Origin of the sequence: Ferrovibrio sp. (assembly GCF_046297895.1) — a bacterium.
Lineage (GTDB): Bacteria > Pseudomonadota > Alphaproteobacteria > Ferrovibrionales > Ferrovibrionaceae > Ferrovibrio.
In genome coordinates this window covers 336123-390330 of sequence record NZ_JBKBHC010000004.1, presented here as the reverse complement: position 1 = coordinate 390330, position 54208 = coordinate 336123, and the positions used below count along the sequence as shown (strand labels likewise).

Genomic DNA, 54208 nt, shown 5'->3' with positions numbered 1-54208 from the left:
GCGCGCGCGGCTGAACGCCGCGCGCGCCGCTTGCCATTCAGGAATGCTTACGACGACGAGCCGTCACCCATCTGCGACTGCAGGTAATTCTGCAGACCCACCTTGCCGATCAGGTCGAGCTGGGTTTCCAGATGGTCGATATGTTCCTCGGTGTCGTCGAGGATGTCGGTGAGGATTTCCCGGCTGACGTAATCCTGCACGCTTTCGCAATGGGCAATCGCCGCGATCAGGTCAGTCCGCCCCTTGCGTTCGAGATCGAGATTGGCCTGCAGGCCTTCCGGCACGGTCTCGCCGATCTTCAGCTTGCCAAGGTCCTGAAGGTTGGGCACGCCTTCGAGCAGCAGAACACGCTCGATGATCTTGTCGGCGTGTTTCATCTCCTCAATCGATTCCTTGTATTCGTGATGGCCAAGGCGCTCGAAGCCCCAGCTCTTCCACATGCGGGCATGCAGAAAATACTGGTTGATGGCGGTGAGCTCGTTCTTCAGCACACCATTGAGATGCTGAATCACTTTCTTGTCGCCCTTCATGCCCTAGCCTCCTTCGCTGCTGGCGGCGCCGGAATCGGTATCGACGCGCTGATGGGAGGCTTACGCCGCGTTGTACGCGGGCTCAAGGAAAATGCGTGTAATTACAAATCACTCGCAAAGAAAGTCAGTCTTTTTGCCCTGATTCTCGCGAGTGAGTTTCATGATCCGTGAGGGTGCGCATCACTCGCAGCTTGCAGGCCAGAACCACCATGCCGCCGCAGCAGGCGGCCACGATCAGGACCGTGCCTATCACGCCGCGCTTTCGGCCTGCGCCATCGCCGCACAGGGCATGGCATGGCCGCCATTGGCATTGCCGGCGCGATGCTCGTTCACCATGCAGCGCACGTCGGGCACGCACTTGCCGCATTGCGGCCGGTCAGCGAGATGGCGGTAGACCGCCGCCACCGATCGGCAGCCGCCGTCCAGTGCCTTGCGCACATCGCCTTCGGTGAACCCGTGGCAGAGACAGACATACATCGCCGGCCCTCCCTCAATGCACCAGCAGCGACAACGGCTGGGCCGTCGCGACATGATTGGGATTGCGCTGACGCGTACGGTACGGCAGGTCATGCCCGCTGCCGCTCAGGCATTCGGCCAGTTCGTCCAGCGCGCCGACAAAATCCTGCACGCCTTCGCGGCGAACCAGCCACTGCGCCATGGCGCCGGCAGCCTGGGCAGCGCCGCTCTGCAGGGCCGCGACGATGGACAGGAAACACACCTCGTCCGCACCCAGGCAGGCGCAGCAGGGCTGGTGATAGACGATGGTGCGGCGGGCATGGCGGGTTAGCCCGGTGAGCGCGGCATCCAGGGCCCGAAGCGCAAGCCGGGCCTCGGCGCGGCGAAACTGGCGGTCGAATTCGCGGGCCAGCATTGGCAGATGCTGCGGTCCGGAAACCCAGCGGCGAAACGCCCAGATCACGAGCCGCTCGCCCTCATTCAGATCCTGCACCTGGGTCGGCCAGGAACCGCCCGCCTCCGCCGACTGGGAAATCTGCACTGTCACTGCGCCTGCCCCGTCCTGATAACCGACCCGGCCTGCCGGGCTGCAACTCATTCGCAGGATCAGGTGTAGCGGAGTTGCGAGTGATTATCAAGTGCCGAAACGCCGCAGGCCCTAGGGACCGCAAATTCGGGCCGCCTCCCTTGCCGCTGGCGCCCGGCTCACGTAAATAGCCGCGGAACGAAGCGTTTGCCGGATTAGCTCAGCGGTAGAGCAGCGGTTTTGTAAACCGAAGGTCGGGGGTTCAATCCCCTCATCCGGCACCATTCCCCCGGTTCAGCCCTCCAGCACCGGGCTGCCCATGATGAACCAGGCCTGGGCGATCTTCCGCCCGGCCAGTTCATAGATCCCGATCACGTCGATCTGCCCTCGCCCTTCGGGGAAATTGCGCGTCACCACCTCGCGGTCGATGACGCGGTTGACCACCGACATGCGGCTGACCAGCCGGCCGAACAGGTCGGGTTCCTGGAACCGCACCATATGGCGAGCGCGGATTTCGGCCGCGCCATCGGCCAGCAGGCGGTTGGGGAATTCGTATATCCGCGCCTCTTCGGCCCAGCAGGCCATGAAGGCCTCGATGTTGCGGGCGTTATAGGCGTCAAGCTGTTTCTGCACGATGGCTTCGGCGGCTTCGGCAATGGCGTCCATGTCAGAGATTCCCTTTTGCGGGGCCGACTATAAACGCCACGCTGAGCGGCACGGAACCGCACAATTGTGCCGGTACAATCCAGAGTCAGTCTGGACCGGCTGGAGCCTCATAGAGTTGACGGATCGCCGGCGCGCTCATCTCGAAGGCGGCCAGCACGGCAGGATCGAAATGAGACGGATTGGTGCGGTCATCGCCGTAGAGGATCAACTTCACCGCCTGCTCATGCTCCAGCGCGGGTTTGTAGGGCCGCTCGGACCGCAGCGCATCATAGACATCCGCCACGGCAATGATCCGCGCCGGCTGGGGAATCATGAGGCCAGCGATGCCGTGGGGATAGCCACCACCATCGAAGCGTTCGTGGTGATGCAGCGCGGCGTCGGCGGCACAATCCAGCCAGGGATGACCCAGGTCGCGCAGCATGGCGTGGCCGCTGGAGGTGTGTTCCATCATCTGGCGGTATTCGGCGGCATCCAGACGGCCGGGCTTAAACAGGATATCTTCCGGCAAAGCGCTCTTGCCCACGTCATGCAACATGGCGCAGACACCGATCTTCTCAATATCCTCGGCGCCGAAGCCGAGCCGGTTTGCCAGCAGATTGCAGACCGGCTGCATCCGGCAGCCATGATCGTAGGTATCTCCATCCTTGGCATGGGCCTGCCGCGCGATATCGGCGGCCATGGAAAAAATGTCGGGCAGCCGGCCTGTGGTCATCTCGTCATGCCTCTTCAGACCGGCCCCTGCCGGCATCCGCCGGTTCCAATCATGGCCGGGCTAAAGCAGGCGACTGCTTCTAAGCAGAAAATCCGCCGGGGAGTTGATCAGGATCAAGCAACGCTGGATTCGGAACCGGACGGCTCATTCACCGAGCAGAAAATCCTTCGCGCGATTGATCTGCGCCGCCAGATAGGTCGAGCCACCGTGGTCGGGATGGAATTTCTTCATCAGCCGGCGATGCGCGGCGCGGATATCGTCTGCGCTGGCGCCGGGCTGCAGGCCCAGGATGTCGAGAGCCTGTTCGCGGGTCATGGCCCCGCCGGCATGCTCGGCGGCATCGCCCGGATCGCCGCGATCGGCCTTCTCGCGCCAGTCCTCGCCGATGGTGCGGTCGAGATATGCCTCCAGCAAGGCGGCGGCCTGGTTGTCGGCCGCGCGGCAGTCGCGCAACAGCAGGATCAGATCCTCGAAGGACAGCGTCGCCAGCATGCGGCCCGCGAAACGCCCCTGCAGCACCTCGCCATGCATGCGGCCGGTCGCATGGTCCAGCCGCATGCGCAGCCAGGATGTTTCCACCTCGGACTGCTGGCCTCCCGCGCCGCCGCCGGGCGGCTCATTGCCCGTGCGGGCCCTGTACCAGCCGGGCCCGGCGCCGCGCCCGCCAAACCAGTTGCCGAAGGGCAGCATGCCGCGCGGCAGATAGCCCAGGACGGCAGCGCCCGCCGCACCCAGCATCATCGCCATATCGATCCGGCCGCGCACCAGGAAGAACAGCGCCAGGCCGCCACAGACGATGGCGCCGGCATATTTCATGCCACGCGCCAGCAGGCGGGGATCGGCCTTGACGAAGGCCTGCGCCCCCAGCCAGAGCAGGATGACGCCAACAACGCCAATGGCGAACCAGGCGATCATGGTATCACCGCATCTGGCCGATCAGAAGCTGCGCGCTGCCGCCGGCGCGGCGGGCATGATCCTCGAGCGCGCGGAACCCCCCGGCGGCATAGATCGCAACGGCAGACAGAAGATCGCGCAGCATCGCCGCGCTGGAACGGTCGAAGGCGCAATACGCACCGCGGGTCAGACGCGCCATCTCGCGGAAACTGGCCTGGGCGGTCGGCTCCTCGCCTTCCTGAAAAGCGAAAATGGGTACGCCGAGCAGGCCCAACTCGCCGGCCCGCCGGGCGATCTCGTCGGGGTCTTCCTCCAGGCAGTCGCCGACATAGACCAGGGCGTTGATCCGGCCCTCGCGCGCTTCGGCCAGGGTGTGGCGCAGAACGTGCTCGATCTGGGTGTAGCCGCCGACGCATTCGACCTGCCGCATCAGCCGCAACAGCGTGCGCGTATCCGATACCCAGTTCGAAGCCCGGCATTCGCCCTGACCGCGGAAGAAAACAAGCTGGATGTCGAGACCGCCGAGATCCGCCGTGGCGCGGAACATCTCGGCCTGAATATGCTGGGCTTCTTCCCATGTCGGGCGGCGGCTGGCGGTGGCATCCATGGCAAAGACCAGCCGGCCGCGCGCACCTGCCGGCATCGCAGCGCGGGGGCTGAGCGCAACCTGGCGCAAAAAGGCCTCGACCTCCCGACTGGAAGACTTGACCGGAACCCGGCCCGAATCAGGCGATTTGCGGTTGCTGTCCACGCGTTGGTCTATCCCTTGCCACACGTCAGGATATAGGTAGCCGGCAAATCATTGCCAGATGGTCCAAATTGGGGCGCTTATCCTGTGTCGTAGACTGACAATACCGTTGGCCTCGCTGGACACAATCGTTATCCTGCACCGGCAGAAGCGGCGGACAGACCGCGATCACGAGGAAACGTTAATAAACGGGAGGTTCATCTATGTTTGCGTCAATACTCAAGACTCTGGGCGTCACCGCGGTCGCGGCTGTCGCCTTCACCGGCATCGCCCAGGCCCAGCCGAAATCCCTGACCCTGGGAACGGCCTCGGTCGGCGGCACATATTTCATCTACGGTGGCGTGGTGGCCACCCTGCTGACGGATACGATCGGCATCAACGTTTCGACCCAGCAGACCCAGGGCCCGAACCAGAACATCATCCTGGTCGACGGCGGCAATATCGAGCTGGGCATGACCACCATGGGTATCGCGCTGCAGGCCTGGGAAGGCAGCGGCGAATGGACCAAGGGCAAGAAGTTCACCAACGTGCGCGCCCTGTTTCCGATGTACGATACGCCATTCCATTTCGTGACCACGGAAAAGACCGGCATCAAATCGGTGGCCGAAATGAACGGAAAGACCATCGGCGCCGGCCCCAGGGCCGGCACGCCGGGCACCTACTTCCCGCTGATGTTCGATGCGCTGGGCATCAAGGCCAACTGGCGCTACGGTCAGGCCGCCGACATGCAGAACCAGCTCGCCGATGGTCTGCTCGATGTGTTTGCCTTCGCCGCCGGCCTGCCGATCGCGGCATTCTCGGAAATCGAAGCCCAGCGCCCGGTGCGCTTCATCACCTTCACCGATGCCCAGTTGGCGACGCTGAAACAGAAGATGCCTGAACTGAGCGACAGCGTGATTCCAAAGGGAACCTACAAGACCCTGGCCGAGGATCATAAAACCGTTGGCGTCTACAATTTCGGCATTGCCCACAAGGACCTGCCGAACGATATCGCCTACAAGATCGTGAAGGCTGTGCTGGAGAACAACGACCGCATGGTCAAGGGCCATGCCGCAGCGGTGGAAACCATCGCCAAGAATGCATCGCGGAACGGGTTCCTGCCGTTCCATCCCGGTGCGGTGCAGTATTACAAGGAAAAGGGCATCGCCCTCAATCCGAAGGCGCTGCCGTCCAGCTGACGGACCAGGTCCCGTATCATCTTCATGCTGCCGTCGCACGGGGCGACGGCAGCATGATCGGATTACCATTCACAGCGCAAGCATAAGGGGGGCGCGGAATGGCTGCCGCTCAAAAGGCCAACGACGACGAAAAGGTCGATCTGGCCGCAGCAGACAATTACGAATTCACTGGCTACAGGCGCCACCTGCAGGGTTGGCAGGGTCTGTTGCTGTTCTGGATCTGCGTCGCCTTTACGGTGTTTCACCTGCTGATCCTGAATGTCTTCCCGATTGATTCGATCCTTTTCCGCGCCATCCATGTCGGCTGGGGCGGCGTGATCGCCTTCGCCGTCTATGCCCCGTTGCGCGGCCGCACGCTGAATAGCATACCGCTCTACGACTGGCTGTTCATCCTGCTGAGCGTAGCCTGCGCAGGCTATGTGGCGTATTTCATCGACGAACTGCAGTTCCGCGCCGGCGCCCTGTACGAGCCGGGCGATGTGGTTGCAGGCGCCATCGGCACTTTGCTGATCCTGGAAATGACGCGCCGCACCGCCGGCCTTGCCCTGCCGATCATTGCCGGGCTGTTCATCCTCTACTGCTTCGTTGGCCCATGGCTGCCCGGCATGCTCTACCACAAGGGCTACGATTTCGGCTTTTTCTTCTCATACATCTACAGCGACCAGGGAATTTTCGGCGTCACGACGCAGGTCTCTTCGACCTATATCGTGCTGTTCATCACCTTCGGCGCGTTCCTGACTGCATCAAAAGCCGGCGACTACATGAACGACCTGGCCGTTTCACTGGTGGGCTGGGCCCGCGGCGGCCCTGCGAAAGTGGCCGTGCTGTCGGGCATCCTGTTCGGCACCATCAGCGGAAGCGCCGTGGGCAACGTGGTGGCCAGCGGCATGATCACGATCCCGATGATGCGGCGTGTCGGCTATGACCGCTCGACGGCCGGCGCCATCGAGGCCACCTCTTCCACCGGAGGGCAAATCACCCCGCCGGTGATGGGGGCCGGCGCCTTTCTGATGGCCGAGATCACGGGCATTCCATATACCGATATCGCCCTTGCCGCGGTCATCCCCTGCCTGCTGTTCTATCTGGCCTGCTATGTTCATTGCGACCTGCATGCGGTGAAACACGGCCTGCGCGGCCTGCCGCGCAATGAGCTGACCCCGATCAGCAAGATGCTGCGGAAAGCCTACCTGCTGGCGCCGATTTTTGTGCTGATCGGCTCGCTGCTGATGGGCTATTCGGAATTCCGCTCCGGCACGCTCGGCATCCTGAGCGCGCTGATCGTGAGCTGGCTGCATCGCGACCATCGCATGGGGCCGCGCGCCACGCTTGCGGCGCTGGAGACCGCAGCGCGCGAAACCGCGCAACTGGTGGCGATCTGTGCCTGCGCCGGCATCATTGTCGGCGTCATCGCCCTGACCGGGGTCGGCGGCCGTTTCTCGCATTTGATTCTCGGCATTGCGGGCGAAAGCCAGGTGCTGGCGATGTTCTTCGCCATGCTGATCTCGCTGATCCTCGGCATGGGCATGCCCACCACGGCGGCCTATGCCGTCGCCGCTTCGGTGGTCGCGCCCGGCCTGATCCGCATCGGGGTGGAGCCGATCGTGGCGCATATGTTCATCTTCTACTATGCCGTGATCTCGTCGATCACGCCGCCGGTGGCCCTGGCCTCCTTCGCCGCGGCGGCCATCGCCCAGGCCGATCAGTGGCGCACCTCGATGATCGCGGTGAAACTCGGGCTTGCCACCTTCATCGTGCCGTTCATGTTCTTCGTCAGCCCGCTGCTGCTGGCCCAGGGCGACCTGCTCGGCATCCTGTATGTCTTCGCAACGGCCAGTGCCGGGGTGTTCTTCCTGGCCTGCTCCACCGAGGGCTGGCTGAACGGGCCGCTGGTCTGGCCGCTGCGCATCCTGCTTTTTGGCGGCGCGATCTGCCTGATCACCCCGGAAACCATCACCGACATCATCGGCGTCACCATTGGCTCTGGAATCTGGATCTTTCAACGCCTGCGCCATGGCGCCGATCCGGGGGCAAAAATCCCTTCGCCGGCCTGAACGAAAAACGCCGCCGGGTTTAACCGGCGGCGTTTAAACGACAGGTCGGAGTAAGGTTTATTCCTCCTCGTGGAAGGCTTCCTCGCGCTTCCTGCGGATCGCCGGGGAAAACACCACCACCAGCGCCAGCACGGCCAGACCCAGCATCACGGCACTGATCGGCCGCTCGATGAAAACCATGGCATCGCCGCGCGACAGCACCATTGCGCGCCGCAGGTATTCTTCCATCATCGGGCCGAGGATGAAGCCAAGCAGCAGTGGCGCCGGCTCGCAATCCAGCTTGGAGCAGACATAGCCCAGGATGCCAAACAGAGCCATCAAGTAAACATCGAAGTTTGAATTGTTCAGGCTGAATACGCCGATGGCGCAGAACACGAGGATCGCCGGATACAGAACATGATACGGCACGGTCAGCATGCGCACCCACAGCCCGATCATTGGCAGGTTGAGCACCACCAGGAAGAAGTTGCCGACCCACATCGAGACGATGATGCCCCAGAACAGCGCAGGCTGCTCGGTCATGACCTGCGGACCGGGCTGGATGCCCTGGATGATCAGCGCGCCGATCATCAGCGCCATCACCGGATTGGAGGGGATACCCAATGTCAGCATCGGGATGAAGGATGTCTGCGCGCCGGCATTGTTGGCCGATTCCGGCGCGGCGACACCCTCGATGGCGCCCTTGCCGAACTGCTTGCCATTCTTAGAAATCTTCTTTTCCAGCGAGTAGGCGGCAAAGGACGACAGCATCGCGCCGCCGCCAGGCAGGATACCCAGCGCCGAGCCGAGCGCCGTGCCGCGCAGCACTGGTGCGGTGATCTGCTTAATATCCTTCCAGGTCGGCAGCAGGCCGCTGATCTTGCGGGTAAAGACATCACGCACTTCGGTATGTTCGAGGTTGCGGATGATCTCGCCCAGGCCGAACATGCCCATTGCCACGATTACGAAGTTTATGCCGTCGGCCAGTTCCGGCAAGTCGAAGGTGAAACGGGGCGTGCCTGAAGTGACATCCGTGCCGACTAGGCCCAGCAGCAGACCCAGCAGGATCATGGCGATCGCCTTGATCAGCGAGCCATGCGCCAGAACCACGGATGCGACCAGGCCCAGCACCATCAGGGAGAAATATTCCGCCGGGCCGAATTTGAGCGCGATCTCGGCCAATGGCGGCGCGAACAATGCCAGCAGCATGGTCGCGACCGATCCGGCGAAAAACGAACCGAGTGCCGCAGTCGACAGCGCCAGGCCGGCTTTGCCCTGACGTGCCATCTGGTAGCCATCAAGCGCCGTGACCACCGACGATGATTCTCCAGGCAGGTTGATCAGGATCGCCGTGGTCGAACCGCCATATTGCGCACCGTAATAGATGCCAGCCAACATGATCAGCGCGGAGACCGGCGGCAGGCCGAAGGTGATCGGCAACAACATGGCGATCGTGGCTGTCGGGCCAAGGCCCGGCAGCACCCCGATCAATGTGCCGACGAACACGCCGCCGAGGCAGTACAGCAGGTTCAGCGGCGTGAAAGCCGCTTCGATACCGATGAGAAGATTGGCGAGAAGATCCATGATCTGGCAATGCCTCCTAGCGACCGAGCCAGGGACCGATGACCGGCATCGGCAAGCCCAGGGCATATACGAACACGGCGATACAGAACGCCGTCAGGCCAACCGCTAGAATGGCCGTGATCTTCCATTTGAACATGTGGCTGGCAAGAGCCGAGACGCAAACCAGCAGCGGCAGGGCCACCACCAGCCCGGCGCCACGGACCAGCGCACCGAACAGGACCGTCGAGGCAATCACCAACAGCAGGCCGCGCCAGGTGAAGCCGCGCGGGGCCTCCTCCTCCACCAGCAGGCCGCGGACCGCCACGACGAGTCCGATCAAGACGAGGATGCTTGCCAAGACAAGCGGAAAAAAGGCGGGCCCCATGCGACGCGGCGTGCCGAAGGAGTAGTCCTGGGCAATAAAAATGAAGGCCGCGCCAAAGGCGATGAACATCAACCCGGACAGGAAGTCCTTCTGGTTGCGGATAGCCCGAATTGCCATGTATTCCCCCCGTTGCCGGTTTCCTAACTGCCGATACAAGCAGCGCCCGGCCATGGCAAGGCCGGGCGCTGGAACTCGCATGCTACCTTGTCGCGATACTCAGTCGGCGTATTCGCCGGCTGCCTTGATCACCGGCTCCCATTTGGCAATTTCAGCCTTCAGGTGAGCCCCCAGGGCTTCCGGCGTCGCGCGATTCTGCGCGACCGGCTCGGTGCCGAGTTCAGCGAAGCGCTGCACCACGGCAGGATCCTTGAGAGCGGCCTGGAGGGCTGCCGCCAGCTTGTCGACCACCGGCTTCGGCGTGCCTTTCGGCGCATAGAGGCCGTGCCAGATAGCGACCTCGAAGCCCTTGATGCCGGCTTCGTCCATGGTCGGCAGGTCGGGCAGCGAAGGCACGCGGGTTTTGGTGGTCACGGCATAGGCCTTGATCTTGCCGCCCTTGATCTGACCCGTGGTGTTGGTGGTCTGATCGCACATCAGGTCGATCTGGCCGCCGAGCAGATCGTTCATCGCCGGGCCGGTGCCCTTGTAGGCCACCGTGGTCATCTGCGCCTTGATCGCGCTCATGAACATCAGGCCGCACAGGTGCGAGGCTGCGCCGATGCCGGCATTGCCATACGATACCTTGTCCTTGTTCTGCTGGACGTAGGTGATCAGCTCCTTGAAGTCCTTGGGCGGAAGGTCCTTCTTCGCCACCATGGTCATCGGCACGTCAGTGACCAGGCCGATGGGGGCGAAATCGTTGATGCTGTCGTAGGGCAGCTTGCGATACAGCGTCGCGCTGGTAGCCTGGCCGATATGATGCAGCAGCAGGGTGTAGCCATCATTGGCCGAGCGGGCGACGCGACCGGCACCCAGCGTGCCGCCGGCGCCACCGACATTCTCGATGATCACCTGCTGCTTGAGGGCGTTGCCCATCGACTGGCCGATCAGGCGCGCAACCGTATCGGTCGGGCCGCCAGCGGCAAACGGCACCACAATGGTGACCGGCTTGGTCGGAAAATCCTGGGCCTGCGCGGCCACGCCAGCAAACAGCATGGCACCGCCAGCCACCAGTGACAGAGTCTTCTTCATTGCGTTCTCCCTGTAAAACGACGCTTAAGAAAAGTGCGTCGTATTAAGCATAGAAGCCCAGAAGCCTTCCAGTAGAACGTAGGGTAAAATAAAATTTTGCTGCAATGCAGCATGGTCAAAAAATCGCCAGCTCACAGCGACTCAATCCTCCGTAATCAGATTCAACCCGAGCAACAGGTTGCGTACCTCCTGCCGGGCCGCCGCCTGCGCCATGCTCAGGCCGCCGGTTCCGCCCGACAGGCCGGTTCGGTCGAGATCCATCAGGGTCAACCCCGACAGGAACAACTCACGGAAGATCACGCGCTCGGACAGGCCGGGCAGGAAGCGGAAGCCGATCCGTTTCTGCAATGCCTCCAGAACCTGACCGACATTGCGCTTGTTGCGTGCATCCAGGTGCGACAGTCGGTTGCGGATGACCACCCAGTCCACGTTCCGGCGGTCGCGGGCAAAACGCTGCTTGCGCTGTTCCCAAACCATCACCGCGTAGCGGCTTGGCTTGAGTACCTTCAGGGTGTCGGGATCGACGCTGGCCAGCAGATCGACGTCGATGAAGCTGTCGTTCACCGGAGTCACCAGGAGGTCGGCATAGGAATGGCCCACCCGCGACAGATTCGTATCGCTGCCCGGACAGTCGACCAGGATGAAATCATGCCGCTGCGACAGATCGGCGATGGCGACGGCCAGGCGGGCCGCCTCGTCGGCTTCGGCCTCTGGCTTGAGCGGATTGTCGCTCTCCCCCACCACCACATGTTCCGGCATGGCAAGGTTAAGTCCATGACGCGCGATGAAGGCAGCGCGGTTCTCCAGATAGCGGCTCAGGGTACGCTGTTTTGCATCCAGATCGATGGCCGCGATCCGGCCGCCCTCCAGCAGCAGGGCGATGAGGATATGCATCGCCGTGGTGGATTTTCCCGAGCCGCCCTTTTCATTGCCGACGACGATGATACGCGCCCGCGCCTGAGCGTCCATGATACCCCCGGAATCAGATGACGCTTGGTATTACAGCAGACCGAGGTCGCGCAACTGCGCCGCCATCTCGGGCGGCATCTCTGCTGCGCCCTTGCCCAGACCGGCCAGATCGGACGGCGCATCTTCGGCCTCAAGATAGCGCCAGCCCTGATGCGGCCGACGCGGCTGCGGCACCACCGGAATGAGTTCCGACTTCATCACGATGCCGCAATGGGGGCCCTTGTTTTCAAGCACGGCCTCTTCCAGACGCACGATCGGGCAGCGCACCGCGATATAGCCCTTCACGATCCAGTAGAGCGAGCCGCCATCGAGAACTTCATCGGCCCGCTTGGGCATGTGCCGGGTGTAATGCGTGAAGGTCCTGCCCTGCTTCCGCCTGATCTTGATGCGCTCGCGGAAATGCTCGACGCTTTCGATCCCGACGGCGATCTTCAGCAGATGAACTGGCACGGGCTGCTCCCTAATGCCCTGGTTACAGGCATTTCGACTTCAGGGCGCGCGCCACGCGCGATGCCGGGGGGCGGCCGAGACGGTCTGAAATCCACCAGGCCGTCTGCACCAGTTTCTTCAGATCCACGCCTGTTTCGATGCCCATGCCATCGAGCATGTAAACAACATCCTCGGTCGCCACGTTCCCGGTGGCACCGGGCGCATAGGGGCAGCCGCCCAGGCCGGCCACCGAGGCGTCGTGCCGCGCCACGCCGCATTCCAGCGCGGCCAGCGTGTTGGCCAGGGCCTGTCCGTAGGTGTCGTGGAAATGGCCGCCAAGAACATCCAGCGGCACCAGCGCGGCACAGGCCTCGATCATGGCCTTCACCCTGCCGGGCGTACCCACACCGATGGTATCGCCAAGGCCGATATCGTCGCAGCCAAGGTCGTACACCATCTTCACGACCTTCGCGGTCTGCTCCGGCGCAATCGCCCCCTCGAAGGGGCAACCAACTACCACCGAGACGAAACCGCGCACCTTCACGCCGTCGCGCTTGGCCGCCTCAACGACAGGACGAAAGCGTTCGATGCTCTCGGCAATACTGCAATTGATGTTCTTCTGCGAAAAACTTTCGCTCGCCGCGGCGAAGATGCCGACCGCCGCAGCACCGGCCGCACGCGCCGCTTCGTAACCCTTCATGTTGGGCGTCAGCACCTGGTATGTCACGCCAGGCCGGCGCTTCAGTTGGGCCATCACCTCGTTATGGTCGCCCATCTGCGGCACCCATTTGGGCGAGACGAAGCTGGTGGCCTCGATATGGGTCAGGCCGCAATCGGCCAGACGGTCGATCAGTTCGACCTTCACCTCGGTCGGCACCACGCCCGGTTCGTTCTGCAGGCCATCGCGCGGGCCGGCCTCCCAGAGTGTGATTCGTTGCGGTATCGCCACGGTTCAGTCCTCGATGTCCAGATTCAGCAGCACGGCGCCTTCGGCCACCTGATCGCCGGCCCGAAACGGCAGTTTGGCCACCATGCCGCGCGACGGCGCGCTGATCGTGTGCTCCATCTTCATGGCTTCCAGAATCAGCAATGGCTGTCCCTTCTCCACCTTGGCGCCTTCAGTCACCAGCACCTGCACGATCCTGCCCGGCATCGGTGCGGTCAATTGGCCGCCGCCGCCTTCCTCCGCATCGCCGGCCGCGCGCGGATCGACGATGGTCAGGCGATGGCTCTCGCCCGGCAGCAGCACGACGATGTCGTCGTTTTGTCGCACGATACCGGCACGCAGGCGCCGGCCGTCGATCACGGCATCCAGTCCGCCATCGCCATCCAGGCTGCCCTGCGCCACCAGGCTGCCTTCCGGTCCATGCACACGCAGATCACCCTCCGGCAGATACTCGATGCGGCAGCGGATATCGGTATCACGCTCGCGCACCAGCAGTTCATCCCAGCCCTGATCGTTCATGCGCCAGCCATTCACGACTGCCCAGGGCGACCAGGGATCACCACTCTGCGCTGTTTGCCGCGCCACCGCCTCGCGGCGCTCCAGCGTCACGGCCAGGGCAACCAGCGCCAGGATCATCGTAGAGGCCGGCTGGGGCGTCGGGATCAGGTCGGCGCGGAAGCGTTCGATGAATCCGGTATCCAGGTCGCCGGCCATGAAGGCGGGATGACCGGCCAGGGCGATCAGGAAGGCGTTGTTGGTGGCCACCCCGGCCACCTGATACTCTGCCAGGGCCTGCCGCAGGCGGCGCAGGGCCGAAAGGCGGTCGCGATCCCATACGATCAGCTTGGCGATCATCGGGTCGTAATAGGGCGTGACGGCATCGCCCTCGCACACGCCGGTGTCGACGCGCACATGGGCGTCTTCCGCAGGCGGCCGCAGGCGATGCAACAGCCCCACCGAGGGCAGGAAATTCTTCTGCGGGTCTTCGGCGTAGATGCGCGCCTCGACGGCATGGCCGTCGATGGCCAGATCCTTCTGCGCCAGAGGCAGGCGCTCGCCGGAGGCCACGCGCAGCTGCCATTCCACCAGGTCCTGCCCGGTGATCATCTCGGTGACCGGATGCTCCACCTGCAGGCGGGTATTCATTTCCATGAAATAGAAACGATCCGGCTTCAGGCCGTCCGAAACATCGGCGATGAATTCCACCGTGCCGGCGCCGACATAGCCGATGGCCTTGGCGGCCGCCACGGCGGCCTCGCCCATCGCCGTCCGCATGGCCGGCGGCATGTCGGGCGCCGGCGCCTCTTCCAGCACCTTCTGGTGACGCCGCTGCACGGAGCAATCCCGCTCGAACAGATGCACGGCATTGCCGTGGCCGTCGGCGAAAACCTGTATTTCGATATGCCGCGGCTTCACCAGATACTTTTCCAGCAGCACCTTGTCGTCGCCAAAGGCATTGGCGGCCTCGCGCTGCGCCCCGGCCAGGGCCGCGGCGAAATCCTTGGCCGCATCCACCCGCCGCATGCCCTTGCCGCCGCCGCCGGCCACGGCCTTGATCAGCACCGGATAGCCGATGCGTCCGGCTTCCTTCGCCAGCAGATCGGGCGACTGGTCGTCGCCATGATAGCCGGGTACCACCGGCACCTTCGCCTTTTCCATCAGCGCCTTGGCCGCGCCTTTCAGGCCCATGGCCTCGATGGCGGCAGGCGGGGGGCCGATGAAAACCAGTCCCGCCTCGGCGCATGCCCGGGCGAAACCGGCATTCTCCGAGAGGAAGCCGTAGCCCGGATGGATGGCCTGCGCGCCGGTCAGCTTTGCCGCATTGATGACCCGCTCGGCCACCAGATAGCTGTCACGCACGGCAGCGCCGCCGATATGCACGGCCTCGTCGGCCATGGCGACATGACGGGCGCGGGCATCGGCATCGGAATAAACCGCGACAGTGGATATGCCGAGCCGCTTGGCGGTGCGGATGACCCGGCAGGCGATCTCGCCTCGATTGGCGATCAGGATCTTGCGGAACACGCGCTCAACTCCACTCAGGTCGCCCAGTTTGGCTTGCGCTTCTCAAAGAAGGCCGCAAGCCCCTCCTGCCCCTCCGCGCTGGCGCGGCGGTCGGCAATGTTACGGGCGGTGAATTCCATGATCTCGTCGTCAACGCCGCGGTTGGCAACACGGCCGATCAGAACCTTGCTGTCGCGGATCGCACCCGGCGCGCCTTGCAGCAGGGCGGCAACCAGTTCCGCGCCGCGGGTTTCCAGCGCCGTTTCATCGGCCACCACTTCATGCACCAGCCCGATGCGGCAGGCCTCCTCTGCGCCAAAGCGTTCGCCGGTGAGAAAATAGCGCCGCGCCTGCCGCGCGCCCATGGCCGCCACGACATAGGGCGAGATGGTAGCGGGCGTAAGTCCCAGCCGCACTTCGGTCAGCGCGAACTGTGCCGCCCTCGTTGCGACCACGATATCAGCGCCCGAGGCCAGGCCGGTTCCGCCGGCCATGCAATTCCCCTGCACCAGCGCCAGCACGGCCTGCGGCAGGTCGTTCAGACTTTTCAACATGCGCGCCATGTTCAGGGTGCTGGCGCGGTTCTGTTCCGGCGTGGCCTGGCCGGATTTGCGCATCCAGTCGAGATCGCCACCGGCAGAGAAACTTTTGCCCGCACCACGCAGAACCACCACGCGAACATCGCCGCGGCCAGCCAGATCGGCCCAGATCGCACCCAGGCGCCGAACGACATCGTCGTTAAAGGCATTGTGGATATGCGGCCGGTTCAGCGTCACGGTGGCAACGCCGCGGGTGTCGATTTCCAGCAGAACCAGTTCCTGCATCTCGCTCATGGCGCTTCCCTGCCCTTACATTCTGAACACGCCGAACTTCGTCGGCTCTATCGGTGCATTATGGGCCATGCTGAGGCCAAGGCCGAGCACGGTGCGGGTATCGGCCGGGTCGATGATGCCATCGTCCCACAGGCGCGCCGAGGCATAATAGGGATGCCCCTGGCGGTCGTACTGGGCGCGGATCGGATTCTTGAACGCCTCTTCCTCGTCCCTGCTCCAGCTTCCGCCGGAGGCCTCAATGCCGTCGCGCTTCACCGTCGCCAGCACGCTGGCCGCCTGCTCGCCCCCCATCACCGAGATACGGGCATTCGGCCACATGAACAGCAGACGCGGCGAATAAGCGCGGCCGCACATGCCGTAATTGCCGGCGCCATACGAGCCGCCGATGATGACCGTGAATTTCGGCACTTTCGCACAGGACACAGCCGTGACCAGCTTGGCGCCGTCGCGGGCAATACCGCCAGACTCGTACTTCTTGCCCACCATGAAACCGGTGATGTTCTGCAGGAACAGCAACGGGATGTTGCGCTGGCAGCACAACTCGATGAAATGCGCTCCCTTCAGGGCGCTTTCCGAGAACAGGATTCCGTTATTGGCAATGATGCCGACCGGATAGCCGTGGATGCGGGCAAAGCCGCAGACCAGCGTGGTGCCATACAGCTTCTTGAATTCGTCCAGTTCGGAATCGTCCACGATCCGGGCGATGATCTCGCGCACGTCGAAGGGGATACGGCCATCCTTCGGGATCACGCCATAGAGTTCGGCTGCATCATAGCGCGGCGGCAGCGGCGGCCGGATATCCCCTGATGCCCGTTTGACGTGGTTCAGGTTGCCGATGATCCGGCGGGCCAGTCCCAGGGCATGGGCATCATTCATGGCGTAATGGTCGCTTACGCCCGAGACACGGGCATGCACATCCGCGCCGCCCAGTTCCTCGGCCGAGACGATCTCGCCGGTCGCGGCCTTCACCAGCGGAGGCCCACCCAGGAAGATGGTGCCCTGGTTGCGCACGATGATCGACTCATCCGACATCGCCGGCACATACGCGCCGCCAGCGGTGCAGGACCCCATCACCACGGCGATCTGCGGAATACCGTCGGCCGACATATTGGCCTGGTTGTAAAAGATGCGGCCGAAATGCTCGCGGTCGGGAAACACGTCATCCCAGGTCGGCAGGTTGGCGCCGCCGGAATCCACCAGATACAGGCAGGGCAGCCGGTTCTGCCAGGCGATCTCCTGGGCCCGCAGATGCTTCTTCACCGTCATCGGGAAATAGGTACCACCCTTCACGGTGGCGTCGTTGCAGACGATGACGCATTCACGGCCCATCACCCGGCCTATGCCGGTGATCACGCCAGCGGCATGGATGTCGCCGCCATACATATCCCAGGCCGCGAACTGGCTGAGTTCTAGGAAAGGCGAGCCTGGATCCAGCAGGGTGCGGACCCGGTCGCGTGGCAGCAGCTTGCCGCGCGCCAGATGTTTTTCGCGAGCCTTGTCGCCGCCGCCCTGCTTGATGAGCTGGACCTTGGCTTTGAGATCGTCGACCAGCGCCTGCATGTGAGCCGCGTTATCGCGGAAGGCTGACGAACGGGTATCGAGTTGGCTGGTTAGCGCGCTCATGACCTTGGCGTTCTGCTTTTCATTCTCGGGCAATACCGGGCGAACATGCCAGCGCCCCCGGCCCGCCGCAAGGGGTGCGGCCTCCGCCTTGACGTGAAAACCACGGGTGCCGGATAGTGAGTGCCTGATTTGCTCTATCTATCGGCAGCATCGACAAAAACTATGGAGGGAACATGGCCGGCAAGGGCTTCGATCTGAACGGCAAGGTTGCCTTGGTGACCGGCGGCAATGGCGGCATCGGACTGGGCATGGCCGAGGGCCTGGCACAGGCCGGCTGCGACCTGGTGATCTGGGGCGGCAATCCGGACAAGAACGCCGCCGCCGACGCCAAACTGAAGGCTTATGGCCGTCGCGTGCTGGTGCAGAAGGTGGACGTTTCGGACGAGGCGCAGGTGGACTCGGCTTTCTCTGCCGCCCTGAAGGCGATGGGCCGGATCGATGGCTGCTTTGCCAATGCCGGCGTCAGCCAGGCCCGCGCCGCCTTCCATGAACTCAGCACGGCGGAATGGCGCCGGGTGCTGTCGGTGAACCTGGATGGCGCCTTCTTCACGCTGCGCGCCGCCGCCCGCCACATGGTCGAGCGTGCCAAGCATGGCGACACCTCGGGCGGCCGTCTGGTCGGCATGGCCAGCACGGCCTCGATCCATGGCGCGGCCCGCGCACAATCTTATGCGGCGAGCAAGGGGGCGATGGTATCGGTGATCCGCGCCCTGGCCGTCGAGATGGCGCGATACAACGTCACGGCCAACTCGATCCTGCCGGGCTGGATCGAGACGGAGATGACCGCCGCCGGCGTGGCCGATCCGAAGTTCAGCGGCAACGTGCTGCCGCGCATCCCCGCCCGGCGCTGGGGCCAGGGATCGGATTTCGCAGGCATTGCCGTCTATCTGATGAGCGACGCCAGCGCCTACCACACCGGCGACAGCTTTGTGATCGACGGCGCCTATACCATCTTCTGAGGCCGTAACGCACGGGCCTGCAGCCACTGCATGCGGACGACGCCGGCGAGGATCAGCATCCCGCCGGCGATCTGCTGCAGGGTTACCGTGCTGCCGAAGAAGGCAGCCGCGACGGCAACGGAAAATACCGGCGCAAGACTGGTGTAGAGCGTCGCGACCGGCACGCCAACATGGCTGACGCCGAAATTCCAGAACAGGATCGCCAATCCTGCCCCACCGATGCCGACCCAGGCCAGCATGCCCAGAGCGGCGGCCGATGGCATCTCCGTTGGCAACCGCGACGGTTGCAGGGCCGCCAGCACCAGGAACAATGCGCAGATCAGGATGCCGCCGGCCAGTGAGGTCAGGCAGGTGATCCGCATCTGGCTCCAGCCCAGTGGCCCGAGCCAGGCCTGTACCTTCAGCGAATACCAGCTCCAGCTCACCATCGCGAACACCAGCAGGGCTTCGCCGGCATAACCTGTATCGCCCGCGCTGCCGGCCCGTGGCCGAACGGCATCGAGCGCGACGAGGCTGGCGCCGATCACGGCGCAGGCCGCAGCCGGCCAGAAGCCGCGGGCCAGCGGCACGCGTAGCATCGCCTTGGTGAGCAGGGCGGCCACCAGCGGGCCGCAGCTCATGGCAATGGCGGCACGCACCGGATCAGAAAGCATGATGCCGATTGTGTAGAAGATCGAAAAGCAGGCCATACCCGCCCCAAGCTTGAATACCGTCCGCCAGGGCAGCGGCGTGCGGAACGGCGAGCGCCGGTCGAACAGGAAGGCCATGCCGATCAGCAGCGGCGCCGGGATCAGGTAGCGGATCGCAGACACGAAAAAGGGATCGAGGTGACGTGTTGCCAACGCATGGGTCATCGGGATCATCGCGCCCCAGAGCAGCGCCGTGACCACGAGCCCGGCGGAAGCCAGCAGGCTGCCGGGTTTTTCGCTCATCTGCGGGTCAAGCCTTGCGGGACAGCCACTGATCGATCTGGTCGATCCGGTCCGATCCCCAGAACATCTCGCCGTCAACCACGAAGGTTGGTGTGCCGAAGGCCTTCAATGCCGTCGCCTCGGCAGTGGCGGCCAGCACCGCCTGGCGGGCCGCCGCATCCTCGGCGGCAACGGCAATCTCGGATTCAGCAATGCCAAGCGATTTCACAATGCCGGCCAGATGCTCCGGCTTTGCGATATCCCTGCCCTCGCCCCAATACTGGCGATAAGCCGCCAGAGCGAAGGCCCTGGCCTTGGCAGTATCCTGGGCCTTGAGGCGATAAAACAGCAGACGGGGCAGCTTGGCGTCGGTTGGAAACGGATCAGGCGTGGTGACGATGGGCAGGCCGGCCAACTGGGCAGAGCGCGTCCAGTCGTGCATCATGTAATCCATCTTGATCTTGGGAAATGGCGTGCGGTCGGGGATCGCCTTCCACAGATGGCCGATCGAGATCGGCCGCCAGTCGACACTGCGGCCATGCCTGGCCGCGACGGCCTCGATCCGGTTGGCGCCGATATAGGCGTAAGGCGAAGGGAAATCCCAGTAAAAGACGATCGGGTCGGCCATCGGACGTTTCCTTGTTCTTTCTTATGTGTGAGTTCACCAGCCGCCGCGCTGCAGCCAGCGGTCGATCATGTCGAGGCGGTCGGCGCCCCAGAAAGGTTCGCCATCGACGAACACGAATGGCGATCCAAAAATTCCGCGATTATGGATCGCGTCATCGGTCACCTCGCGCAGCTTGGCCTTGATGTCAGGATTTTCTATACCGGCCTGGAAAGCTTTGCGGTCGACACCAAGGCTGGCAGCGATGTCGGCGACAAGATCGGGCGAGGAGATGTCTTTGCCATCAACGAAGTAAGCGGCATAAACCGCCTTGGCGAAGGAAACCGCCTTTTCAGGCAGAACCTGCTTCAGCCAGTAAACGCCGCGCGCTGCGGCCTGGGTCGGCAGCGGAAATGTCGCCGGCATGTTGAAAGCAATGCCATGCTCGCGCGCGGATCTCTTAAAGTCGTGGATGGAATACCTTCCCTTCAATGGATACTCGGTAAGTGGCCTGCTGCCAGCCACCTTGAACACCGCCCCCAGCAGCATCGGCCGCCAGTCAACGCTGCGGCCATGCCTGATTGCGACCTGATCGATGCGTTGGGCCGCGATATAGCCATAAGGCGAGGAAAAATCGAAATAGAATTCCAGCGGGGCAGACATGGCTTCCTCCGTCGTTTCTTGTTTTTTGCAGTCTAGTCGAAACCGAAGGCCCGACGGAAGCCACGCAGAATCGGATGCTCTTCCGGTTCCAGTTCGATGCCAACCGAAGTAATTCGTTCATTGCGGATTTCCCGAACCACGAATTCGACCGGACCGACCCGCACGCGATCCCCGACCACGGCTCGATGGCGCAGCTTGCGGCGTACATAAGCCCCCACCGGTTCCCTGTGATCTTTTTCGTCCACCGGGATGCCGTAGAGCATCGATACTTCGCCCATCAGCGTGTCACCGGTCAGGACGAACTCACCGAACACTTCTTCGCCGCGTTCGGCACGCTTGCGTTCGCGTTTACTTTGCCGCCGTGCGGTAAATAGACGGTCGAGCTGAAAAAAATGCTCGGCCGGAGCCAGTACCAAGAGATAATCCCCGGGCGCCAGGTTCTCCAGTTTCTGACGATCCATCACGGCGCCATCACGGATCACGCTGATGATACGACAGCGGCGCGGCAGCGGCAGTTCGCTATACCGATAGCCCAGCGCCGGGGCATCGGCCTCGACGCGATAGCTGGCGACATCGCGGTCCAGCGTCGAGCCAAGGTCAAGGTCGGTACGGCTGACTGCTTCCGGCTTCGGCGGCAGTTCCAGGCCGAAGAAACGCGCCATCGGCCCGATGGTCCAGCCCTGCACGGTCAGAGATGCAACCACGCAGACGAAGGCGGCCGTCACATAGAGCTCGGATCTGGGCAACTGCGCCAATACCGGAATTGTGGCGAGGAAAATCGGTACGGCGCCACGCAGACCAACCCAAGAAACGAAACCGATCTCGCGCCACGTGTAACGGAAAGGCACCAGGCAGAGCAGCACGGCGATCGGGCGGGCCAACAGGATCAGGATAGCCGCCACGATGCCGCTGCCCAATGCATAGGGCGTCATCTCCTCAGGCGTCATCAGCAGGCCAAGCAGCAGGAACATCACGATCTGTCCCAGCCAGCTCAATCCATCGTAGAATCGCAGAATCACCTGGGCGCCGCGGTGGCGCCGGTTGCCAAGTACCAGACCAGCCACATAGACAGCCACAAAGCCCGAGGCCTGCACGAAATGCGCGCCGGAGAAGATCAGCAAAGCCGCCGCCATCGCAACAATGGGATACAGGCCGCCAGCCACAGGAACGCGGTTGAACAACGCCACCAGCAGGAACCCGCCGATCACGCCGACTGCCAGACCGCCCAGCATCTGGATCACGAACAACAGGACAAGTTGCAGGCTGTCGGGTGGCTGGCCCTGGCGGAGCAGTTCAACGCAGACCATCGTGAGGAAGATCGCCATGGGATCGTTGATCCCGGACTCCACCTCAAGCGTGCCGCTGACCCGCTTCTGCAGCGCCATGCCCTTCATGTTGAGCAGGAAGAACACCGCGGCCGCGTCGGTGGAACCGACGATGGCACCGACCAGGAAGGATTCGAGCAGTCCGAGACCCAAGGCGAAATGGGCCGCCACGCCGACCAGGGCCGCCGTTCCAACCACGCCCACCGTGGCCAGCGCAAAGGCGGGGCCGGCAACCAGGCGCACGGTTGCGAAATTCGTGCGCAGGCCGCCGTCGAAAAGGATGATGCCCAAGGCAGCGGAGCCGACGGCATAGGTGAGCTGGTAATCGCGGAAGACGATTCCACCCGGGCCGCCCTCGCCGGCAAAAAGGCCCAGCCCCAGGAAGACCAGCAGGAAAGGCACGCCGAAACGACTGGAGGCCGACCCGGCGAAAATGCTGACCAGGACCAACAGAGATGCAACAAAAAGTATCTCGTTGGCCTGGTTCAATCCTCGTTCCTTCTGGCTGCGGCCGCTAGCTTCCTGTCAGGGCCCGGCTGATGACCAGCCGCTGCACGTCGCTGGTGCCTTCGTAGATCTGGCAGACACGGACATCGCGGTATATGCGCTCGACCGGAAAGTCGGCGAGATAGCCATAACCGCCGTGAATCTGGATGGCATCCGAGCATACGCGTTCGGCCATTTCGGATGCAAACAATTTGGCCATGCTGGCTTCCTTCAGGCAGGGCTGGCCGGCATCCTTCAGCCGCGCAGCGTTCAGCAGCAACTGCCGGGCCGCCTCAATCCGCGTGGCCATATCGGCCAGCCGGAAACCTATCGCCTGATGGTTGATGATTGCCGTGCCGAAGGCCTCGCGCTGGCCGGCATAGGCCAGCGCGGCCTCGAAGGCGGCCCGGGCCATCCCCGTGGCCTGGGCGGCGATGCCGATGCGACCGGATTCCAGGTTGGCCAGGGCGATGCGGTAACCCTCGCCCTCTGCGCCCAGCAGGGCGTCAGGGCCGACTTTCAGGTTGTCGAACACGATCTGGCAGGTGTCGGAGCATTTCTGCCCGAGCTTCTTCTCCACGCTCGCGACCTGATAGCCGGGCGTGTCGGTCGGCACCAGGAAACAGGAAATGCCGCGCTTACCCGCCCCTGGGTCGCTGACGGCAAACACCAATGCCAGTTTCGCGATAGAACCCGAGGTGATGAACTGCTTCACGCCGTTGATCACCCAGCCATCGCCCTCCCGCCGCGCACGGGTCTTCAGCGCCGAGGCATCGGAACCCGCCTGCGGTTCGGTCAGGCAGAAGGCCCCGATCCATTCGCCCCGAGCCAAAGGCTTGAGGAAGCGTTCCTTCTGCGCCGGCGTACCATAGCGCAGCAGGGCCGCGCAGACGGGCGAATTGTTGACGGACATGATGGTGCTGACCGCGCCATCGGCGGCGGCAATCTCTTCCAGCGCCAGAACATAGGAAACGAAATCCGTTCCCGCTCCGCCCCATTCCTCCGGGATGCCCATCCCCATCAGGCCAAGCGCACCCATTTCACGCAGCAGTTCGCGCGGCGGCTCGGCCGTGCGGTCGCGCTCGGCGGCGCCAGGCGCCAGCCTGTCGCGGGCGAAATCCCGAGCCATGTCGCGCACCATCTGCTGTTCCTGGCTCAGCATTGCCGTCCTCCCCGATCCTTCTCAGTTCTTCGCCGGCTGCAACTTCATGCCGATGGCATAGTCCATCACCTGCTGCGACGTCAGCGGCTGACCGGCTGCTGCGCAGTAAACCCCATCCAGCCGCAGACTGCCTTCATGCAGCGGTTCGGTCCTGGCGGCAGCAGGGCCGTTCGGCTTGCCCTGCGGTTCGGCATAGAAACCCAGCACCAGACATTGCCGCAGCCCCAGCTCAAAACGCCGAGCCAGAACCGGGCCATGGCCGGTGGCGACCTTCTGGTCAGTCGCTTCCAGTGCCTTGGGTAACGGAGCTTCCAGGCCCTTGAGCATGATGGTGGCGAATTTCATCAGATCGACCGGGCCGCTGAGGTAATGATCGTCCTCGCTGAGGTCGCGCAGCACGGCCAGCGCAAAAGCGCCAGCCGGCTTCTGCGCCTTCCACAGATAGCGTTCGACGCGATAGCCCATGGGCGCCGTGAATGATTCGGCGATCTGCGGCGCGGCCGTCAATCCTTCGGCAATCCAGCCGACGCGCTGCTGTGCGGCGCGCAGAGGCTCCCAGCGCAGATCATGCTCATCCGCGGCAGCCGGAGCCGCAACCAGCAGCAGGGCAAGGGCAATCTGCGGCCTCACTTGGTCTCCTCAAAGATTTCACGGCCGATCAGCATGCGCCGGATTTCCGACGTTCCGGCGCCAATCTCATAGAGCTTGGCATCACGCAGCAGGCGGCCGGTCGGATAGTCGTTGATGTAACCGTTGCCGCCCAGAATCTGGATGGCATCCAGCGCGATCTTGGTCGCCTTTTCGGCCGCGAACAGGATGGCGCCGGCGGCGTCCTTGCGCGTAGTCTGGCCACGGTCGCAGGCCCGCGCCACGGCATAGACATAAGCGCGGGCGGCATTCATCTCGGTATACATGTCGGCGACCTTGCCCTGGATGAGCTGGAAGCTGCCGATGGGCTGGCCGAACTGCTGACGTTCGTGGATATAGGGCAGCACCACGTCCAGGGCCGCCTGCATGATGCCGATGGGGCCTGCGGCCAGAACGGCGCGTTCGTAGTCCAGGCCGCTCATCAGCACGTTCACGCCGCGTCCGACCTGACCCAGCACGTTTTCTTCCGGCACCTCGCAATCCTCGAAGACCAGTTCTCCGGTGTCGGATCCGCGCATGCCCAGCTTGTCGAGCTTCTGCGCGGTGGAGAACCCCTTGAATCCCTTCTCGATCAGGAACGCGGTGATGCCGCGCGGGCCGGCGGCCGGATCGGTCTTGGCATAGACCACCAGCACATCGGCCTGCGGACCGTTGGTGATCCACATCTTGTTGCCGTTGAGGATATAGCGGTCGCCTTTCTTGTCGGCGCGCAGCTTCATCGACACCACATCGGAACCGGCATTCGGTTCGCTCATCGCCAGCGCACCGAGATGTTCGCCTGAAATCAGTTTCGGCAAGTAGCGTTTTTTCTGCTGCTCATTGCCATTGCGGCGGATCTGGTTGACGCAGAGGTTGGAATGCGCGCCATAGGACAGGCCGACGGAAGCCGAACCCCGGCTGACTTCTTCCATCGCGATGCAATGCTCAAGATAGCCCAGGCCGGAACCGCCATATTCTTCTTCAACCGTGATGCCGTGCAGGCCCAGCTCGCCGAACTTGGTCCACAGGTCGCGCGGGAAATGGTTGCTCCTGTCGATCTCGTCGGCGCGCGGTGTCAGTTCGCTGTCGACAAAGCCGCGCACGCTCTGGCGCAGCATGTCGGCGGTTTCGCCCAGCCCGAAATCGAGGGTCGGATAGGAATTGGCGATCATGATGATACCCTTCTGCGACGGAAATCTCTGAATCGGGCCGGCCGGATATTAGCGGATCGTGCCTGACGGCGCATCCCGCGGGCCGTCAGGCCGGCCGAGAACACACATCATGGTCGCCAGCCCGGTAGCGCAATGCGTCATCGTGTCGTTTTTATGGCCGAATACGTCGAGCGTACAGATCGTCAGGGTGCGGCCATGGCGGGTTACGATGCTGCGCGCCACCAGCCGGTCGGCATCAGCCGGGGCCATCAGGTTGAGCTTGTACTCGACGGTCAGCACGGTGGAATCTGCCGGAAACAAACTATAGGCGGCATAACCGGCTGCGGAATCGGCGATCATGCCAACAATCCCGCCATGCACGAAGCCGTGCTGCTGGGTCACCTTGGGCTGGCGCAGCAATTCGATCTCGCAATGGCCGGGCCGCGCCACGATCATGCGCGCGCCGATCAGATGCATCGCCGGCTGACGGTTGAAACTGTCGCGTACGCGGGCCTCGAAATTCGGATCCTGCGGCTTCAAGTCTGGCGCGGCATTCATATCACGCTCTCCCTAGGCGCGACGGGAACAATACCGAAGGTTGCCGCAATCCGTTCGACGAAATCCGGCGGAAAGGCCCGCGATCGGCGCTTCACGAGATCAATGCACACTCCGGTCAATCGCGCCGACATGGCAACCTTGTCGTCGCCAACCCGGATCAGCCTGTGCCTGAACACGATCTTGCGCTCGGCTATGCTTTCCACAGTGGTTTCCATCCGCACCATGTCGCCGCCGCGCAACTCGGCCTGATAGTCGATTTCCATCCGCACCGCGGCCGTCCCGACATTCTCGGCCTCCGCCCGTTCGCGTGGCATGCCGTGCATGGCACCGATGGCGAAGGCGGCATCTCCCAGCCAGCCCACGTAGAAACTGACATTCACATGTCCCAGATGATCGCATTGCCAGGCCTGGGTCATCAGCCGCAGGGTTTCGACGTAGCGTTCGGCCATCGTCTTCTCCTTTCCGGTGTTTCCTCGCCCGGTTCTATAGCGCAGACAGAAAAATAGAGAAAATCGATTGTCATTATGATCTGGATAGGGTTTTCCTATGGATCATGAACCTGACCCTGATCCGATATTTCATGGCCGTGGCCGAAACCGGCAGCTTCACCCGGGGCGCGGAACGCGCCAACGTGACACAGCCCACTCTTTCAGCCGGGATCAAGCGGCTGGAGGAATCCCTGGGTGCCAGCTTGTTCGAACGCGGCCGCGCCGCCCAGCTCACGCCTGCCGGCGCACGCTTCCTGCCGCGCGCCCGCCTGCTGCTGCAGGAGTGGACGGCTGCCCGGCGCGAGCTGCGCCAGCAGGGCAAAAGCACGCGGCAGCGCCTCCGTCTTGGTTATGTATCGGGTCTGCCGCAGGCGCGGCTGGCTGCCCTGCTTGGCAGCTTCGCCGCCGCGCATCCGGACACGGCGCTGGAAACCCTGGAGGCGCCGGCAGCCACTCTGAACCGCCGGCTCGACCTCGGCCGCATTGATGCCGCCATCCTGCCCCTGTCCGATGATGCCGACGACATGGCCCTGAGCCTGTTCCGCCAGCGTTATCTGCTGGCGGTACCGACACAGCATCCCCTGGCACATCGCAGCACGGCGCGGATCGTCGACCTGCAGGACCAGCCCTTCGTGATCCGTCCCCAGGCCGAGATCATGCCGGCAGCAGAGAGGCTGTTCGCCGCACTGAACGTACGCCCGCGCATCGTTGGCCGGGCGGAAAGCGATCAGGGTCTGTTGGCCCTGGTCGGCGCCGGGATCGGGATCGCCATACTGCCGCATTGGCTGGCCGACGGCTCAGTCGCAACGCTCGCGCTGCCGGAACTGCGCGACAGCCATCGTATCGGGCTGGTCTGGCGCAAAAGCGGCGAAGCCGCCTCGCAGCCGTTCCGCGATTTTGCTGCCGGCCACGGCTGGGACGGCGCCGCGCGACATCCCGTGATCGGGCACTAGGGCCTGAATATCAGCCCCGCCCCATCACCCCATCGGCGTGATCCTGGGCATCCACCACGGCCACTGCGCTCATGTTGACCAGGCCGCGCACGGTGACATTGCGCGACACGATATGGGCCGACTTGCCCATGCCCATCAGGATCGGGCCGACATAGAACCCCTGTTCCATCTGCCGCACCAGATTTGCCGCGATATTGGCAGCGTCTAGATTCGGCATAACCAGCAGGTTTGCGCTGCCTTTCAGGGTGTTGTCGGGCATCAGCTTTTCCCGGATGGTCTCCGACACCGCCGCGTCAGCCTTCATTTCCCCTTCGATCTCCACATCCGGCATCAGCTCCTGCAGGCGACGGGTCGCCTCGCGCATCTTCAAAGCCGATGGTGCGGCGGAGGTGCCGAAGTTGGAATGCGACAGTAGGGCGATCTTGGGCACCAGGCCAAAGCGCCGGACTTCCTCGGCAGCAAGCTGGACGATGGCGACGATCTCGTCGGTGCCGGGATCGAGGTTCACATTACTGTCGGCGATGAACAGCATGCCATGCGGCAAGACCAGAAGCTGCATGGCCGCCGGCAACCGGGCGCCGCCGCGAAGCCCCAGCACATCGACCAGATGCGGCAGATGATGGTCGTATTGACCAACCGCGCCGCAGATCAAGGCATCTGCCTCCCCGCGCTGTACCGCCATGGCCGCGATCACCGTGGTATTGGTGCGGATGATGGTGCGGGCATCGTCAGGAGCCACGCCCTTGCGCTTCATAAGCGAAAGGTAGCCATTCCAGTATTCGTGATAGCGGTCGTCGCGCTCGGGATCGATCAGGTCGATGTTCTGGCCCGGCTTCAAACGCAGACCGAGTTTTTCGATTCGTCGCTCCACCACGGCGCGGCGACCGATCAGGATCGGCTGCGCCACCTTGTCATCCAGCACGATCTGGGCGGCGCGCAGTACGCGCTCGTCCTCGCCCTCGGCATAGATCAGGCGCATCGGTCGGCGCTTGGCGCGCTCGAAGGTCGGCCGCATCACAAAGCCGGTGCGATAGACAAACCGTTCCAGGCTGTGGCGATAGGCCTCCATGTCTGCGATCGGTCGGGTGGCTACGCCGCTATCCATCGCCGCCTGGGCCACCGCCGGAGCGATCTGGAGGATCAGGCGCGGATCAAAGGGCTTGGGGATGAAATAGTCAGGGCCGAAGCTCAGTTCCTCGTCATTGCCATAGGCACGGGCGACGACGTCGGATATCTCGGCCATCGCCAGATCGGCAATGGCGCGCACGGCAGCCAGTTCCATCTGGGTATTGATCGTGGTGGCGCCCACATCCAGAGCGCCGCGGAACAGGAACGGGAAACACAGCACGTTGTTGACCTGGTTCGGATAGTCCGAACGGCCGGTCGCGATCACCACATCGGGGCGCGCCTTCTTGGCCACTTCCGGCAGGATTTCCGGCGTCGGGTTGGCCAGGGCCAGGATCAGCGGCTTCGGGCCCATCTTTTCGACCATCTCGGCCTTCAGGACGTTGGCAGCGGAAAGGCCCAGGAACACATCCGCACCCACGATCGCATCGCCAAGCGTGCGATGATTGGTCGGCCGGGCATACCGTGCCTTGAATTCATCCATCTGCTCGGTGCGGCCTTCATAAACCACGCCGACGATGTCGCTGACGACGATGTTTTCTTTCTTCACGCCCAGTTCGACCAGCAGATCGAGGCAGGCCAGCGCCGCGGCGCCGGCACCGGAGGCTACCAGACGCACATCGCCGATCTTCTTGCCGACCACGCGCAGTCCGTTCAGCACTGCCGCCGCCACGGTGATCGCCGTGCCGTGCTGGTCGTCATGGAAGACCGGGATCTTCATCTTCTGGCGCAGGGCGCGCTCAACCACGAAGCATTCCGGCGCCTTGATGTCTTCCAGGTTGATGCCGCCGAAGGTCGGCTCCAGGGCCGCGATGATCGACACCAGCTTGTCGGGATCGGTTTCGTTGATCTCGATATCAAAGACGTCGATACCGGCGAATTTCTTGAACAGAACGGCCTTGCCTTCCATCACCGGCTTGGAGGCCAGCGGGCCGATATTACCCAGCCCCAGGACGGCGGTGCCGTTGGAGATCACACCGATCAGGTTGCCCCGGCCGGTCAGTTCAGCGGCCTGCGCCTCGTCGGCAACAATGGCGTTGCAGGCGGCGGCCACGCCGGGGCTGTAAGCCAGCGCCAGGTCGCGCTGGGTGCCAAGCGGCTTGGTGGGGGTGATTTCCAGCTTACCGGGCTTGGGCAGCCGGTGATATTCCAGCGCCGCACGGTCGAGATCGGAGGTCATCGAAGCACTCGTGGATCGAAACGATCAATGTCGCCCGGCAAGGGCAGGATTGCCGCCGGGGAAATCAGGCTTACAACAGCCGTATCCGGGATGAAAGTGGGAGGGCCAGCATGGCAGGGAAATCCCCAGCCCGGAGAAAATGGTGCGGTCGAAAAGACTCGAACTTTCACGGCCTTTCGGCCACAGCGACCTCAACGCTGCGCGTCTACCAATTCCGCCACGACCGCATTTTTCGGGCGACGCGGGGGAATAGCAAATCCGGCGGGGGTATTCAAGGCCGGGCGGGCGCCATTCCTCAGGCTGGCCTGCGCGGCTGGCCGGCCTAGTCGTCCGACATGGTGTCGGTGATCGATACGGCGACCTTTTCCCCGGAAATGACGATTTCGCCCCGGGCGATCAGTTTGTTGTTGGCGAATATCCAGGCATGGTCGTCAACGCTGGCATCCAGTTCGATCACGGCGCCGCGACCGACCTTCAGCACCTGGTGGATCGGCATGGTGGCCTTGCCCAGGACAACCGAGATTTCGACCGAGACGTCGTTGACTGCCGTGTTGCTGGCCATGCCGCACCTTCCTTCGGGGCTCCGCAGACGCTAAGTAACCTCCGCAAGGTTAGCACAGCGTTAAGGTTCGCGTTACTCCGCATGCCATACCTCCCCCCGCCTTCCGACCAGATCGACACTCCCGCCGGCCCGGTGGAGTGGATCGTCAGCGACGCTCCCGTCGCCTATGAGGACGCCCTCAAGGCGATGGAGGCACGGGTTGCGGCTATCCGCGCGGGGACGGCCCGTGAGGCCGTCTGGCTGCTGGAGCACCCAGCCCTGTATACGGCCGGCACCTCGGCCAAGCCGGCTGACCTTCTGAACCCTCGCTTCCCGGTTTACTCCACCGGCCGTGGCGGCCAGTACACCTATCACGGTCCCGGCCAGCGAGTTGTTTACCTGATGCTTGATCTCAACCGACGCGGGAAGGACGTGCGTGCCTTTGTGTGCCGGATGGAGGACTGGGTGATCGCCGCCCTGGCCCGCTTCAACATCAAGGGCGAGATCAGGGACGGGCGTGTCGGCGTGTGGGTTGCCCGTCCCGACCAGGGCCCTGGTCGGGAAGACAAGATTGCCGCCATCGGGGTCCGGGTCCGGCACTGGGTGACTTTCCACGGCCTCAGCCTGAACGTCGATCCGGCGCTGGACCACTACGATGGCATCGTCGCATGCGGCATTCAGAATACCGAAAGCGAGCCTTTCGGCGTGACCTCGCTGGCGGATCTCGGCCATACCGCCAGCCTCCCGGAAGTGGACCTGGTTCTGCGCGACACGCTCCGCACGGCCCTGCTGGAGCGGCTCGGTTCAAAATGTGAAATCTAGAGTAATAAACTAATTATAATATATTGAAAATATTATATTTTATTTTTTCTCTTAAGCGCCCGCTTTTGCTGGCGGGATAAGCCTTCCGCGGCAGTCTGCGCGGGCTCCTTCGTTGCCTGGCCTGCCAGATAGAACACATAAGCTGCCGTGAAGGCGACCAGCACGCCCCCGCCAATCCATGGGTTGCCTGTTGCCCACCAGGCCAGACCGCCAAAGCCCAGCGAGCCTGCATAGCAGATCACCCACTGCTTCCATGTCAGTTTCATTTTTCTTTTATTTTCCATTTATTTAAATGATATATATCAAGTGAAACATTGCTTTTGCCTTTCACAGCGTGGCGGCCTGTTCAAAGCGGGTGGCCCGGGCCGCCAGTCCAGCCTCCTCAGGGGTGACCGGCGCGGGCTCCACCCCCTGAACCAGGGCCGCAGGCGGCCCGTCCTGCAACTCCCGCTCAAGATTGCCCAACGCCTCCGCCTCGCCATAGGCCAGGACTTCCACCCGACCGTCCCGGCGATTTCTTACCCATCCGACAAGCCCATAATGCTTCGCCCGTCCGGCCGTCCAGTAGCGAAACCCGACTCCCCGAACCCGTCCGATCACAAAATAACGGCGCGCCATCTTGCTCATGGCACGAGTTTAAACGCGACCTGCCGGACGGGCCAGAGGGCCCGCCCGGGGGCAGAACTATGCCTTGGTCGTAACCGGCGGCCGGCGCGGTCCTATTCGGCCGATTTGACGGGGCAGGTATTGATACCCAGCAGGGTATAGGCCGGGCAGAACCGGAACAGGCCGGTTGCCAGTGGCACCAATCCGATCAGACCGAACCAGCGGGCCTCCCCCGGATACCAGGCCAGCAGGGACAGCAACCCAAGCCCGACGAGGATGCGCAGCGCGCGGTCTATGCCGCCGACATTGCTTTTCATGGCAAGCTTCCTTCTCTGTTTCAGGATTGCGGGGCAATGCGGGGGCTGCCCGAAGGCAGGGAGCGATCGGCATCCCCATCGACGTTGCGGCCAAGCTCGCTGCGCCAGGGGCGCCAGCGTTCCATGATCACCAGCAGCACAACCAGCAGGGCAGCCAGAACCAGGGCAACCAGCCAGAAGGGCAGCCCCATCATCTGGTCCAGGGTCAGCTTGCCCGGCCCGCCGGAGATCCACGGCTTCAGGGTCGGCTCCAGATAACCGAAGGCCATGGCGCCACAGATGCCGCCAGCCAGGGTGGCCCAAGCATCGCGATAGCCGGCACCGACCTGCGCCAGCACGGTGCCCGGGCAGGCGCCGGCCAGGGTGATGCCCGCCCCCAGGATCAGGCCGCCGACAATGTCGGCCGTATACAGCGTGGCCTTGGGGGCCAGCTTGATGATGCCGAAGCCATTCATGACTGCCAGCACCACGAGACCGGTGGCGACGGCGGTGAGGAACACCTTCAGCATGGTGAAATTGCGCAGCTGCATCTGGCCGACGATCACGCCGGGCTCGAAGACGCGGGATTTTTCCAGCGCCAGACCAAAGACCAGGCCCATGGCCAGACCGACAAGGATGGCGGATAGCACGCTCATGATCCCCTCCTCCTCTTACACGCGCCGCAGGAACAGGGCGGTGGCGATGCCGCCGGCAAACATGGCCGTCACGGCGATGAACGAGCCGATCGCTAGTTGGGCGATACCTGACAGGCCATGGCCGCTGGTACAGCCATCAGCGATGCGGGCCCCGAACAGCATGATGAACCCTGCCGTGAAGGCGAGCGGCAGGCGGCCGGACAGGCTGGTGATGCCCAGACCCCGCGACCAGACATAGGACATGGCGGGCCTCCGGGCGCCGGACAGTCGGGCTGACAGGGCCGCGCCCAATGCCACGCCGATCACCAGCGCCACCTGCCACCAGTTCTTGGCGCCGGCCAGGTGTTTGGCGAAATAGTCGATCTTGGCCACGGCCGGATCGACGAAGCCGGCCAGATGACCGGCGACAGTGACATAGGACGACGAGGCGCCCAGCGCCGTGTTGATCAGCAGGAATGCCGGAATCTGCAGCAGACCGATCAGGATGCCTGCCGCGTATGGCGACCAGGCTTTTTCGCGCAGCGAATACATGTCCACCTCCCCGGCCGAATCAAAGGGATCAGCCGACGAGCCAATTTATACATTTTATTTGTGTTTTATATTGATCCAGATCAAGCCCGGATCACTGTCCTTGTCCGGATGCCAGCACGCGGTCCATTTCCTCATGAAACCAGATGCAGCCCTGCTCGAAGCGGCCAAAGGTGACATGGCTGTTGGCGCCGGAGCGGAATCCTGGCTGGATCGCCTGCGCCATCTGGAAATCCTCGTCCAGGGCATCCCAGAAGATCTTCACGTTCTTGTCCCAGTGCAGACGCGCCTTGTCGCTCTGCGGCGCCTCGGGGATAAGGGCGCCGCCATGGACGATGCTTGCATCGGTGCCCTGCGGGAACACCGTCATCACGGTGGCATGATCGGGCTGCACAAGGATCACCAGGTTTGGGAAGATGTAATAGAGCGGATTGCCATAGTCGCGCACCGACTTGCCTTCCAGCGGCTGGTCCTGAAGTTCGGTTGCATTCCGCTTGGTGAAATAAAGCCGCGCATGACGACCCAGACGGTCAGCCACCGCGACGTTGTCGGCGAACATCGGCGCGATGGTGGCGCGATGGGCCTGGCGGACGTGATAGGTCTCCAGCCCGCCTTCCACCACCAGCTTCCAGTTGCCGGCGATGCCGATCTCGCGCTCGTCGTAGAGCACATGGCTGCCCAGGCCGAAACCGTCGAGATCGCTGTGCAGCGCGGAGAAGAAACCGTCGAAGTCGTAATCCTCGCCCGGCTGCGGCACGACAAAGACCAGGCCGAAGGCCTCGGTCACCGGCAGTCGCGCCAAGCCGTGCGTTGACTTGTCGAGCTGGGCGAAGCCTTCCTCATGCGGCATGCCGCGCAAGCGGCCGGCCAGATCGTAGGTCCAGGCATGATAGGGACAGACCAGCGACCGCTGGCCGCATTGGTCCCGCTGCCAGACCAGCTTGGCGCCGCGATGGCGGCAGACATTGAGGAAGGCGTTCAGCCGCCCCTCGCGGTCGCGCGTCAGCAGGATTGGAATCCCGAGCAGATCGTGGGTCACCACATCGCCCGGCCGCGCCAGCTTGGATGAAAAGCTGATCGCGATGGGATGGCGGCGGAACAGCAGCTCCTGCTCGCGCGCCAGCCGCGCCGGGTCGATATAGCGGGCAACATCAATACGGGCGATGGCGTCCACCATGTCGGTGGCGCCGGCCGCCATGTTGCGGCGGGTCCGCTCCAGCCAGTCGATCTGCTGCGACGCCTGCATGGCCCGCTCCCTATCGCTGTTTCTTTTTGCCCGATGGCATGAACCGCGCCGTGCCGGCGATGAACTGCCAGAGCTGCTCGGCCAGTTTCGCCTGTGCCGGCCGTTTCGTGGCTGCCAGGGCCTGGCCGATGGCCTGCCGCAGACCGCCCAGGATCATGGCGCCGAGCAGAGGTGCATCGAGATCGTCTGGAATCTCGCCGCGTTCCTGGGCGATCTCGATATTGCGCGCGGCCAGATCGATATGCCGGGCCAGTCGCGTCGCTTCGATCGCAGCCACCTCCGGCGTGCGGCTGAGCCGCGTGAGGATCAGCGGCGCCAGCGGCTCGGCATAATGGAAGGCCACCATGCGTTCCAGCCGCAACTTCTCGCGTTCGCCCCAACCCGCACCGGGCATGGGATTCACGTCCATCACCGCGGCTTCGAAACGGTCGTAGAAAGCGTCGACGACGGCCGCGATCAGGCCGGCCTTGGAGGTGAAGTAGTGATAGCTCAATCCCGCCGAAACACCGGCCGCGCGCGCCACATCGGCGATCTCGCATTGCCCGTCGCCGGCGACCAGCACCTTCGCCGCCGCCTGCAGGATACGCTCGCGCGTTTCGCCGCCGCGCGCCGAAGCGGGCAGATCGGGCGGCAGGAGCTGGGCGGCGGAGGCGCGGAGACGCGGAGGCATGACGTCACCTTAATTGAATTCAATTCAATGTCGAGTGCAAAATAAAGCGGCTCATCCTTCATTCCTGTTCAGTCAGAATTCGACCGGATAACTCAGATAGCCCCTGAACCGTGCCCGCCCCCCGCGCACCGGTTCGCCGCTGCGGCGATAGTTGGGAAAGCGCGCCAGGAGGCGGCCGATGGCGATCTGCCCCTCGATGCGCGCCAGCGACATGCCGGCACAGGCATGGATACCGGCACCGAAGGCCAGGTGCCGGTTCGGCTGGCGGCCGACATCGAGGCGGTCGGGATCGGGGAACTGCGCCGGATCGCGGTTGGCCGCGCCGATGCACAGCGTGACCAGCGTGCCGGGTTCAAACGTCACGCCGCCGATTTCCACCGCCTCCACCACGCGCCGGTTGCCGAGCTGGTTGGAGGATTCAAAGCGCAGAAATTCCTCCACCGCCGTTTTCATCAGGCCGGGATCGTCGATCAGACGCTGCTTCTGGTCGGGCCAGTCCAGCAACGCTGCCGCGCCGTTGCCGATCAGGTTGGCGGTGGTTTCATGGCCGGCATTGAGCAGAAAGATGCAGTTCTGCACCAATTCGTCGGCGGTCAGGCGCTCCCCGTTCTCGCCACGGATCAGGCCGGCCAGCACATCGCCAAAGCCGTCGCCCCCGGCATTCGCATCCTGCTCGACGCGGCGGTGCCATTCAGCCAGGTGGCCATCGAGATAGGCCTCGAATTCCAGCATGGCCCTGTTGCCGGCCCCGGCGCGTTCCGGCGTCAGTACTGGTTCGAGGGCACCAAGGATGGCCAGCGACCAGTCGCGCAGAAGGTGGCGGTCGGCCTGCGGCACCGCCAGCATGTCGCCGATGATCTCGACCGGCAGCGCAGCGGCGTAATCGGTGACGACATCCATCCCACCCTGCTTCGCGGCGCGGTCCAGCAGCCGGTCAACCAAGGCGACGAAACGCGCCTCCAGAAGCCTCAGCGCGCGCGGCGTGAAGGCCGGTGCAAGCAAGCGCCGCACGCGGGTATGCAGCGGCGGATCGTTGAACACCAGGCTGGTGGTGTGATGCCGATAGAGCGGCGTGTCGCCGAATTTCGGCTTGAACTCGATCTTCTTGTCGGAACTGAACCGTTTGTTGTCACGATAGACAGCCTGCAGGTCGTCGTAGCGGGTCAGGAAATAGCTACCATCGGGCATCCGCCGCACCGGATCGTAATGGCGGAGCAGGTGGTACATCGGATAGGGATCGTCGAGAAAAGCGCGATCCAGCGCGCGCAGGTCGAAGGCGGCCACGGTCGCGCTACGCGCCGCCTCGCCAACCACGGCATAGCGGCCCAGATGCAAATGGTTCAGGCCGGCTTCAGGGCGTGAATCCGCCGTTGCCGTCTCCGGGTTTGACATTGCCGTTTCCTCCGTCGGCTTTCTTCGAAGCCGTTATGGATGCCGCCAGTTCCGGCGGCACGATCACGCCGCAGGAAATGATCAGCTTCATCGCCTGGTCGACCGAGGTCGACAGGATTTTGATGTCCTTGCGGCGATAATAGACCATGTATCCGCCGGTTGGATTCGGCGTGGTCGGCACGTAGACCGTCACCAGATCCTCGCCCAGATGGTCCGATACCTCGCTGCCCTGCACATAGTTGGTGACGAAGGCGATGGTCCATGAGCCCGATGACGGCCAGGGCACCAGCGCGACCTGGCGGAAAGACTGGCCCGACTGGCTGAACACCGTCTCGAAAATCTGCTTCAGCGCCGAATAGAGGCCGCGCACCACCGGCATGCGCGCCACCAGCCGTTCACTCACCCGCAGCAGGGTACGCCCCAACAGGTTGGTCGCCAGAAATCCAATCAGGGTCAGCAGCACCAGTGCCGCCAATACGCCGAGACCGGGGATGCCAAAGGGAAGTTGGTACGGGATCAGCCGCTCGGGCTCGTAACCCTGCGGCACCAGGCCACGCACATTGCGATCGATGGCCTGGATTGTGATGACCACCAGATAGATGGTCAGGCCTATGGGTGCCGTGACGATAATGCCGGCAAGAAAGTAATTGCGCAGCCGGGCGAACAATCCCAGCTTCTCGGGCGGTGCGATGATGGGCGGCAGCTCGGGTTCGGGCGTCGGACCAGTCTGCGGTGTCTCGTTCATCACGCTCAGCTCACGAAGAAACGGCGCAGGGCCGCATAGGTTTCATCCGGCGCTTCCTCGGGCAGGAAGTGTCCGCTCGGCACGGCATGGCCTTCGATGCTGCCAGCCGCCTTGTCGCGCCAGGTGCCCAGCACGTCGTAAGCCTTGTGCATCAGTCCCTTCTCGCCCCACAGCACCAGCAGCGGACAGCGGATGCGGTTGGCCTCGTCAGCACGATCATGTTCCAGGTCGATGGAGGCTGCCGCGCGATAATCCTCGCAGGAGGCGTGGATGGTGGCCGGATCCCGGAAGCAGCGCAGATATTCCGCCATCGCCTCAGCGTCGAACGTGTGGCCGGCACCCGACCACTGGCCGGTCTTTTTGCGGAAATAGTATTCCGGATCGGCGCCGATCATCCGTTCCGGCATGTCGAATGGCTGGATCAGGAAGAACCAGTGGTAATAGCCGGTGGCGACCTGCTGGTTCACCGTCTCGAACAGGGTACGGGTCGGCACGATATCCAGAACGGCAAGCTTCTCAACGCGATCGGGATAATCCAGCGCCAGACGATGAGAAACACGGCCGCCGCGGTCATGACCGGCCAGGCAGAACTTTTCGAAGCCCAGTACCGTCATCACCGCCGCCATGTCGGCAGCCGTGGCGCGTTTTGAATAGGACGAGTGGTCGGGCAGCGTGGCCGGCTTGGAACTGTCGCCGTATCCGCGCAGATCGGCACAGACCACGGTGAAATCCTCGGCCAGCTTGGGCGCGATGCGATGCCACATCGCATGGGTCTGCGGGTAGCCATGCAGCAGCAGCAGAGCCGGTCCCTTGCCCCCGATGCGCAGGTTGATGTCCGCGCCCTCGCCCTTGATACGCTTCTGTTCGAATCCCGGAAACAGCACGCTTTCGCCTCCCTGTTGCCGGCGATGGCCGGCTAGCGCGGCTGGCGGAAAAACTCCGGATTTGCCGGTGGAGCCGACGCATCCCAGATCACCACCATGCGGCCGCGCTTCTGTTGTGCGTATACCGGTTTGGGGGCGCTGTCGAGGTGCTCCTCCCGGTAGCGCGCCACCACCCAGCCATTGGGATTTGCCGCCAGCCAGGCGGGAATGGCCGCGTAGTCGATTTCCTGCAGCGGTTTTTCCAGCCGGCCCAGAAACTGGTATTCGCCGTGATAGTCGCCGGCATAGGCCACCGGGCGACCCTCGTCATGGCCACGCTTGATCACCATGCCCGCCGGAATCAGGTCATAGGCCGGCCGGGCCGGCATGAACCCGAACAGATGCACGGCCAGGAACAGCAAGGTTGCCGGCACCGCCATCGCGCCGATTGAGGCCGGCAGGCTGTTACGCCGCCCCAGCCATAACGCAGCAAGCAGCCCCAGGAGCAGCAGCGCCGCAACCTCGACCAGGTTTTCGAGTGCCCAATCGGGCACATCTAGTCGCGCGGCCAGTTTCGGCTGGCTGGAAAGCACGAAAGGCAATAACAGCGCCACCAGGGCCAGCAAACCGAAGCCAGCCGCAAGCCACCAGGCATCGCGGGCCTTCGGCGCCACGGCCCAGTCGGCCGTCAGGCTGCGCGCCACCATCAGCATGAAGGCCGGCGCCAACGGCAGCAGGTAATGCGGCTGCTTGCCGCTGATCATGGAAAACACCAGCAGGCCGGTAAGGCTGACCACCAGGCCGAAGCGAATTCCGGGCTCGGCCGGCCGGCGCCACAGCGCCAGCGCTCGCCAGGCGGGCGGCCACAACGACCATGGGAACAGCAAGAGCGGCAGCATCGGCAGATACCACCAGAAAGGCCGGCGATGGGCGAAGCTGTCGCGCACCCGTCCGGCCGTCTGCCCCCACAGCAGGGCCTGCTTGTAGGCATGGCCGCCAGCTTCCGCAGCCGGCAGCGCCCAGGCGAGACCGATGCCGGCGCCAATAGCCAGCGACAACAGCACGCCGGCATACCAGCCGAGCCAGTTTGGCTTGACCTCGCGCCGCATCCACAATGGCGCCAGCAGCGCCGGCGGCAGGATATAGACCAAGATCACCGGCCCCTTGCCAAGCACGCCAAGCCCGATGGCCAGTCCCGTGATCGCGATGCCGAGCCAGCGGCGACGATAATGCAGGTTCAGCGTCAGGCCGATCCAGCCCAGCAGGGCGAAAAAGGCCATGATCAGATCGAACATGGTCAACGTGGCAAACAGCATCCACCACGCTGCCGTCAGCAGCAGCAAAGGCGCGACATTGCCGGCTGCCCTGCCCTGCTCGCCCGGCCACAGCAGACGCCCCAGCACGGCCGTCAGAACCAGCGCGCCGGCGCCAAATAGCGGCGCCACCAGCCGCGCCCAGACGTCGGTGACGCCAAACACAAGCCAGCCCAGGCGGATGATCCAGAACAGCAGCGGCGGCTTGTGATGGTAGGCCTCGCCATTCAGCAATGGCACCAGCCAGTGATCGGCCAGATGCATTTCCCACGCGACGGTGACATAGCGCGTCTCGTCGATCGGCATCAGCGGGCGGGCATAGAGCGCCGCGACCACCACGACCAGCCAGAGCAGCGTCGTGAAGGTAAAGGCGCTGCGGTTGCTCAGGGGCGGGTACGTCATACGGCGGCTTCCCTACCCTCGCGACGCGCCTTGTAGATCAGGTGCAGATTGCGCAAATAGACAACCAGGCCGGAAACCTGACCGATGATGAACACCACATTGGCAATGTGGATCGCATAAAACAAAAGGATCACGCCGCCAGCGATGCTGATGTACCAGAAGACCACTGGAATCTCGCTGCGCTTCACCCGCTCGGCATGCAGCCACTGGATGATGAAGCGCGAGGCGAAAATGGCCTGACCAAGAAAACCGATCACAGCCCAGAAATTCAGGCTGTCTTCAAGACGATCCCAGTACTCGGTCAGCAATTGACCAATCATGACGCTTTTCCTTACACAATCGGCTCGCTGCCGCCGCTGTCGCGCCAGCGGCGTTTCAGCCACATGACGCCAGCCATGTCCACCAGTCCGGCCTTCAAACGTCCCCAGGTGCCGTAATGCGAAGCGCCGCCTGCCCGTGGCCGATGATTGACCGGCACGGACCGCACGCTGCCGCCTGCCCGCAGCACCAGGGCCGGCAGGAAACGATGCATGTGGTCGAAGGCCGGCAGCCGCAGAAACAAATCGCGGCGCAGCATCTTCAGACCGCAGCCGGTATCGGGCGTCGCATCGCCCAGCAGGCGGGAGCGCACCGCATTGGCGATTTTCGAGGAGGCTTTCTTCACCCAGCTATCCCGACGCTTCACCCGATGACCGGCCAGCAGCAGGCCGGCACCGCCATTGGCAGCCGACTGCAGCGCATCCCACAGGGCGGGAATGTCGGCCGGATCATTCTGACCATCGCCGTCCAGCGTCACCAGCACCGCCCCGCGCGCGGCATGGGCGCCGGTCACAATTGCCATCGACTGGCCGGCGTTGCGGCGGTGCCGCAGGGGGCGAAGTTCGGGCATCGCCGTGGCGCAGGCCCGCAGGATGGCGGGCGTTTCGTCGGTGGAGCAATCGTCGACAGCCAGAATCTCGAAACCCATCCGGCCCCGCAACGCGGCGCAGATCTCCTCCAGCAGGGTCTGGATATTCGCCGCCTCGTTATGCACCGGAATCACAACCGACAGGTCGCAGGCCGGGCCCGATTGAGTCGCTATGGCGGCCGTAACAGATGGCTGCCCGACCGGGGATGGAGAAACGCCGTTCATGATGGGGGGTGTTTATGGCAGGGGCGGGCTATGGAGACCAGTAAAATCGCGCAAGTTTGTTAGCAGCGCAAGCTTACCGGGGGCTTGCGGGAGGGCCGGATTGTCGCAGGGAAACCCTTTTCCAGCCGGCCCGCGAATCACTTGCACGGCCCGGATGCCCGGCTAGAGTGGCCGGGAACGGCAAAATGGGAGGATTTCAGGATGCGTCTGGCGAACAAGGTGGCCATCGTGACCGGCGGCGGTTCGGGTTTTGGCGAGGGCATCGCCAAGCGATTCGCCCTTGAGGGCGCTGCCGTGGTGATCGGCGACCTGAACCTGGCTGCGGCCGAGAAGGTTGCCGGCGACATCAATAAGGCCGGACACCGGGCTCTGCCAGTGGCTGTCGATGTCTCCCAGAACAAGCAGATGAAAAGCCTGGTCGAGAAGGCGGTCGAAACCTTCGGCGGCCTCGACATCATGGTGAACAATGCAGGCATGCCCCAGCGCAACGCCCCGCTGCTGGAAACCGACGAAGCCACCTTCGACAAGATTTTCGCCGTCAATGTGAAAAGCATCTACAATTCGGCGTTGCATGCCGTGCCGGCAATGCGCAAGCGCGGCGGCGGAGTCTTTATCAACATTGCCTCGACAGCCGGCGTGCGCCCCCGTCCCGGCCTGGTATGGTATAATGGCAGTAAAGGCGCGGTGATCACGCTGACCAAGGCTATGGCCGTGGAACTTGCTCCCGAACAGATCCGCGTGAATGCCCTGAACCCGGTGGCCGGCCTGACGCCAATGCTAAAGGAATTCATGGGCGGCCAGGAGACCGAGGAAATGAAGGCCAAGTTCGTGAGCACTATTCCGATCGGCCGTTTTTCCACCCCGCAGGATATCGCCAACGCGGCCCTCTATTTCGCCTCCGATGAGGCGAACTTCATCACCGGCGTATGCATGGAGGTCGATGGCGGCCGATGCATCTAGGCACCCTCCTCTCCCTCATCGCGACCGTCCTGCTGCTGGCGGGCCCGGCTGGAGCACAGGCACCAGCCACGCAGGCACCAGCCACGCAGGCGCCGGCAACGCAGACACAGGCCGCGCCACCCGCCGCTCAGCCGCAGATGCAGGGCACCACGCCGCCAACGCCCACCACCACCGATCCGCGCGCCGCTGCCGAACCCGAGGCCCAGTCGATAAAGAAAGCCGCGCCGAAGCCGGCCCCGAAAAACGCCAATGCGCCGCCGCGCAACCAGACCATGGCCTTCACCCTGCCCGATCTGGTGCCAATCGCGGAAATCCCGCGCGGCAAGGCGGTGATGCTGCAGGGCGTGGTGCTGTCGCCGCAGGCCACCACATTCGTACTGAACGACGGCAATGCAAGCCAGGTGATCAGTCTGGGCCCAAGCTGGCGCGACCTGACCAAGGTGAAAGCCGGCGACCGCGTACGCGTGATCGGCCAGATGGACCCTTATGGCGCACCGGTCTTCCGAGCCGGCAGCGTGGTGCTGGAAAACAACAGGATCGTGGTGGTGCCGAACGGATGACTAGCGCGCGGCGCCACCGCCGCGCTGCCGGGGGCACAGTTTGAATGCCGTCTTCACCTGTCCCAGCTTCGTCGTGCGTACATGGCGCATGAAGGCATTCCAGTCATTGAACGAGCCGACCAGGTCGAGCAGCACGACACATTCCTCGCGCGGCATTTCGGTGATCTGGCGCGAGGCTACCACCGCATTGGTGGCGCGCTGCTCGGCATAAGGATCGTCAGGGTAGTTGCGCCTGTAGGCCTCCGAACGCAGTTGCACGGCGTCGCGGAACTGCTGGGCATTGGCCTGATCGAAGGCGCTCCACATCGGCAGGATCGTGCCGTCGAATCCCAGCCGGGCGCAGTCGCGGGCATAGCCGCGGATGATCATGCCGGCACGCACGATGGCTTCGGCCTCCATCTCCGGCGCGGTCATGCATATCTGCGGGCTTTTTGGCCTGCTGCGGGGGCCCAGCCCCTCCTGCGCCGATGCCGCCGGCCCTGCGCAAACAGCCAGCAGCAGAACAAGAGTCCGGCGCGGCAGCGGTCGCATCACCGCTTGTTATGCGTGATCGCCGCAACGAAGGTGGCGGCAGCATCGGCGGCCTGATCGACCTGCGTGGACGGCACGGCGGGCATCTGATCCAGCGCCTGACGCACGGCCTGGGCCTCCTGTGGCGGCAGCCGCTTGAGGATTTCCGCCGTGCGTTCGGGGCCGGCCACACGCAGGAAAGCCACCAGCTTTTCCCGGCTCATCGCCTAGCCCTTGGCCTTGGGCGCCGATTTCATCATCGCCAGATACATCGGCATCACCACATTGGTGAATTTGTTCTGGCCATATTGCAGTTCGTCCATCGCCGCCTTCACCATCTCGACGGTGGGATAATACGGCACGATTACGTAACCATGCTTGCGCAGCTCCGTCACCACGGCATTGGCCTGCTTGGTGTAGTTTTCGAAGAAATAGCTGGTATCGGCCTTCTTGATGGCTTCCGAAATCACTTCCACCGCAGGAATCGGCCTGATCGCCTGCGGACGCCAGTTATAGCCATCCGGCGGTTGATTGGCATTGCGGTCATCGGACGAGGCCATGACAGATGTTCCCGTGCCAGCGGCGGCTCAGCCGGCCGGCCGGCGGACGCCGTTGGGCCATTGCCGGGCGGTCTGCTTGAGGTCCGGGTTCTGCAGTGTTGGCGCACGCTTGCTGTCGAGCTGCCGCACGGCTGTGGCCACCTTATGCTCGACCGCCACTTCCGACGGCGCGCGCAGTCTCATCTTCAGATATGCCTCGCGCAGGGCTTCGGCAACGCGACGCTCCAGCACGCTGCCCGGCCCGGTAATACGGCGACGAACAATGATGTTCAGGGCATCTATATTCAGGCCAATAATGGCATGCAGGCGCGGCGACGGGCTGGTCAGTCCGCCACATAGATTTTTCAGATTGTCGGCATAGAGTGTGACAAGCGGGTAGCCGAACAGGCTGCCCTGGCCTTTCAGCTCAAGCGCCAGATCGTGGATCCATTCGTAATAGCGGCCGCGCCCGATCGAGTTGAATGCAGCCGATCCCCAGGCCTCCTTCATGGTCTGCATCGTATCGCGCGCACTGTGCTCGAAATCGGCCTGGTTCTTGATCATCGCCTTCTCGATCTGGCCACGCAGCTCCGGTGTCAGGCGCAGCTCCTGCCCCCGCTTGTAATTCACCGCCTTGCGTTTCAGGTCGCCGCGGTTGGCAACCAGCCGTCCGGCGGCATGGGGGTCGAACATCGCCTGCCCTCGCTCCTGCGGGACGAATCGGACCCTCCCGCCATGAAATCATCATGGCAGGCGAAGCAGTTAGCAACTGGGAAAGCGAGGGCCGTCAGGCGTCGCGCTGGATGACCCGCAGGCGGTGGTTGCAGATGTCGATCTTGTCGGCCATGCGGGCACGCCAGACCTGATCGGCCTCGCGCTCGGTCTGGAAGGGACCATAACGCTCCTCGGTGCCGGCAATCGGCGCGGGATCGGCCAAGTCCTTGAAAATACCGCCTTCAACGTAAAACACGGTCATCGTCCTCATCCTCCGGCCCAATCTTCCGGATGCAGGATATTATTCCGCAACTGCGAAGAAAAAGACAGGCCCCCGAAGGTTGTAAGTTGGTAACGGACGCTAGGGTTTTGAACCAAAACGGGCCTCGAGCGCCTCGGCCGCCTGCCGGATCGGCCCGCTCCAGTCCCCCGGCTGTTGCTGCCTGAAACACCGCAGACCGGGATAGGACGGGCTGTCGGCCCGATCGAGAAACCAATACCAGAGCAGTCCGTAACCAGGCGCCGGCAACAGCAGCCAGACAGGCAAGCCGAGCGCCCCGGCAAGGTGGGCGGTTGTGTTGCTTACCGTGATCACCAGATCGAGGGCGGCGTATTGACCGGCTGCGGCATCCATGTCGCGCAGCGGATCGATGCTGTCATCCCGCCACAGGACCGCGCCCGAATCCGAGGCCAGCGCCGCCCGTTCGGCCCCCGTGTCGCCATATTGCAGGTCGACCCAGAAGGCATCGACGGCTGCAAAGAGCGACGCCAAATCACCGAGCTGGAGCGATTTCTGCCGCCCGAATCCGGCATTGGCACTACGCCAGGACAGGCCGATCCGTGGCCGGCCTGCGGCCTGCGTCTCCAAGCGGCGGCGCTGGATATCAATGGCGGCTGGATCGGCCTTGAGGAATCCGGAAAGCATTGCGGCAGCTTAAGCATCCCCTCATGCTGGCGCCAGCGATGACACAGACTGCCAACAGTTTCATGCAAGCCGGCCTTGCAGCCTTGAACGCCGGGGACGTGACCGCCGCCATCGGCCATTTCGCGGTCGCCCGCCGCCTGGCGCCGACAGAACCCGGCCTGCTGCATAGCCTGGCCGTCCTGTATCGCCAGGAGCGTCGCTGGGCCGAGGCCTGGTCGGTCGCCGAAACCGGCCTGCGGCTGCATCCCGGGGATCGAAACTTTGCAGCGGCGCGGGCGGCGGCCCTGGGCAGCCTGCTGCTGGAACAGGGGGCCGCAGCCGAAGCACGGCCCTGGCTGACAACGGCGCTTGACCAGCAACCCGACTGGCCAGAGATGCTGAGCCAGGCTGCGGAGGCCGCATATCGTTGCCACGACATCGCATCGGCGCGCCGCCATATGGATCGTGCGGTGGAGCTGGAGCCGGATAACCGCAGCCTGCGGATGGCACGCGCCACCATGCTGCTCAGCCTGGGGGTATGGACTCCCGGCCTTGAGGATTACGAATTCCGGTTGCGCCCTGAGCCGGGTCTGGAAGTGATGCGCAATGGCCTCGACGCGCCGCGCTGGCAGGGCGAGGACATGGCCGCCCGCTGCCTTCTGGTGGTTGCCGAGCAGGGCATCGGCGACCAGATCCGTTTCGCCTGCGACCTGCGGGATCTGCTGCCGCTCTGCGGCCGCCTGATCGTCGAATGCGAGCCGCGGCTGGCCCCCCTGCTGGCCCGCAGCCTGCCCCAGGTCATGATCGCCGTGAGCCGGCAGCAAAGGGCCGGAAACCGGCATATTCTGGATTACGGCTGGCTGGCGGATTATCCCCGGATCGATGCCTGGATCGAGATCGGCAGCCTGCCCCTGCGGCTGTTTCAGCGCGGCCTGCTGCCGGACCGCCATCGACTTTGATCGGTTTTCAGGGCCCCTTGCCCATTCCGGATGTCGATCTAGCTAATTTTTCAATGAGTTAGACAACCGGATCCGCCATGCGCCGCCTCCTGCACCTGTTCGCCCCGCTATTTCTCCTAGCCCTTGCAGCCTGTGGAACCGATCGCCCGGATCCTGCTGGCCAGGCGGCCTATGGCCCCTTCGAGCTGGAGCGGTACTTCACCGGCAAGGTCAAGGCATGGGGCCTGTTCGAGCCGCGCTTTGGCGGCGCCGTGCGGCAATTCACCGTCGAGATCCGTGGCAGCCGCGACGGCGATGCCCTCGTGCTGGATGAGGATTTCCGCTTCAGCGACGGCGAAATCCAGAAACGGATATGGCGTATCCGGCCCGATGGCACCGGCCGCTACACAGGCACGGCCGACGACGTACTGGGGGTCGCCCAGGGCTACAGCCGCGGCAATGCCCTGGCCTGGGCGTATGATCTGAGGCTGAAAACCCAGTCCGGCAGCATCGATGTGGGCTTCGATGACTGGCTGTACCGGTTCGATGACGAGATCGTGCTGAACCGGGCCACGGTGACGAAATGGGGCCTGCCCGTGGGCAGCGTGACCCTGGCTTTTCGCAAGATCGAGTAGGTTGACGGGACCGGAGGACCGACCTATGGTCGCCGCGCTTTCGGGCACGGCCGGCCGGCCCGAAGGATCACCGACAGACTCTGTCTGACCGACCTCTGTGAGCCCGTAGCTCAGCTGGTAGAGCAAGCGACTTTTAATCGAGAGGTCCCGGGTTCGAATCCCGGCGGGCTCACCACCTCCACCCCTTTCTTCCCCTCAATTTATTCTTCATACGGTTGCCCATTCGGATATGCTGGCGGAAACAGGGGGAAACTCCGTGAACCGGCAGATCGTCGAGAGCAGGTTCCGTCTCGATCCCAGCCTAGGTTTCGTCCGGCCCGAATTAAGCCAACTGGCTGCTTTTTGGGAGGAGAAACGCGCCGGGCGGATTGCGCCCGACCGGGCCGATTTCTCTCCCTTCGTGCTGCGCCCCTACCTGCCCCGGATCCTGATCTACGAAGTGGTGCGTGGGGAAACCGGCAAGCGCTTTCGCATCCGTCTCTATGGCACCCTGATCAGCCAGTATTCCGGGCGCGACCCGACCGGAAAATTCGTCGATGAAATCATGACGCCACAGGCCTATGCCGATTTCAACCGGGGCTTGTCATGGACGGTGGATGAGGCAAAACCGCTGCGCGCCGCCGGCAGCTATTATTTCGTCGACCGCAGCTTCGTTCAGTTCGAATCGATCACCATGCCGCTGACAGTGGATGGCAGCAACCAGGTCGAACAGCTGCTGAACGTCACCTATTACGACGACGAAACCTAGAACCAACCGCGCGTGAGCAGGAACAGCAGATTGACCAGCCCATAGGCGATGGCGGCAAACAAGGCGGCAATGGCGAAAACCTTGAGATGCCGCAACAGCATGGCTAGAGCGGGGGAATGTCGCCGAGGGCCTGGCCTGCGTGAAAATCAGCGGCGAAATCCTGCAATCGCCCTCCGCCGATGGCTTCGCGCATGCCGATCATCAGGTCCTGATAATAGGTCAGGTTATGCTGGGTCATCAGCATGGCGCCGAGGATTTCGTCCGAGCGGACCAGGTGATGCAGATAGGCCCGGCTGTAGCTGCGGCAGGCCGGACAGCGGCAATGCTCGTCCAACGGCCGCGGATCTTCGGCGTGGCGGGCGTTGCGGATGTTGATGCTGCCGCGTCGGGTGAAAGCCTGGCCGGTGCGTCCCGAACGGGTCGGCATCACGCAGTCGAACATGTCGATGCCCCGCATCACCGCACCGACCAGATCGGACGGTTTGCCCACCCCCATCAGATAGCGCGGCCGGTCCACCGGCAGATGCGGCACCGTCACATCCAGGGTTGCAAACATCTCCTCCTGCGTCTCGCCCACCGCAAGGCCACCCACCGCATAACCGTCGAACCCGATGCCAAGCAGGCCTTTTGCGGATTCTTCGCGCAAGGCCGCATTGGTCCCGCCCTGCACGATGCCAAACAGGCCATAGCCCTCACGTTGCTGGAACGCCGTCCTGCAACGCTCGGCCCAGCGTATGGACAGGCGCATGGCCTCGGCGGCGCGTTTCTCGGTGGCCGGCAGCTTGACGCATTCATCGAGCTGCATGGTGATGGTGGCATCCAGCAGATGCTGAATCTCGATGGACCGTTCGGGCGTCAGTTCATGGCGCGCGCCGTCGATATGCGACTGGAAAGTGACGCCCTGCTCGGTCACCTTGTTGAGCTGCGACAGCGACATCACCTGGAAACCGCCGGAATCGGTCAGGATCGGACCTGACCAGTTCATGAATTTGTGCAGGCCGCCCAGCTTGGCCACGCGCTCAGCCGTCGGCCGCAGCATCAGGTGATAGGTATTGCCCAGGATGATCTGCGCGCCGGTCTCGCGCACGGCCTCGGGCGTCATTGCTTTCACCGTGGCGGCGGTGCCGACCGGCATGAAGGTCGGCGTCTCGATCACGCCATGGGCGGTTTCGAGCCTGGCCCGGCGGGCGGCGCCATCGGTGGCGCTGACGGAAAAACGGAGGGTCATTTCAAGGCGGCCTGTCTGAACAGCAGGCTTGTATCGCCGTAAGAATAGAAACGGAAGCCCTTCTCCACCGCATGACGATAGATCGCCCGTTGACCGTCAAGCCCGACAAAGGCGGCCACCAGCATCAGCAGGGTGGATTTGGGAAGATGGAAATTGGTCATCAGGCCGTCGGCGACGCGGAAATCAAAGCCGGGCGTAATGAAGATGTCGGTCTCGCCGGCGAAGGGTTGCAGGCTGCCATTGGCACGCGCGGCGGTTTCCAGCAGGCGTAGCGAGGTGGTGCCGATGGCGATCACCCGCCCGCCGGCGGCTTTGGCCTCCTGCACCATTGCCACGGTCTCCGGCGTCACCTGCCCCCATTCGGCATGCATCCTGTGATCCTCGACGCGCTCCACCTTCACTGGCAAGAAGGTGCCGGCGCCAACATGCAGCGTGACGCGGGCGAAGCGGATGCCGATGCTTTTCAACTGCCCGATCAGGTCCGGTGTGAAATGCAGTCCGGCCGTGGGCGCAGCAACCGCGCCCGCTTTTTCGGCAAACACGGTCTGATAGTCGCTACGGTCGCGGGCGTCGGCCGGTCGCTGGGCCGCGATATAGGGCGGCAGCGGCATGGCCCCGGCGGTTTCCAGCGCCGACAGCAGTTCGCCATCGTCACGGTCGAAGGCGAGAATGATCTGGTCGCCTTCGCGCCCTGCGGTTTCGGCCCGGATGCCGCCATCGAAAGCAACCGCGTCGCCCGGCTTCAACCGCCGCGCGGGTTTGGCCATTGCCGTCCAACGCCGGTTGCCCAGACTTTTCAGCAGCAGGGCCTCGATCTTCACCTCGGCCGGGCCGCGTTCGCGCCGGCCAAACAGCCGCGCCGGAATCACCTTGGTATCGTTGAATACCAGCAGGTCGCGCGGCCGCAGTAGCAGAGGCAGGTCGCGCACGACCCACTCCTTCGGGTCGATCCTGCCGTCATGGAAATGCAGCAGCCGGGCCGACTCACGGGGCACTGCCGGCCGCTCGGCGATCAGCGCAGGCGGCAGGCTGAAGTCGAAGTCGGATACCAGCATGGCTCAGCCTCCGCGGCGGGAGGCACAGGCGTCAGGCCACGTCGGCGGCAACGCGCAGCGATACGATCTTGTCGGGATCAGTGACGCTGCCGTTGCGGGCCTGATCGCCGCGCTTGATCGCATCCACATGCTCCATGCCATCCACCACCTCCCCCCAGACCGTGTATTGGCGGTCCAGGAAACGGGCATCGGCGAAGCAGATGAAGAACTGGCTGTCGGCGCTGTTCGGGTTCTGGGCGCGCGCCATCGAGCAGGTCCCACGCTTGTGCGGGGCGTCGTTAAACTCGGCATCCAGCTTCTGGCCCGAACCGCCGGTGCCATCGCCACGCGGATCGCCGGTCTGGGCCATGAAACCCTCGATCACGCGGTGGAATTTCAGGCCGTCATAGAAATGCTGCCGCGCCAGCTCCTTGATGCGGGCGACATGGTTGGGCGCCAGATCGGGACGCAGCGCGATGGTGACGCGGCCATCCTTCAGCTCCAGATACAGGGTGTTTTCGAGATCGGCGCTCATGGAGGCTCCTGATGATTACTTGATGTCGGCTGCGACACGCAGACGGATGATCTTGTCGGGATCGGTGACCTGGCCGCTGCCCGGGGCGCCCTTCTTGATGCGATCCACCGCTTCCATGCCCGAGATCACTTTGCCCCAGACAGTGTACTGGCCATCCAGGAAAGGCGAATCCTCGAAGCAGATAAAGAACTGGCTATCGGCGCTGTTGGGGCTCTGGGCGCGCGCCATCGATACGGTACCGCGCTTGTGCGGTTCGCGGCTGAATTCGGCATTCAGCTTCTGGCCCGAACCGCCCATGCCGGTGCCGGTGGGATCGCCGGTCTGGGCCATGAAGCCACGGATGACGCGGTGAAACACGATGCCGTCGTAGAACTCCTTGCGCACCAGTTCCTTGATGCGGCGCACATGGTTGGGAGCCAGATCGGGACGCATGGCGATAACCACCCGGCCGCCGTCCTTCAATTCCATCACCAGGGTGTTTTCCGGATTGTCGATGCGTTGGGCAAAGCCGGTCGACGGCAGGATCAGGCCCACGCCGAGGATCAGGGACAACAGATGGCGGCGCAGAATCGGCATGTCAGGCATCGCCATTGGCCTTCAGCGCCGCGACACGGGCGCGCATGCGTTCGGCGACGCGGGGCGATACGAAAGGATTAATATCCCCGCCCAGCATGGCGATTTCCTTGACCAGCCGGGAAGCGATGAACTGGTGATTGTCCGAAGCCATCAGGAAAACGGTCTCGATCTCGGCATTCAGGCGGGCATTCATGCCAACCATCTGGAATTCATACTCGAAGTCCGACACCGCGCGCAGGCCGCGGATGATCATGACTGCGCCGATCTCCATGGCGAAATGCATCAGCAGATTGGAAAACGGCTTGACCTCGAATTCGGTGGCGCCCGGCATCAGGGGACCGATTTCCTCGCGCACCATTTCGACGCGTTCTTCCAGCGAAAAGAACGGCCCCTTGCCGATATTGACCGCCACGCCAACCACCAACTTGTCGACCAGCTTGCCAGCCCGCTTGATGATGTCGTAATGGCCCTTGGTTACCGGATCGAATGTGCCCGGGTATAGCCCGATGCGCTGCTTGGTCATCACTCCTCCCCAGAGTCACCTGCACCGTCATTCGCGGACGAACCGTCTTCCGGGCCGTCATCCTGGCCTTCGTCCTGCGCGGGGCCACTTTCAGGCAAATGGGCGACCGACGCAACCTTCTCGCCTTCATTGAGCTTGAAGATGATCACGCCCTGGGTGTTGCGACCGGCAATACGGATATCGTCGACCGGGCACCGGATCACCTGGCCGCCATCGGTGACCAGCATGATCTGATCATCATGCTCGACCGGGAAAGCGGCGGTGACGCTGCCATTCTTGGGCGTCGTCTCGATATTGATGATGCCCGAGCCGCCACGGCTGGTGATGCGATATTCATAGGCCGAGCTGCGCTTGCCAAAGCCTTTTTCCGTAACGGTGAGGATGAACTGCTCGGCGGCCTGCAGTTCGGTGAAGCGCTGCACGGATATGTCGGCCGGCAATTCCACTCCGCTTTCGCCGGCGCGGATGCGTTCCTGTGCGGCCTCGTATTTGAAATAGGCCTCGCGCTCCTCCGGTCCCACCTCGATATGACGCAGCACTGACATCGAGATGACGCGGTCGCCTTCGGCGAGCTTCATGCCGCGCACGCCGGTTGAGGCGCGGCTCTGGAAGGTTCTCACATCGGCGACCGGGAACCGTACGCATTTGCCGGCGTATGAAGCCAGCAAGATATCGTCCTGTTCGGTGCAGGGCAGCACGCCGATCAGGCTGTCGTCGGCATCCTCGCCCTCGAACTTCATGGCGATCTTGCCATTGGCATTGATGGTGACGAAATCGCTCAGGTCGTTGCGGCGCACATAACCCTTGGCAGTGGCAAACATGACGTGCAGTTCGCCCCACTTGGCTTCGTCCTCGGGCAGCGGCAGCACCGTGGTGATCTTCTCCCCCTCGGCCAGGGGCAGCAGGTTTACAAAGGCCTTGCCGCGGGACTGCGGCGTGCCTTCCGGCAAACGATAGACCTTCAGCTTGTAGACGCGGCCGATATTGGAGAAGAACAGCACCGGCGTGTGGGTGCTGGCCACCAGCACGCGGGTAACGAAATCCTCATCCTTGGTGCTCATGCCGGTGCGGCCCTTGCCGCCGCGCTTCTGCAGCCGGTAAGTGGACAGCGGCGTGCGCTTAACATAGCCGCCATAGCTGACGGTCACCACCATGTCCTCGCGCTGGATCAGGTCTTCGTCATCCTGCTCGAATTCCATCTCGGCGATCTGGGTGCGGCGTGGGGTCGCGAACTTTTCGCGCATGGCCACCAGTTCGCCGCGCAGCATGTCCATCAGTCTGGCCCGGCTGCCGAGGATGGCGAGGTATTCGTTGATCTCGGCGGCCAAAGCCTTCATCTCATCGCCGATCTCGTCGCGGCCCAACGCGGTCAGACGCTGCAGGCGCAGGTCGAGGATGGCGCGGGCCTGGGTCTCCGACAGGCGATACTTGCCGTCGATCACCTTGTGGCTGAGATCGTCGATCAGCGTGATCATGTCGGCCACGTCGGCAGCCGGCCATTCGCGGGCCATCAACTGCTCGCGCGCCGTCTGCGGATCGGGCGCGCTGCGGATCAGCTTGATCACCTCGTCGATGTTGGCCACCGCGATGGCCAGGCCGACCAACACGTGAGCGCGGTCGCGCGCCTTGCCAAGCAGGAATCGCGTACGGCGCAAGATCACTTCCTCGCGGAAGTTCACGAAAGCCGCGATCATCTGCTTGATATTCATCAATTCCGGCTTGCCGCCGTTCAGCGCCAGCATATTGACGCCGAACGATGTCTGCAGCGGCGTAAAGCGGTAGAGCTGGTTCAGCACCACCTCGGCCATGGCGTCACGCTTGATTTCGATCACCACGCGGACGCCATCGCGATCAGACTCGTCGCGCAGGTCGGAAATGCCCTCGATTTTCTTCGAGCGCACCAGCTCGGCGATCTTCTCGATCATCGAGGCCTTGTTCACCTGATAGGGAACTTCGGTAACGATGATCGCTTCGCGATCCTTGCGGATCTCCTCGACATGCACCTTGCCGCGCATGATCACCGAGCCGCGGCCGGTCCACATCGCCGCCTTGGCGCCGGCCCGACCCAGAATGATGCCGCCGGTGGGGAAATCCGGCGCAGGCAGAATTTCCAGCAACTGTTCAAGCGTTACGCCATTGTTGTCGACATAGGCGCAGCAGGCATCGATCACCTCGCCCAGATTATGCGGCGGGATATTGGTCGCCATGCCCACCGCGATGCCGTTCGCACCGTTGACCAGCAGATTTGGGAACTGCGCCGGCAGCACGGTCGGTTCCCGGGTGGTGTCATCGTAGTTGGACTGGAAATCGACGGTGTTCTTGTCGATATCGGTCAGCATGGCCTCGGCGGCCCGGTCGAGGCGGATCTCGGTGTAGCGCATCGCCGCCGGCGGGTCGCCGTCCATCGAGCCGAAGTTGCCCTGCCCGTCCAGCAAGGGCAGACGCATGGAGAACGGCTGCGCCATACGCACCATGGCATCGTAGATCGCCTGGTCGCCATGCGGGTGGTATTTACCCATCACGTCGCCGACCACGCGGGCCGACTTGCGATAGGCCTTGTCTGCCGTATAGCCGTTTTCGTGCATCGAATAGAGGATGCGACGATGCACGGGCTTCAGGCCGTCCCGCACATCGGGCAGCGCGCGCGACACGATCACGCTCATGGCGTAACCGAGGTAGGAACGCTGCATCTCCTCTTCGATGGAGATGGGCTGAAT

At 63.5% G+C, this 54208-nt stretch carries 63 protein-coding genes and 3 tRNA genes (2 of these 66 only partly in view); 13 read left to right on the top strand and 53 right to left on the bottom strand.

Annotation, left to right across the window (positions count from 1 at the left end; all coding sequences use genetic code 11):
- Positions 1 to 14, top strand: partial view of a 23S rRNA (guanosine(2251)-2'-O)-methyltransferase RlmB gene (rlmB, locus tag ACK4FK_RS09070; RefSeq protein ID WP_409744177.1) — the final stretch only. The gene continues 1090 nt to the left of window position 1, outside the view; 14 of the gene's 1104 nt are visible here — the last part of the coding sequence; its start codon lies off the left edge, out of view; the stop codon is at positions 12 to 14.
- A 33-nt stretch (positions 15 to 47) separates the two neighbouring features.
- On the opposite strand, the gene bfr is transcribed toward rlmB, so the two are convergent.
- The 3 genes from bfr to ACK4FK_RS09055 all read right to left on the bottom strand — a co-directional run bounded on the left by bfr (position 48) and on the right by ACK4FK_RS09055 (position 1527).
- Positions 48 to 530, bottom strand: a complete 483-nt coding sequence (bfr, locus tag ACK4FK_RS09065; RefSeq protein WP_409744174.1) for a bacterioferritin — start codon at positions 528 to 530, stop codon at positions 48 to 50.
- A gap of 249 nt (positions 531 to 779) precedes the next feature.
- Positions 780 to 1007 (bottom strand): bacterioferritin-associated ferredoxin, encoded by a 228-nt coding sequence (locus ACK4FK_RS09060; protein WP_409744172.1) that lies wholly within the window; start codon positions 1005 to 1007, stop codon positions 780 to 782.
- 13 nt (positions 1008 to 1020) lie between these two features.
- Positions 1021 to 1527 carry a hypothetical protein gene (locus ACK4FK_RS09055; RefSeq protein ID WP_409744170.1) on the bottom strand — a complete coding sequence of 169 codons (507 nt, stop codon included), beginning with the start codon at positions 1525 to 1527 and terminating at the stop codon, positions 1021 to 1023.
- A 194-nt stretch (positions 1528 to 1721) separates the two neighbouring features.
- Between ACK4FK_RS09055 and ACK4FK_RS09050 the strand changes: the two genes are divergently transcribed.
- Positions 1722 to 1796 (top strand) — tRNA-Thr (locus ACK4FK_RS09050).
- Positions 1797 to 1806: 10 nt separating this feature from the next.
- Here ACK4FK_RS09050 and ACK4FK_RS09045 read toward each other — a convergent pair.
- From ACK4FK_RS09045 to ACK4FK_RS09030, 4 genes are all read right to left on the bottom strand, one after another.
- On the bottom strand, positions 1807 to 2178 hold the full coding sequence (locus ACK4FK_RS09045; RefSeq protein ID WP_409744168.1) for a nuclear transport factor 2 family protein: 372 nt from the start codon (positions 2176 to 2178) through the stop codon (positions 1807 to 1809).
- Between the two features lie 85 nt (positions 2179 to 2263).
- Entirely contained in the window at positions 2264 to 2890 is a 627-nt protein-coding gene (locus ACK4FK_RS09040; RefSeq protein WP_409744165.1) for an HD-GYP domain-containing protein, read from the bottom strand.
- Positions 2891 to 3034: 144 nt separating this feature from the next.
- Positions 3035 to 3805 (bottom strand): DnaJ domain-containing protein, encoded by a 771-nt coding sequence (locus tag ACK4FK_RS09035; RefSeq protein ID WP_409744163.1) that lies wholly within the window; start codon positions 3803 to 3805, stop codon positions 3035 to 3037.
- Between the two features lie 4 nt (positions 3806 to 3809).
- Entirely contained in the window at positions 3810 to 4535 is a 726-nt protein-coding gene (locus ACK4FK_RS09030) for a VWA domain-containing protein (protein ID WP_409744160.1), read from the bottom strand.
- 200 nt (positions 4536 to 4735) lie between these two features.
- On the opposite strand from ACK4FK_RS09030, the gene ACK4FK_RS09025 reads away from it, so the two are divergent.
- Both ACK4FK_RS09025 and ACK4FK_RS09020 read left to right on the top strand, forming a co-directional pair.
- Positions 4736 to 5710 (top strand): TAXI family TRAP transporter solute-binding subunit, encoded by a 975-nt coding sequence (locus ACK4FK_RS09025; protein WP_409744157.1) that lies wholly within the window; start codon positions 4736 to 4738, stop codon positions 5708 to 5710.
- 98 nt (positions 5711 to 5808) lie between these two features.
- Positions 5809 to 7761, top strand: coding sequence for a TRAP transporter permease (locus ACK4FK_RS09020; protein ID WP_409744154.1), 1953 nt, complete (start codon positions 5809 to 5811; stop codon positions 7759 to 7761).
- Between the two features lie 57 nt (positions 7762 to 7818).
- Here ACK4FK_RS09020 and ACK4FK_RS09015 read toward each other — a convergent pair whose 3' ends face one another.
- The 9 genes from ACK4FK_RS09015 to ACK4FK_RS08975 all read right to left on the bottom strand — a co-directional run bounded on the left by ACK4FK_RS09015 (position 7819) and on the right by ACK4FK_RS08975 (position 17683).
- A complete protein-coding gene (locus ACK4FK_RS09015) occupies positions 7819 to 9324 on the bottom strand; it encodes a tripartite tricarboxylate transporter permease (RefSeq protein ID WP_409744152.1) in 1506 nt (501 codons plus the stop codon).
- A gap of 16 nt (positions 9325 to 9340) precedes the next feature.
- Positions 9341 to 9805, bottom strand: coding sequence for a tripartite tricarboxylate transporter TctB family protein (locus ACK4FK_RS09010; RefSeq protein ID WP_409744150.1), 465 nt, complete (start codon positions 9803 to 9805; stop codon positions 9341 to 9343).
- A gap of 99 nt (positions 9806 to 9904) precedes the next feature.
- Positions 9905 to 10879 carry a tripartite tricarboxylate transporter substrate binding protein BugD gene (locus ACK4FK_RS09005; protein WP_409744147.1) on the bottom strand — a complete coding sequence of 325 codons (975 nt, stop codon included), beginning with the start codon at positions 10877 to 10879 and terminating at the stop codon, positions 9905 to 9907.
- A gap of 141 nt (positions 10880 to 11020) precedes the next feature.
- The gene (locus tag ACK4FK_RS09000; RefSeq protein ID WP_409744145.1) at positions 11021 to 11848 is read right to left on the bottom strand and encodes a division plane positioning ATPase MipZ; all 828 of its coding nucleotides are present in this window, start codon (positions 11846 to 11848) and stop codon (positions 11021 to 11023) included.
- Between the two features lie 30 nt (positions 11849 to 11878).
- A complete protein-coding gene (locus ACK4FK_RS08995) occupies positions 11879 to 12298 on the bottom strand; it encodes a DUF1489 family protein (protein WP_409744142.1) in 420 nt (139 codons plus the stop codon).
- A gap of 22 nt (positions 12299 to 12320) precedes the next feature.
- Positions 12321 to 13226 carry a hydroxymethylglutaryl-CoA lyase gene (locus ACK4FK_RS08990; RefSeq protein WP_409744139.1) on the bottom strand — a complete coding sequence of 302 codons (906 nt, stop codon included), beginning with the start codon at positions 13224 to 13226 and terminating at the stop codon, positions 12321 to 12323.
- Positions 13227 to 13229: 3 nt separating this feature from the next.
- The gene (locus tag ACK4FK_RS08985; protein ID WP_409744136.1) at positions 13230 to 15248 is read right to left on the bottom strand and encodes an acetyl/propionyl/methylcrotonyl-CoA carboxylase subunit alpha; all 2019 of its coding nucleotides are present in this window, start codon (positions 15246 to 15248) and stop codon (positions 13230 to 13232) included.
- Between the two features lie 14 nt (positions 15249 to 15262).
- Positions 15263 to 16060, bottom strand: a complete 798-nt coding sequence (locus tag ACK4FK_RS08980; protein ID WP_409744133.1) for an enoyl-CoA hydratase-related protein — start codon at positions 16058 to 16060, stop codon at positions 15263 to 15265.
- Positions 16061 to 16075: 15 nt separating this feature from the next.
- Positions 16076 to 17683, bottom strand: a complete 1608-nt coding sequence (locus tag ACK4FK_RS08975; RefSeq protein WP_409744131.1) for a carboxyl transferase domain-containing protein — start codon at positions 17681 to 17683, stop codon at positions 16076 to 16078.
- A gap of 173 nt (positions 17684 to 17856) precedes the next feature.
- Between ACK4FK_RS08975 and ACK4FK_RS08970 the strand changes: the two genes are divergently transcribed.
- Entirely contained in the window at positions 17857 to 18642 is a 786-nt protein-coding gene (locus ACK4FK_RS08970; RefSeq protein ID WP_409744128.1) for an SDR family NAD(P)-dependent oxidoreductase, read from the top strand.
- Here ACK4FK_RS08970 and ACK4FK_RS08965 read toward each other — a convergent pair.
- The 9 genes from ACK4FK_RS08965 to ACK4FK_RS08925 are packed head-to-tail and all read right to left on the bottom strand — an operon-like array spanning position 18627 to position 26578.
- Positions 18627 to 19574 (bottom strand): DMT family transporter, encoded by a 948-nt coding sequence (locus tag ACK4FK_RS08965; protein WP_409744125.1) that lies wholly within the window; start codon positions 19572 to 19574, stop codon positions 18627 to 18629. The two genes, ACK4FK_RS08970 and ACK4FK_RS08965, sit on opposite strands and share 16 nt — an antisense overlap.
- Before the next feature lie 7 nt (positions 19575 to 19581).
- Positions 19582 to 20181, bottom strand: a complete 600-nt coding sequence (locus ACK4FK_RS08960) for a 2-hydroxychromene-2-carboxylate isomerase (RefSeq protein ID WP_409744122.1) — start codon at positions 20179 to 20181, stop codon at positions 19582 to 19584.
- Positions 20182 to 20214: 33 nt separating this feature from the next.
- Positions 20215 to 20820: a 2-hydroxychromene-2-carboxylate isomerase gene (locus ACK4FK_RS08955; RefSeq protein WP_409744119.1), complete on the bottom strand. Its 606-nt coding sequence runs from the start codon at positions 20818 to 20820 to the stop codon at positions 20215 to 20217.
- A 32-nt stretch (positions 20821 to 20852) separates the two neighbouring features.
- Positions 20853 to 22634 (bottom strand): potassium/proton antiporter, encoded by a 1782-nt coding sequence (locus ACK4FK_RS08950; protein ID WP_409744116.1) that lies wholly within the window; start codon positions 22632 to 22634, stop codon positions 20853 to 20855.
- Positions 22635 to 22659: 25 nt separating this feature from the next.
- A complete protein-coding gene (locus tag ACK4FK_RS08945; RefSeq protein ID WP_409744113.1) occupies positions 22660 to 23793 on the bottom strand; it encodes an acyl-CoA dehydrogenase family protein in 1134 nt (377 codons plus the stop codon).
- A gap of 21 nt (positions 23794 to 23814) precedes the next feature.
- Positions 23815 to 24423 carry a hypothetical protein gene (locus tag ACK4FK_RS08940; protein WP_409744111.1) on the bottom strand — a complete coding sequence of 203 codons (609 nt, stop codon included), beginning with the start codon at positions 24421 to 24423 and terminating at the stop codon, positions 23815 to 23817.
- Positions 24420 to 25592 carry an isovaleryl-CoA dehydrogenase gene (locus ACK4FK_RS08935; protein WP_409744108.1) on the bottom strand — a complete coding sequence of 391 codons (1173 nt, stop codon included), beginning with the start codon at positions 25590 to 25592 and terminating at the stop codon, positions 24420 to 24422. The genes ACK4FK_RS08940 and ACK4FK_RS08935 overlap by 4 nt, the downstream gene beginning before the upstream one ends.
- Positions 25593 to 25640: 48 nt before the next feature.
- Positions 25641 to 26129, bottom strand: a complete 489-nt coding sequence (locus ACK4FK_RS08930; protein ID WP_409744105.1) for a PaaI family thioesterase — start codon at positions 26127 to 26129, stop codon at positions 25641 to 25643.
- Complete coding sequence (locus ACK4FK_RS08925) at positions 26126 to 26578, bottom strand: acyl-CoA thioesterase (protein WP_409744103.1); 453 nt, start codon at positions 26576 to 26578, stop codon at positions 26126 to 26128. Before ACK4FK_RS08925 ends, ACK4FK_RS08930 begins: the two co-directional genes overlap by 4 nt.
- Positions 26579 to 26682: 104 nt before the next feature.
- Between ACK4FK_RS08925 and ACK4FK_RS08920 the strand changes: the two genes are divergently transcribed.
- The gene (locus ACK4FK_RS08920; protein WP_409744100.1) at positions 26683 to 27570 is read left to right on the top strand and encodes a LysR family transcriptional regulator; all 888 of its coding nucleotides are present in this window, start codon (positions 26683 to 26685) and stop codon (positions 27568 to 27570) included.
- 10 nt (positions 27571 to 27580) lie between these two features.
- On the opposite strand, the gene ACK4FK_RS08915 is transcribed toward ACK4FK_RS08920, so the two are convergent.
- The 3 genes from ACK4FK_RS08915 to ACK4FK_RS08905 form a co-directional block, all read right to left on the bottom strand.
- The gene (locus ACK4FK_RS08915; RefSeq protein ID WP_409744097.1) at positions 27581 to 29875 is read right to left on the bottom strand and encodes an NADP-dependent malic enzyme; all 2295 of its coding nucleotides are present in this window, start codon (positions 29873 to 29875) and stop codon (positions 27581 to 27583) included.
- 140 nt (positions 29876 to 30015) lie between these two features.
- Positions 30016 to 30102 (bottom strand) — tRNA-Leu (locus ACK4FK_RS08910).
- Positions 30103 to 30197: 95 nt separating this feature from the next.
- Positions 30198 to 30437, bottom strand: coding sequence for a FliM/FliN family flagellar motor switch protein (locus ACK4FK_RS08905; protein ID WP_297682434.1), 240 nt, complete (start codon positions 30435 to 30437; stop codon positions 30198 to 30200).
- A gap of 132 nt (positions 30438 to 30569) precedes the next feature.
- Here ACK4FK_RS08905 and lipB point away from each other — a divergent pair, with 132 nt between their 5' ends.
- The gene (gene lipB / locus ACK4FK_RS08900; protein ID WP_409744191.1) at positions 30570 to 31238 is read left to right on the top strand and encodes a lipoyl(octanoyl) transferase LipB; all 669 of its coding nucleotides are present in this window, start codon (positions 30570 to 30572) and stop codon (positions 31236 to 31238) included.
- Positions 31239 to 31270: 32 nt separating this feature from the next.
- On the opposite strand, the gene ACK4FK_RS08895 is transcribed toward lipB, so the two are convergent.
- The 13 genes from ACK4FK_RS08895 to ACK4FK_RS08835 all read right to left on the bottom strand — a co-directional run bounded on the left by ACK4FK_RS08895 (position 31271) and on the right by ACK4FK_RS08835 (position 41087).
- Entirely contained in the window at positions 31271 to 31504 is a 234-nt protein-coding gene (locus ACK4FK_RS08895; protein WP_409744093.1) for a hypothetical protein, read from the bottom strand.
- Positions 31505 to 31565: 61 nt separating this feature from the next.
- The gene (locus tag ACK4FK_RS08890) at positions 31566 to 31865 is read right to left on the bottom strand and encodes an acylphosphatase (protein WP_409744091.1); all 300 of its coding nucleotides are present in this window, start codon (positions 31863 to 31865) and stop codon (positions 31566 to 31568) included.
- Positions 31866 to 31957: 92 nt separating this feature from the next.
- Entirely contained in the window at positions 31958 to 32161 is a 204-nt protein-coding gene (locus ACK4FK_RS08885; protein WP_409744088.1) for a DUF2892 domain-containing protein, read from the bottom strand.
- Between the two features lie 20 nt (positions 32162 to 32181).
- Positions 32182 to 32796 (bottom strand): YeeE/YedE thiosulfate transporter family protein, encoded by a 615-nt coding sequence (locus ACK4FK_RS08880; RefSeq protein ID WP_409744085.1) that lies wholly within the window; start codon positions 32794 to 32796, stop codon positions 32182 to 32184.
- 15 nt (positions 32797 to 32811) lie between these two features.
- Positions 32812 to 33327, bottom strand: coding sequence for a YeeE/YedE thiosulfate transporter family protein (locus ACK4FK_RS08875; RefSeq protein WP_409744082.1), 516 nt, complete (start codon positions 33325 to 33327; stop codon positions 32812 to 32814).
- Between the two features lie 91 nt (positions 33328 to 33418).
- Complete coding sequence (locus ACK4FK_RS08870; protein ID WP_409744079.1) at positions 33419 to 34570, bottom strand: aromatic ring-hydroxylating oxygenase subunit alpha; 1152 nt, start codon at positions 34568 to 34570, stop codon at positions 33419 to 33421.
- 10 nt (positions 34571 to 34580) lie between these two features.
- Positions 34581 to 35240, bottom strand: coding sequence for a TetR/AcrR family transcriptional regulator (locus tag ACK4FK_RS08865; RefSeq protein ID WP_409744076.1), 660 nt, complete (start codon positions 35238 to 35240; stop codon positions 34581 to 34583).
- 72 nt (positions 35241 to 35312) lie between these two features.
- Positions 35313 to 36632, bottom strand: coding sequence for a cytochrome P450 (locus ACK4FK_RS08860; RefSeq protein ID WP_409744073.1), 1320 nt, complete (start codon positions 36630 to 36632; stop codon positions 35313 to 35315).
- Positions 36592 to 37377 (bottom strand): DUF502 domain-containing protein, encoded by a 786-nt coding sequence (locus ACK4FK_RS08855; RefSeq protein ID WP_409744070.1) that lies wholly within the window; start codon positions 37375 to 37377, stop codon positions 36592 to 36594. Before ACK4FK_RS08855 ends, ACK4FK_RS08860 begins: the two co-directional genes overlap by 41 nt.
- A gap of 5 nt (positions 37378 to 37382) precedes the next feature.
- On the bottom strand, positions 37383 to 38261 hold the full coding sequence (locus tag ACK4FK_RS08850) for an alpha/beta fold hydrolase (protein WP_409744067.1): 879 nt from the start codon (positions 38259 to 38261) through the stop codon (positions 37383 to 37385).
- Between the two features lie 32 nt (positions 38262 to 38293).
- Positions 38294 to 39955: an ArnT family glycosyltransferase gene (locus tag ACK4FK_RS08845; RefSeq protein WP_409744063.1), complete on the bottom strand. Its 1662-nt coding sequence runs from the start codon at positions 39953 to 39955 to the stop codon at positions 38294 to 38296.
- Positions 39952 to 40275, bottom strand: coding sequence for a lipid-A-disaccharide synthase N-terminal domain-containing protein (locus ACK4FK_RS08840; protein ID WP_409744060.1), 324 nt, complete (start codon positions 40273 to 40275; stop codon positions 39952 to 39954). The genes ACK4FK_RS08845 and ACK4FK_RS08840 overlap by 4 nt, the downstream gene beginning before the upstream one ends.
- Positions 40276 to 40286: 11 nt before the next feature.
- Positions 40287 to 41087: a glycosyltransferase family 2 protein gene (locus ACK4FK_RS08835; RefSeq protein ID WP_409744058.1), complete on the bottom strand. Its 801-nt coding sequence runs from the start codon at positions 41085 to 41087 to the stop codon at positions 40287 to 40289.
- Between the two features lie 201 nt (positions 41088 to 41288).
- Here ACK4FK_RS08835 and ACK4FK_RS08830 point away from each other — a divergent pair, with 201 nt between their 5' ends.
- Both ACK4FK_RS08830 and ACK4FK_RS08825 read left to right on the top strand, forming a co-directional pair.
- The gene (locus ACK4FK_RS08830) at positions 41289 to 42047 is read left to right on the top strand and encodes a glucose 1-dehydrogenase (RefSeq protein ID WP_409744055.1); all 759 of its coding nucleotides are present in this window, start codon (positions 41289 to 41291) and stop codon (positions 42045 to 42047) included.
- Entirely contained in the window at positions 42038 to 42607 is a 570-nt protein-coding gene (locus ACK4FK_RS08825) for a hypothetical protein (RefSeq protein WP_409744053.1), read from the top strand. The genes ACK4FK_RS08830 and ACK4FK_RS08825 overlap by 10 nt, the downstream gene beginning before the upstream one ends.
- Here the strand turns inward: ACK4FK_RS08825 and ACK4FK_RS08820 are convergent, their stop codons facing one another.
- The 6 genes from ACK4FK_RS08820 to ACK4FK_RS08795 form a co-directional block, all read right to left on the bottom strand.
- Positions 42608 to 43021 carry a hypothetical protein gene (locus ACK4FK_RS08820; protein ID WP_409744050.1) on the bottom strand — a complete coding sequence of 138 codons (414 nt, stop codon included), beginning with the start codon at positions 43019 to 43021 and terminating at the stop codon, positions 42608 to 42610.
- 116 nt (positions 43022 to 43137) lie between these two features.
- The gene (locus tag ACK4FK_RS08815) at positions 43138 to 43341 is read right to left on the bottom strand and encodes a hypothetical protein (RefSeq protein ID WP_409744047.1); all 204 of its coding nucleotides are present in this window, start codon (positions 43339 to 43341) and stop codon (positions 43138 to 43140) included.
- A gap of 3 nt (positions 43342 to 43344) precedes the next feature.
- Entirely contained in the window at positions 43345 to 43677 is a 333-nt protein-coding gene (locus ACK4FK_RS08810; protein WP_409744044.1) for a hypothetical protein, read from the bottom strand.
- Between the two features lie 27 nt (positions 43678 to 43704).
- Positions 43705 to 44349, bottom strand: a complete 645-nt coding sequence (locus tag ACK4FK_RS08805; RefSeq protein ID WP_409744041.1) for a hypothetical protein — start codon at positions 44347 to 44349, stop codon at positions 43705 to 43707.
- A gap of 94 nt (positions 44350 to 44443) precedes the next feature.
- Entirely contained in the window at positions 44444 to 44632 is a 189-nt protein-coding gene (locus tag ACK4FK_RS08800) for a hypothetical protein (RefSeq protein WP_409744038.1), read from the bottom strand.
- Positions 44633 to 44731: 99 nt separating this feature from the next.
- A complete protein-coding gene (locus tag ACK4FK_RS08795; protein WP_409744035.1) occupies positions 44732 to 45295 on the bottom strand; it encodes a hypothetical protein in 564 nt (187 codons plus the stop codon).
- Positions 45296 to 45333: 38 nt separating this feature from the next.
- Between ACK4FK_RS08795 and ACK4FK_RS08790 the strand changes: the two genes are divergently transcribed.
- The 4 genes from ACK4FK_RS08790 to ACK4FK_RS08775 all read left to right on the top strand — a co-directional run bounded on the left by ACK4FK_RS08790 (position 45334) and on the right by ACK4FK_RS08775 (position 47595).
- Positions 45334 to 46233, top strand: coding sequence for a tetratricopeptide repeat protein (locus ACK4FK_RS08790; RefSeq protein ID WP_409744032.1), 900 nt, complete (start codon positions 45334 to 45336; stop codon positions 46231 to 46233).
- Between the two features lie 77 nt (positions 46234 to 46310).
- A complete protein-coding gene (locus ACK4FK_RS08785; RefSeq protein ID WP_409744028.1) occupies positions 46311 to 46847 on the top strand; it encodes a DUF3833 domain-containing protein in 537 nt (178 codons plus the stop codon).
- A gap of 99 nt (positions 46848 to 46946) precedes the next feature.
- A tRNA-Lys gene (locus ACK4FK_RS08780) sits at positions 46947 to 47022 on the top strand.
- Between the two features lie 81 nt (positions 47023 to 47103).
- Complete coding sequence (locus tag ACK4FK_RS08775) at positions 47104 to 47595, top strand: PAS domain-containing protein (protein ID WP_409744025.1); 492 nt, start codon at positions 47104 to 47106, stop codon at positions 47593 to 47595.
- A gap of 103 nt (positions 47596 to 47698) precedes the next feature.
- On the opposite strand, the gene tgt is transcribed toward ACK4FK_RS08775, so the two are convergent.
- From tgt to gyrA, 6 genes are all read right to left on the bottom strand, one after another.
- Positions 47699 to 48823, bottom strand: a complete 1125-nt coding sequence (tgt, locus tag ACK4FK_RS08770; RefSeq protein WP_409744022.1) for a tRNA guanosine(34) transglycosylase Tgt — start codon at positions 48821 to 48823, stop codon at positions 47699 to 47701.
- The gene (gene queA, locus ACK4FK_RS08765) at positions 48820 to 49878 is read right to left on the bottom strand and encodes a tRNA preQ1(34) S-adenosylmethionine ribosyltransferase-isomerase QueA (RefSeq protein WP_409744019.1); all 1059 of its coding nucleotides are present in this window, start codon (positions 49876 to 49878) and stop codon (positions 48820 to 48822) included. Before queA ends, tgt begins: the two co-directional genes overlap by 4 nt.
- A 31-nt stretch (positions 49879 to 49909) precedes the next feature.
- Positions 49910 to 50392, bottom strand: coding sequence for a peptidylprolyl isomerase (locus ACK4FK_RS08760; RefSeq protein WP_409744017.1), 483 nt, complete (start codon positions 50390 to 50392; stop codon positions 49910 to 49912).
- A gap of 15 nt (positions 50393 to 50407) precedes the next feature.
- Positions 50408 to 50860, bottom strand: coding sequence for a peptidylprolyl isomerase (locus tag ACK4FK_RS08755; protein WP_409744189.1), 453 nt, complete (start codon positions 50858 to 50860; stop codon positions 50408 to 50410).
- A 109-nt stretch (positions 50861 to 50969) separates the two neighbouring features.
- Entirely contained in the window at positions 50970 to 51491 is a 522-nt protein-coding gene (coaD, locus tag ACK4FK_RS08750) for a pantetheine-phosphate adenylyltransferase (RefSeq protein ID WP_409744014.1), read from the bottom strand.
- Positions 51491 to 54208, bottom strand: the 3' portion of a protein-coding gene (gene gyrA / locus ACK4FK_RS08745) for a DNA gyrase subunit A (RefSeq protein ID WP_409744011.1). Its footprint extends 30 nt past the window's final position; only the last 2718 of its 2748 coding nucleotides appear in the window; the start codon falls outside the window, past its right edge — the gene reads right to left on this strand; its stop codon occupies positions 51491 to 51493. The genes coaD and gyrA overlap by 1 nt, the downstream gene beginning before the upstream one ends.

Bases quoted from the DNA above. Each gene is read 5' to 3' on its own strand.
- bfr (WP_409744174.1), bottom strand. From the start codon at position 530: ATGAAGGGCGACAAGAAAGTGATTCAGCATCTCAATGGTGTGCTGAAG.
- ACK4FK_RS09060 (WP_409744172.1), bottom strand. From the start codon at position 1,007: ATGTATGTCTGTCTCTGCCACGGGTTCACCGAAGGCGATGTGCGCAAG.
- ACK4FK_RS09045 (WP_409744168.1), bottom strand. From the start codon at position 2,178: ATGGACGCCATTGCCGAAGCCGCCGAAGCCATCGTGCAGAAACAGCTT.
- ACK4FK_RS09040 (WP_409744165.1), bottom strand. From the start codon at position 2,890: ATGACCACAGGCCGGCTGCCCGACATTTTTTCCATGGCCGCCGATATC.
- ACK4FK_RS09035 (WP_409744163.1), bottom strand. From the start codon at position 3,805: ATGATCGCCTGGTTCGCCATTGGCGTTGTTGGCGTCATCCTGCTCTGG.
- ACK4FK_RS09025 (WP_409744157.1), top strand. From the start codon at position 4,736: ATGTTTGCGTCAATACTCAAGACTCTGGGCGTCACCGCGGTCGCGGCT.
- ACK4FK_RS09020 (WP_409744154.1), top strand. From the start codon at position 5,809: ATGGCTGCCGCTCAAAAGGCCAACGACGACGAAAAGGTCGATCTGGCC.
- ACK4FK_RS09015 (WP_409744152.1), bottom strand. From the start codon at position 9,324: ATGGATCTTCTCGCCAATCTTCTCATCGGTATCGAAGCGGCTTTCACG.
- ACK4FK_RS09010 (WP_409744150.1), bottom strand. From the start codon at position 9,805: ATGGCAATTCGGGCTATCCGCAACCAGAAGGACTTCCTGTCCGGGTTG.
- ACK4FK_RS09005 (WP_409744147.1), bottom strand. From the start codon at position 10,879: ATGAAGAAGACTCTGTCACTGGTGGCTGGCGGTGCCATGCTGTTTGCT.
- ACK4FK_RS09000 (WP_409744145.1), bottom strand. From the start codon at position 11,848: ATGGACGCTCAGGCGCGGGCGCGTATCATCGTCGTCGGCAATGAAAAG.
- ACK4FK_RS08980 (WP_409744133.1), bottom strand. From the start codon at position 16,060: ATGAGCGAGATGCAGGAACTGGTTCTGCTGGAAATCGACACCCGCGGC.
- ACK4FK_RS08975 (WP_409744131.1), bottom strand. From the start codon at position 17,683: ATGAGCGCGCTAACCAGCCAACTCGATACCCGTTCGTCAGCCTTCCGC.
- ACK4FK_RS08970 (WP_409744128.1), top strand. From the start codon at position 17,857: ATGGCCGGCAAGGGCTTCGATCTGAACGGCAAGGTTGCCTTGGTGACC.
- ACK4FK_RS08965 (WP_409744125.1), bottom strand. From the start codon at position 19,574: ATGAGCGAAAAACCCGGCAGCCTGCTGGCTTCCGCCGGGCTCGTGGTC.
- ACK4FK_RS08960 (WP_409744122.1), bottom strand. From the start codon at position 20,181: ATGGCCGACCCGATCGTCTTTTACTGGGATTTCCCTTCGCCTTACGCC.
- ACK4FK_RS08955 (WP_409744119.1), bottom strand. From the start codon at position 20,820: ATGTCTGCCCCGCTGGAATTCTATTTCGATTTTTCCTCGCCTTATGGC.
- ACK4FK_RS08945 (WP_409744113.1), bottom strand. From the start codon at position 23,793: ATGCTGAGCCAGGAACAGCAGATGGTGCGCGACATGGCTCGGGATTTC.
- ACK4FK_RS08935 (WP_409744108.1), bottom strand. From the start codon at position 25,592: ATGATCGCCAATTCCTATCCGACCCTCGATTTCGGGCTGGGCGAAACC.
- ACK4FK_RS08930 (WP_409744105.1), bottom strand. From the start codon at position 26,129: ATGAATGCCGCGCCAGACTTGAAGCCGCAGGATCCGAATTTCGAGGCC.
- ACK4FK_RS08925 (WP_409744103.1), bottom strand. From the start codon at position 26,578: ATGGCCGAACGCTACGTCGAAACCCTGCGGCTGATGACCCAGGCCTGG.
- ACK4FK_RS08920 (WP_409744100.1), top strand. From the start codon at position 26,683: ATGAACCTGACCCTGATCCGATATTTCATGGCCGTGGCCGAAACCGGC.
- ACK4FK_RS08915 (WP_409744097.1), bottom strand. From the start codon at position 29,875: ATGACCTCCGATCTCGACCGTGCGGCGCTGGAATATCACCGGCTGCCC.
- ACK4FK_RS08905 (WP_297682434.1), bottom strand. From the start codon at position 30,437: ATGGCCAGCAACACGGCAGTCAACGACGTCTCGGTCGAAATCTCGGTT.
- ACK4FK_RS08895 (WP_409744093.1), bottom strand. From the start codon at position 31,504: ATGAAACTGACATGGAAGCAGTGGGTGATCTGCTATGCAGGCTCGCTG.
- ACK4FK_RS08890 (WP_409744091.1), bottom strand. From the start codon at position 31,865: ATGAGCAAGATGGCGCGCCGTTATTTTGTGATCGGACGGGTTCGGGGA.
- ACK4FK_RS08885 (WP_409744088.1), bottom strand. From the start codon at position 32,161: ATGAAAAGCAATGTCGGCGGCATAGACCGCGCGCTGCGCATCCTCGTC.
- ACK4FK_RS08880 (WP_409744085.1), bottom strand. From the start codon at position 32,796: ATGAGCGTGCTATCCGCCATCCTTGTCGGTCTGGCCATGGGCCTGGTC.
- ACK4FK_RS08875 (WP_409744082.1), bottom strand. From the start codon at position 33,327: ATGTATTCGCTGCGCGAAAAAGCCTGGTCGCCATACGCGGCAGGCATC.
- ACK4FK_RS08870 (WP_409744079.1), bottom strand. From the start codon at position 34,570: ATGCAGGCGTCGCAGCAGATCGACTGGCTGGAGCGGACCCGCCGCAAC.
- ACK4FK_RS08865 (WP_409744076.1), bottom strand. From the start codon at position 35,240: ATGCCTCCGCGTCTCCGCGCCTCCGCCGCCCAGCTCCTGCCGCCCGAT.
- ACK4FK_RS08860 (WP_409744073.1), bottom strand. From the start codon at position 36,632: ATGTCAAACCCGGAGACGGCAACGGCGGATTCACGCCCTGAAGCCGGC.
- ACK4FK_RS08855 (WP_409744070.1), bottom strand. From the start codon at position 37,377: ATGAACGAGACACCGCAGACTGGTCCGACGCCCGAACCCGAGCTGCCG.
- ACK4FK_RS08845 (WP_409744063.1), bottom strand. From the start codon at position 39,955: ATGACGTACCCGCCCCTGAGCAACCGCAGCGCCTTTACCTTCACGACG.
- ACK4FK_RS08840 (WP_409744060.1), bottom strand. From the start codon at position 40,275: ATGATTGGTCAATTGCTGACCGAGTACTGGGATCGTCTTGAAGACAGC.
- ACK4FK_RS08835 (WP_409744058.1), bottom strand. From the start codon at position 41,087: ATGAACGGCGTTTCTCCATCCCCGGTCGGGCAGCCATCTGTTACGGCC.
- ACK4FK_RS08830 (WP_409744055.1), top strand. From the start codon at position 41,289: ATGCGTCTGGCGAACAAGGTGGCCATCGTGACCGGCGGCGGTTCGGGT.
- ACK4FK_RS08825 (WP_409744053.1), top strand. From the start codon at position 42,038: ATGCATCTAGGCACCCTCCTCTCCCTCATCGCGACCGTCCTGCTGCTG.
- ACK4FK_RS08820 (WP_409744050.1), bottom strand. From the start codon at position 43,021: ATGACCGCGCCGGAGATGGAGGCCGAAGCCATCGTGCGTGCCGGCATG.
- ACK4FK_RS08815 (WP_409744047.1), bottom strand. From the start codon at position 43,341: ATGAGCCGGGAAAAGCTGGTGGCTTTCCTGCGTGTGGCCGGCCCCGAA.
- ACK4FK_RS08810 (WP_409744044.1), bottom strand. From the start codon at position 43,677: ATGGCCTCGTCCGATGACCGCAATGCCAATCAACCGCCGGATGGCTAT.
- ACK4FK_RS08805 (WP_409744041.1), bottom strand. From the start codon at position 44,349: ATGTTCGACCCCCATGCCGCCGGACGGCTGGTTGCCAACCGCGGCGAC.
- ACK4FK_RS08800 (WP_409744038.1), bottom strand. From the start codon at position 44,632: ATGACCGTGTTTTACGTTGAAGGCGGTATTTTCAAGGACTTGGCCGAT.
- ACK4FK_RS08795 (WP_409744035.1), bottom strand. From the start codon at position 45,295: ATGCTTTCCGGATTCCTCAAGGCCGATCCAGCCGCCATTGATATCCAG.
- ACK4FK_RS08790 (WP_409744032.1), top strand. From the start codon at position 45,334: ATGACACAGACTGCCAACAGTTTCATGCAAGCCGGCCTTGCAGCCTTG.
- ACK4FK_RS08785 (WP_409744028.1), top strand. From the start codon at position 46,311: ATGCGCCGCCTCCTGCACCTGTTCGCCCCGCTATTTCTCCTAGCCCTT.
- tgt (WP_409744022.1), bottom strand. From the start codon at position 48,823: ATGACCCTCCGTTTTTCCGTCAGCGCCACCGATGGCGCCGCCCGCCGG.
- queA (WP_409744019.1), bottom strand. From the start codon at position 49,878: ATGCTGGTATCCGACTTCGACTTCAGCCTGCCGCCTGCGCTGATCGCC.
- ACK4FK_RS08760 (WP_409744017.1), bottom strand. From the start codon at position 50,392: ATGAGCGCCGATCTCGAAAACACCCTGTATCTGGAGCTGAAGGATGGC.
- ACK4FK_RS08755 (WP_409744189.1), bottom strand. From the start codon at position 50,860: ATGGAATTGAAGGACGGCGGCCGGGTGGTTATCGCCATGCGTCCCGAT.
- coaD (WP_409744014.1), bottom strand. From the start codon at position 51,491: ATGACCAAGCAGCGCATCGGGCTATACCCGGGCACATTCGATCCGGTA.